The sequence below is a fragment of the Streptomyces sp. NPDC104096 genome, from assembly GCF_055584385.1.
Window position 1 is genome coordinate 1 of the sequence record NZ_JBVJMD010000021.1, and the last position, 54,142, is coordinate 54,142.

Below are 54,142 nucleotides of genomic sequence, written 5' to 3' on the forward strand. Positions count from 1 at the left end.
GGTTGTATCGGGGTGATCCCGACAACGCGGCTGGGGGTGCCCCCTCTGGGGGAGTGCGTGCCAGACGCCGCCGGGCAGACGGGACTTTCGAAACATGCCCTAGGCCTCCCGGCCTCGAAAGACCCCTCGTGGTGCTGCATGGCGGTGCCACCGCGAGGAAAGGAAGGGCCCGCCCCCCGGCTCCCGGGGGGTGGGCCCTTCCTCGTTTCCGGCGTCGGGCCTCGCGCACGGGTGGGTGTCTGGTCCCGGCCGCCGTGGACCTCGGCCGGAACCCCGCGGGACCCCGCCCCGGACCCCCGTCCGCTCCGGACCCCCGTCCGCTCCGGACGACCTCGGCCGGAAACGCCGCATGGGCCGGCGGATGCCGGCCCATGCGAGGTGGGTGCCGAGGGCCGAGGGCGGGTGCCCGGCGGGGCGTGCCGTGGCCGTCGGGCTACAGGAACGCGAGATTGACGACCCAGAAACCGCAGGCCGCCACGATCGCCGCCGCCGGCATGGTGATGAACCAGCCCAGGACGATGTTCTTGGCGACACCCCAGCGCACCGCGTTCACGCGCTTCGTGGCGCCGACGCCCATGATCGCCGAGGTGATGACATGGGTCGTGGAGATCGGCGCCTTGAACAGGAACGCCGTGGTGAACATGATCGACGCGCCGGTCGTCTCCGCGGCGAAGCCCTGCGGCGGGTCCAGCTCGATGATCTTGCGGCCGAGGGTGCGCATGATGCGCCAGCCACCGGCGTACGTGCCCAGCGACAGCATGATCGCGCAGACCAGCTTGACCCAGACCGGGATCGGGTCGCTGTAGTCCTCGACGCCCGCGATGACCAGGGCCATCACCACGACGCCCATCGTCTTCTGGGCGTCCTGGAGACCGTGGCCGAGCGCCATGCCCGCCGCCGAGACGGTCTGCGCGATCCGGAAGCCGCGCTTGGCCTTGTGCGGGTTGGCCTTCCGGAAGATCCACAGGATCGCCGTCATGACCAGGTAACCGGCGAGCAGGCCCACGACCGGCGACAGGAACATCGGGATGACGATCTTGTCGAGCACCCCGCTCCAGTAGACGGTCGTACCGCCCGCGAGCGCGGCGCCCACCATGCCGCCGAACAGGGCGTGGGAGGAGGACGACGGCAGGCCGAAGTACCAGGTGATCAGGTTCCAGGTGATCGCGCCGACCAGGGCCGCGAACAGGATGGCCATCCCGTGCGAGCCCTCGGGCGTCTGGATGATGCCCTCACTGACGGTCTTGGCGACCCCGCTGCCCAGGAAGGCGCCGGCGAGGTTCATGACCGCCGCCATGGCGAGCGCCGCACGAGGGGTCAGCGCCCGGGTGGAGACGGACGTCGCGATCGCGTTGGCCGAGTCGTGGAAGCCGTTGGTGTACGTGAAGAAGAGCGCGACCCCGATGGTCACGACCAGAGCGAAGGTGTCCATGGAGAGGTCAGGACTCCTTGACCGCGATGGTCTCCACGGTGTTGGCGACGTGCTCGAACGCGTCCGCCGCTTCCTCCAGGACGTCCACGATCTGCTTCAGCTTGAGCACCTCGATCGCGTCGTACTTGCCGTTGAAGAGGTGTGCCAGCAGCTTGCGGTGGATCTGGTCGGCCTGGTTCTCGAGGCGGTTGACCTCGATCCAGTACTCGGTGAGGTTCTGCATGGTGCGCAGGTTCGGCATGGCCTCCGCGGTCAGGTCCGCGGCCCGTGCCAGTACCTCGATCTGCTGTTCGACGCCCTTGGGCAGGTCCTCCACGTTGTAGAGGACGACCAGGTCGACGGCCTCCTCCATGAAGTCCATGATGTCGTCGAGGGACGAGGCGAGGGTGTAGATGTCCTCGCGGTCGAAGGGCGTGATGAACGAGGAGTTCAACTGGTGGAAGATCGCATGAGTGGCGTCGTCACCGGCGTGTTCCGCGGCCCGCATGCGCTCTGCGATCTCGGCTCGGCCGGAAGCGTCCGCCCCGAGCAGTTCCATCAGGAGTTTCGAGCCCGTGACGATGTTGTCCGCGGACGCGGCGAACATGTCGTAGAAGCTCGTCTCCCTGGGGGTCAGACGAAAGCGCACGTGGGGTCCTCGGGATGCATCGGTTCGGTCAGGTTGATGCTAGGCGCATCATCCGGCCACGGCTAATGGGCCGCCCTCCAGTGTCGCCCATCGGGCAGAGCGATCAGCACAGGGGCCGGTAGCGGCCATGGGCAAGGGCCCTATACCCAGCAAAGTTCGTTACCATATACCCACCAGGGGTATCAGTCAGCAGGAGGACGCCATGACGACCACCGAGGCCGGCGCCACGGCGCCCTCCGAAACCGCGGCAGCCGGGGCGGCCGTGCACGGGTACCACAAGCAGAAGGACGAGCACCTCAAGCGGCTGCGCCGGATCGAGGGCCAGATCCGCGGACTCCAGCGCATGGTCGACGAGGACGTCTACTGCATCGACATACTCACCCAGGTGTCCGCCTCCACCAAGGCCCTGCAGTCCTTCGCGCTGCAACTCCTGGAGGAACACCTGCGGCACTGTGTCGCCGACGCGGCCGTCAAGGGCGGTGCCGAGATCGACGCCAAGGTGGGCGAGGCGACGAAGGCGATCGGCCGGCTGCTGCGGACCTGACCGCCGGCGGGGTGCGCGAGGCGGCGCGGGCGGTCGGAGCTCAGCCGCAGGCGGTCCGCTCCTCCGTCACCCGCAGCACCTCGTCGATGCTCTCCAGGCTGAGCCGGTCCTCGCCGGCGGCCGAGGCGGCGATGATCAGCTCGCCGCACAGTTCGATCTCGGCGAGGGCCACGTGGTCCTGAACTGTCGTACCGCCGACCGGAGCCACGCGCGTCACCTCACTTCTGTCGTCACCGACTTCCTAGAGTAGGGAGCGCCCTACACACCGCGCATGGCACGGACGGGCTAGTCCTCGTGCCTCACTCCTCGGCGATCCGGCCCGCGTAGATGTCCCCGGCGGCCGGCAGCCGTACCTCCACGGGGGCGCCGAAGCCGTAGAGCAGCGCCGTCGACGCGACGGCCACGGCCTCCCGCTGCCGGCCGTTGACGAAGCTGAACCGCTGCCGGATCTTGCGGATGCGCCCCTGGTCGTCGAGGTACACGTCGAAGGGCACCTCGGGCGTGGCGAAGCCGGCCGCCGCCGCCCGCAGCGCGGCCCGGCCGCCGGCCGAGGCGCGTCGCGCCGCGTCGCCGAGGTCGGCGGTGCCGCGGTAGTGCCGCACGCTGGTCCCGGCCACCTCGGTCCGGCCCAGATACGTCGCCGACCGTGTCCCGCGCAGCACCTCGGCGGCCGCGTACGGGTCGGTGGCGCCGCCGGTCACCAGGTTCCCGTCCGACAGGCCGGCCGTCTCCACCCGGACCCACTTGTCGTCCGGCACCCCCGCGCCCCGGTTCTTCATGAACAGGGCGCCCGGCGCGAGGAGTTCGGTGATGGGCCGGTGCTCGCTCTGCCCGGACGGGTCCTGCGGCAGGATCACCTTCAGCCGGCCGAGCTGCCTGCGGTAGTCGTAGACGCCCTCGCCCCGGATGGTGACGCGGGTGCCGCCGGTCGCCATCTCCATGGACGTACGGGCCTGCGAACTGCCCGCGTCCACCAGCCGGTCGGCGGCGTGCCGCAGGGTCTCGACGGGGTCGCCCGCGCCCCGCGCGTCCTCGGCGGCGGCGCCGCTCCAGGAGCAGCCGGCGGCCCCGACACAGACCCAGGCCACGAGTCCCGCCACGGCGGTCGTGCCCGCTGTCCGGCCGTGCCACCGCTGCCTTGCCGTCATCGCCTGCCCACTCCCAGCCGGTACGTCCGTCACGGGCCCTGTCGTCTCGGCTAACGACGGGCAGGCGACGCCGGTCACGCGCTCGGCGTGTCACCGGGGGGCGCGATACGAGCCCTTTACCGACGGCTCGGTACCCTGGCAGGCGTGGCGCAGCAGGAGGGGCCGGACCGCGTCCGGGAACAACCGGGACAACACACGACGACCACGGTCGAGCAGGGGCCGTTCTGTCTGGCCCGCTGTGTCTGCGGCTGGCGAGGGCCGGCCCGCCGGGCCCGGAGCCAGGCCCGCACGGACGCGGAGACGCACACGACGGGCGGCTGAGCCGGTCGCTGCGGGGGCGGCCGAACCGCAGCCGGTGCGGCGCCCGGTGGCGAAGGGTCAGGCGTGCCGTACGGCCGACAGCAGATCGTCGACCAGGGTCCGGTCGCGGGGCTGGGTGAGCCGGTTGCGGGCCGCCAGCGGGGAGAGCCACAGGACCCGGTCCACCTCGTCGTTCGGGGCGAACGCGCCGGCGACGGCCCGGGCGGCCCAGTAACGGACCTGCTTCGGACGGCCGTTGGCGAGGTAGTGCAGGGTCGGCAGCGTGGCGCCGGGCTCGGCGGTGTACCCCGTCTCCTCCGCCACCTCGCGCAGCGCTCCGGCGAGGGCGTCCTCGCCGCGCTTCAGCTTGCCCTTGGGGTGGGACCAGTCGTCGTACTTCGGACGGTGGACCAGGCAGAGTTCGAGCTGCCCGTCGTAGGGGGAGCGGCGCCACAGGACGCAGCCGGCCGCTTGGACGGTGGTGTCGTTCGCTTCGGTCACCGGGGTTCAGCCTCCCAGCGGATCAGGACGTACCGACGGTCTGTTTCTGCCAGGCCTGCTGGAAGGCGAACCTGGCCGCCTCCACCTCGTGGCGCTGGTCGGCGTGGAGCACGCCCAGCGCGTACGCCGTCGCCGGCGCGATGCGGGGCGTACGGGCCGCCTGGGCGGCGGCCGCGGCCGCCTCGGAGGCGTCCCGGTGCCGGTTGAGGGCCTGGCCCGCCGCCGGTACGCACAGGTGCAGCGGGGTGTCGTCGCCGTCCGGGGCCGGCACCTCGCGGGCGTAGCGGTACAGGCGCAGCAGCAGGCGTACCTGGTGCCAGGGGGCGTCCTGGGCGTGCGGGGCGGGGTCCGGGGAGAGGCCGTGGACGAGGGCCTCCGCGTTGTAGGGGTGGCCCGCGGTGACCAGCGGCAGGGCGGTGACGGCGTCCGTGAGGCGTTCCCGGGCCGCGTCGGTCAGCGGACGCAGGTCCGTGCCGACGGCGGCCGGGGTGAGCGGGACGTCGCTGGCGAGCACGGCGAGCTTGTCCGCGACGGCGTGGAAGCGGGAGGAGCCGAGCGCCTGGAGGGCGGTGGAGTGGGCCCGGGTCCGGGCCAGCGTCAACTGCCGTTCGAGCAGGGCGCCCGCCTTCGCCGCGCCCACGGTGAGGTTGCCGCGGTCCCCCGCCGCCGCCGCCGACGGCGGCACGGCCGGGCCGGCGGCGCCCGGTGCCGTGGCAGCCGCCGACTGGGCCGGCAGGGGCGTCGCGCCCGACAGCCGGTGCAGCGCCAGCAGGAGCCGGTCCAGCCGCGCCTCGCACGCGTGCTCCAGCGCCAAGGTGCCGGACAGCCAGGCCAGTTCGGGCCGGATCTCCTCCGACCAGGCGCTGTCCAGCAGCGGACGGTAGGTGTGCAGGCTGCCGCTGATGCGGCGGGCGGACCGGCGCAAAGCCAGGGCCGCGTCGGCGGACCCCCCCGCGCCCCCCGCCGTGCCACCGGTCTCCCGGTGCAGGCGCAGGGCGCGGAGGAACTCCGTGGCCTGGGACCGGAGGTAACGCGCGAGGGCGTCACCCTTCACCGGCTCGGCCGTGGGGTCCGTCGGGTCAAGGTGTTGCTGTGCCACGCCGGCGCCTCCGGGCGTCTATGAGCATCTCCTGGACGTTGCGCAGGGGCTGTCCGTCCGCGTCGGTCGAATGCCGGGTCCACTCGCCGTCCGGGCCCAGGTGCCAGGACGAGGTGGAGTCGGACATACCGGTCTCCAGCATCCGGTTGAGGGACGCGCGGTGGGCCGGGTCGGTGACCCGGACCAGGGCCTCGATGCGGCGGTCGAGGTTGCGGTGCATCATGTCGGCGCTGCCGATCCACACCTCGGGCTCGCCGCCGTTGCCGAAGCCGAACACCCGGGAGTGTTCGAGGAATCGGCCGAGGATTGAGCGGACCCGTATGTTCTCCGACAGGCCGGTGACGCCCGGCCGCACCGCGCAGATGCCCCGCACCCAGATGTCGACCGGCACGCCCGCCTGGGACGCGCGGTAGCACGCGTCGATGATCGCTTCGTCCACCATCGAGTTGACCTTGATGCGGACATGGGCGGGCCGTCCGGCACGGTGGTGCTGGACTTCCTTGTTGATGCGCGCGATCAGCCCGTCCCGCAGGGACTTGGGGGCGACCAGCAGGCGGCGGTAGGTCTCCCGGCGGGAGTAGCCGGAGAGGCGGTTGAACAGGTCGGACAGGTCGGCGCCGACCTGCGGGTCGGCCGTCAGCAGGCCGAGGTCCTCGTAGAGGCGGGCCGTCTTCGGGTGGTAGTTGCCGGTGCCCACGTGGCTGTAGCGGCGGAGCGTCTCGCCCTCCTGACGGACCACCAGGGACAGCTTGCAGTGGGTCTTCAGGCCGACGAGGCCGTACACGACGTGGCAGCCGGCCTCCTCCAGCTTGCGCGCCCACTTGATGTTGGCGTGCTCGTCGAAGCGGGCCTTGATCTCGACCAGGACGAGGACCTGCTTGCCGGACTCGGCGGCGTCGATGAGCGCGTCGACGATCGGCGAGTCGCCGGAGGTCCGGTACAGGGTCTGCTTGATGGCGAGGACGTCCGGGTCGGCCGCGGCCTGCTCGAGGAACGCCTGGACGGAGGTGGAGAAGGAGTCGTAGGGGTGGTGCAGGAGCACGTCCCGGCTGCGCAGGGCCGCGAAGATGTCGGGGGCCGAGGCGGACTCGACCTCCGCCAGGTCGCGGTGGGTGCCGGCGATGAACTTGGCGTACTTCAGCTCGGGCCGGTCGAGGCCGTGGATGCGGAAGAGGCCGGTGAGGTCCAGCGGACCCGGCAGCGGGTACACCTCCGCCTCGCTGATCTTCAGCTCGCGCACCAGCAGGTCGAGCACCTCGCGGTCGATGGACTCCTCGACCTCCAGGCGCACCGGCGGCCCGAAGCGGCGCCGCATGAGCTCCTTCTCCAGTGCCTGGAGGAGGTTCTCGGTGTCGTCCTCCTCGACCTCCAGGTCCTCGTTGCGGGTGAGCCGGAAGGCGTGGCTCTCCAGCACCTCCATGCCCGGGAACAGCTCCTCCAGGTGGGCGGCGATGACGTCCTCGATGGGGACGTACCGGCCGGGGGAGCTCTCCAGGAAGCGGGACAGCAGCGGCGGCACCTTGACGCGGGCGAAGTGCTTGTGCCCGCTGACCGGGTTGCGTACGACGACGGCCAGGTTCAGCGAGAGGCCGGAGATGTACGGGAAGGGGTGCGCCGGGTCGACCGCGAGGGGGGTCAGCACCGGGAAGATCTGGTGGCGGAAGAGCGTGAAGAGGCGCGCCTGCTCCTTCTCCGTCAGCTCGCTCCAGCGGACCAGGTGGATGCCCTCTTCCGCGAGCGCGGGGGCGACGTCCTCGTGGTAGCAGGCGGCGTGCCGGGCCATGAGCTCGCGGGAGCGGGCCCAGATCATCTCCAGCACCTCGCGGGGCTGGAGGCCGGAGGCGGAGCGGGTGGCGACCCCGGTGGCGATACGGCGCTTCAGACCGGCCACCCGGACCATGAAGAACTCGTCCAGGTTGCTGGCGAAGATCGCCAGGAAGTTGGCGCGTTCGAGCAGGGGCGTGTCGGGGTCCTCGGCGAGTTCGAGGACCCGCTCGTTGAAGGCCAGCCAGCTGCGCTCCCGGTCGAGGAATCGACCCTGCGGCAGCTGGGGCCCCTCGTACGGAGACTCCTCGTAGGCGTCGAGGTCGGCGTCGATGTCGGGTTCCAGGTCGGAGACCGCGGCCGACACGGTGTGCGGACGGTGCGCGGCTATGGAGCCCACGGAGGGCTGCGGGTGCTGGACCTGTGCCTGGGCATTTGGCTGGCTCATGGACCCATTCTTTCGCGCCAGCAGGTATACGGGCGCGTCGAGGCGTCCGAGCGGGAGCGCGGCGGCATCGCCCTCCGGGGGCGGCGAGGCCTCGGGCGCGGCTGGGTTCATTGGCCGAGCGTCGCAAGTCAGTCTGAACCAACGGTTACGGGGACATGGCGTGCGGGATATCGCGGTGCGGCCCCCGGGCGTCCATCGCGGGGTGCGCGCGCTCCCTCCGCCGGGAGGCGTCGGCCTCGTACGCTACTCCGCCTCCCCGGGGAACGTACGGAGCCGGCGGACGGCCGGTTCGACACCGGTGATAGGCGGCACGGCCGGCCGATTCACCACTGTTTCACTGATTAAGCAGTGAAATGAATCCAAGACGATCGGAAAAGTCGGGGGCCGGAGTGTGAACCGATCGGCGGGGCTCGTCCGATGAGGAGACGTGAGCGAGACGAGAAGCGACGGGGAGTTGCTGCGCGCCGTCGCGGCGGACGCCGACCGGCGCGCCTTCGAGGAGCTGTACCGGCGCTTCGCGCCCTGGCTGAGCGCCCGGCTGCGCAGCCGGTGCGCCGACGCCGGGATCGTCGACGACGTCGTGCAGGAGACGTTCCTCGCGGTGTGGCGGGGGACCGCCCGCTACCGCGAGGACGGCGACGTGGCCGGCTGGCTGTGGCGCATCGGGTCACGGCGGCTGGTCGACGTGCTGCGCGGCGACGGCGCACGGGGGCGGCTGCGGCAGGCGCTGGCGCGGCTGCGGCAGCGGGACGAGGCCTCGGCGGAGGAACGCGTGCTCGCGGGGGTGGAGCACGGGGACCTCGCCGGGGCCCTGCTCCGGCTCTCGCCCGAGCTGCGGGCCGTCCTCCAGGCGACGGTCGTCGACGGGCTCACCACCCGGGAGGCGGCCGTACTGCTCGGCATACCGCCCGGCACGGTCAAGACACGGGCCCTGCGCGCCCGTAAGCAACTGCGGGAGGCGCTGGCATGACTACCACCTGGCATGTGCCCGAGGACGATCTCCGGGCCTACACCCGGGGCGAGTTGGCGGCACCGCGACTGTGGTCCGCCGACGCCCACCTGGCGGCCTGCGCCGACTGCCGCGCCCTGCTCGCGCGGCTCGCCGACCCCGTCGCGCTGGACACCGGCTGGGAGCGGCTCGACGCCGAACTCGACGCGCCACGGCGCGGGTTCGTCGAGTCGCTGATGGTACGGGCCGGCGTCGCCGACCACACGGCCCGGCTGCTCACCGCCACGCCCGTGCTGCGCCGCTCCTGGCTCGCGGCGGTCGCCGCGGTCCTGCTCATGACCGTACTGGCCACCGCCACCGTCACACCCGGACGATCGCCCACGCTGTTCCTCGCCCTGGCGCCGCTGCTGCCGCTCGCCGGGGTGGCGCTGTCGTACGGGCCCGTCCTCGACCCGACGTACGAGATGGGCGTCGTCTCCCCGCTGCACGGCTTCCGGCTGCTGCTGATCCGCACGGTCGCCGTGCTGACGGTCGGCCTCGGCCTGAACGGGCTCGCGACCCTCGCGCTCCCCGACTACGGACTGCGCGCGCTGGCCTGGCTGCTGCCCGCGCTCGCGCTGACCGCGACCGGGCTGGCGCTGACGCCCCGCCTGGGCCCGGTCGTCGCGCCCGTCCTGGTCGGCGGCGGCTGGATCGGTCTGCTCCTCGCGGCGGACGCGTCCGGCGACGGGACGCTCGCGCCGTTCACCGCGGCCGGGCAGGGCGTGGCGGGCGCGGTCGCGGCACTCGGTGCCGGGCTGCTCTATCTCGCCCGCGACCGGTTCGACGCCTCGACCGTGCCGTTCACCGACTTCCGGCAGGGGGCCGGCAGGTGACCGCGGACGGCCGCTCCCTCACCCCCTTCACCGACGCCGTCGACGCCTTCGACGCGGCCGGCGCCACCCACGCCACTCACAGGAGTGCCCCATGACCGTCACCGTCTCCGCCTTCGGGCTGACCCTCCGCTACGGCGGCACCGCCGCGCTCGACGAGGTGACCCTGCGGCTGACCGAAGGAGTGACCGGGCTGCTCGGACCGAACGGGGCGGGCAAGACCAGCCTGCTGCGGGTCCTCGCCACCGCCGTGCCCCCCGACCGGGGCGCCTTCAGCGTCCTCGGACACGACCCGGGCACCACGGCCGGACGGCAGAACGTCCGCCGCGCCCTGGGCTACCTCCCGCAGAACCCGGGATTCCACCCGGACTTCACCGCCTTCGAGTTCGTCGACTACGTGGCGATCCTCAAGGAGATGACGGACCGCGGAGCCCGGCACCGCGAGGTGCGGCGGATCCTCGACGCCGTCGACCTGTCCGAGGTGCGCGGCCGGCGCATCAAGCGGCTGTCCGGCGGGATGCGGCAGCGGGTCGCGCTCGCCGCCGCCCTCGTCGGCGACCCCGGTTTCCTCGTCCTCGACGAGCCGACCGTCGGCCTGGACCCCGAACAGCGCATGCGGTTCCGGGAGCTGATCGCCCAGGCGGGCGAGGGCCGGACGGTGCTGCTCTCCACCCACCAGACCGAGGACGTGGCGATGCTCTGCCACCGGGTGATCGTCATGGCCCGGGGCCGCCTCCGCTTCGAGGGCACCCCCGCCGAGCTCACCGCGCAGGCCGCGGGCCGGGTGTGGAGCAGCGCCGAGCGGGACCCGGCGGCGCTGGCGGGCTGGCGCACCGGACTCGGCACCTTCCGCAACGTCGGCGACCCGCCCGAGGGCGCCGACCTCCTCGAACCGACCCTGGAGGACGGCTACCTGCTCGCGCTCGACGGCGTGTCGGCGGAGGCGGCCGCATGAGCGCCACCGAGGTCGTGGAGACGGCCGCCGCCGCCGGACCGGCCCCCGGCCCCGCCCCCCGGCGGACCGCGGCCGTGCTCGCCCTCGCCCGCTTCGAGGCCCGCGAACTCATCAGGTTCGTCCCGGTGTTCTCCTTCCTGCTCCTCTACGTCGGCTACACCGCCTGGCAGTTGTACTCGGGCGGTGGCGGCACGGGCGCCTATCCGGTCCTCCAGGACGTCGACCGGGGCACCCAGACCGGGCCGGTGCTGCTCGGCATCGCCCTGCTCGTCTGCGTCAACCGGGCCGCGGTGCGCTCGCGCCGCAACGGCACCGACCGGCACGACGGCATCCTGCCGATGGAGCCCTGGCGGCGTACGGTCGCGCACGTCCTGTCCGTGGTGCCGTACGCGGCGCTCACCGCGCTCGTCGTGGCCGTCGAGTTCACCTGGGCCGCGCTGAAGCCCGGCGCGAGCGGCCACGGCTCGTTCTTCGAACTGGCCGTCGGCCCGCTCTGCGTCCTCCTGGCCGGGGTCGCCGGCGTCCTGCTCGCCCGGCTGGTCCCGTCCTTCTTCGCCGCCCCGCTCGTGGTGATCGGCGGCTACGTCCTGCTCGTCCTCGCCGCCGTGAACCTGGACGGCTCGCACGGGGCGCGCTGGCTGCTGCCCGCCGTCACCGAGACCGGCGCCGGACCCCTGCCGTCCGACCTGCTCGGCCGCCCGGCCGCCTGGCACGCGCTGTACCTGACGGGGCTGATCGTCCTGGTGGCCTGCGGCGCGGTGCTGCTGAGCGGCGCCCGCACCCGTACGGCCCTGGCGGTGACCGCCCTCGCCCTGGCCGTCACCGTCACGGGGGCCGTCGGGCAGGCCCCGGGCGAGACGGCCGCGCTGAAGGCCGCCCGCGCCGAGGCGTCCGTGCACCCGGAACGGGTCCAGTCGTGCAGCGTCCACGGCACCTCGACGTACTGCGCCTTCCCCGAGTGGACCGACCGCACCGCCGACTGGGCCGCCGCGGCCGACCGGGTGCGCCGCCTGGCGGGCGGTGCCGCGGGCGGCACGCGGCTGACCGTACGGCAACGGGTGGAAGCCCGCTACGGTCTGGAGGGCGACGCCGCGATCGCCCCGCTCACCGGGCCCGGCCAGGTCAGCGCGGGCACCGAGTGGGGCGGCGACCGGAACGTCCAGTTCGCGGTCGGGGTCGCCTCCGTCCTGGTGGCGGGCGACGAGCGGGCCGGCAGCGAGGTGTGCGACGCCCGGGTGGTGACGATCATGTGGCTCGCGCTGGGCGCGGAGCCCGACCCGCTGGCCCGGCTGCGCGGCGCCCGCCTCGACGACAGCGCCGAGGGCTCCGCGATCGCGCTGACGCCCGTCGCCTCCGTCGCCATGACCGCCGGGCAGACCGACGTCGTCCGGCAGCTGCTGCGGCAGCCGCGCTACGGCGTCATCGCCAAGGTGAAGGCCCACTGGACGGAGCTGACCACCCCGGGGACACCGCTCGCGCGGGTGGCGCAACTGCTGGGCGTGCAGGCGCCCACGACGGAGGAGGACGACGGTGACACCTGTGGCTGGTGAACGACGGCCGAGGCCGTACGCCGTGCTCCGCGCCCTGCTCCGCCCGCTCTGGCGCACCCTGCCCCGACCCGCCCTCGCGGCGGCCGGCACGCTCGCCCTGCTGCTCGCCGGGCTGCCCCGGTTGCTGTCCGGCGTCCCCGATCCCTGGCTGTGCCTGAACCTGCTGCGGGCCGCCGCGCTCTGTCTCGCGCTGGGCCTGGCCTTCCTGTCCGACGACCCGGCCCGGCACACCACCGCGCCGGTGCCGGTGCGCCGACCGCTGCGCGGCGCCCTGCGCCTGGCCCTGGCCGCGCCGGTCACCGCGCTGTGCTGGACGGCCGCGCTGCTGCTCGTACCGGGGCAGGCGCGGCCCCCGGTGGGCGCGGTCACCCTGGAGGCGGCCGCGACCGCCGCGCTGGCGCTGGCCGGCGCCTCGGCCGCCGTCCGCTTCACGGACGGGACCCGGCCGGGCGCCGCCGTCGCGGCCGGTCTGACGGCCGTCGCGGTGACCGTGCCGACGCTGCTGCTGCCGCAGCGGTGGGCGCTGCTGGTGGCGGTGGGCGACCAGCGCTGGGCGGACGCGCACGGGCGGTGGGCGGGGCTGCTGATGGCGGCCGTCGCGGTGGTAACGCTCTGCGCGCCGGAGCCACTGCGCCGCGGGTCCGTCCGGCACCCCCGGCCGCGGGAGACCGCCCCGACCGCCGCCTGAGCACGCGTCACCCAGTCGCCGGCCGGGGCGCTCGCACCGGACGGTCCCTGGTGGTGACGGCCGCTCAGGTCTCCGTGCGGTACATGAGGTCGGTCTCGTACGTGACGAATCCGAGCCGCTCGTAGACGGACACCGCCGCCTTGTTGTCGGCGTCGACATAGAGCATCGCCGTCGGCAGCGCCTGCGCGGCGAGATGGCGCAGGCCGATCGTGGTCAGGGCCTTGCCGAGGCCGCCGCCCTGCGTGCCGGGGGCGACACCGAGGACGTAGACCTCGCCGATGCCCTCCTCGGCGTGCACCTTGGTCCAGTGGAAGCCGACCAGCCGGTCCTCGCGGAAGGCGAGGAAGAAGCCCGCGGGGTCGAACCACGTCTCGGCCTTGCGGTCGTCGAGGTCGCGCTGGGTGAGGGAGCCCTGTTCGGGGTGGTGGGCGAACGCGGCGGCGTTCGTGGCGAGCCAGGCCGCGTCGTCGGCACCCGGCTCGAAGGCGCGGACGCCCACGCCCTCGGGCAGCACCGGGTCGGGCAGATCGAGCCCGGCCAACGGCCGCCGCATCTGGCGCAGTTCCCGGAACAGGGTGAGGCCGAGGACCTGGGCCAGGTGGCGGGCCGCGGAGTGGCCGCCGTGCGCCCACACCCGCAGCCGCTTGCCGGAGGCGGCGAGCAGCGCGGAGCCCAGTGCCCGCCCGTGCCCGTGCCCGCGGTGCGCGGGGTGCACGACCATCTCGGCGGCCGGCGCCTCCACCGGGTCGGTGTCCTCCAGCTGTGCGTAGCCGAGCAGTTCGCCTCCCGTCGTCAGCAACAGATGGGAGACCCCTTCGCGGGCTCCGCCGCGCAGTTGCAGCCGGCCCTGCTCGGACACCGCCTGCTGGCCGTCGCTCTGGGCGGCCTCCGCGAGCAGTGCGAGCACGGCCTCGGTCTGTTCCGCGGAGAGCGCGGAGAGGGTCTCGATGGATCGGGCGCCGGGGAGCCGTGCGATGTCGTCGCTGGTCATGCGTACGAGGGTAAGGGGAGTACCGGGCAAAGTGGCGGCAGGAAGGGGGTGAGACGGGGGCAAAGGGAAACCTGGATGTAACCCTGAAACCCCTGTCGTGCTACGCGCGTTGACCTTAGGCTGCGCCGGACGGGCACACCTTTCAGCAGACCCACGGGGCCACACCGGCCCGGTGGACGCCATCAGCCTCAGGGGGGCGCATGCCAGCCACATCACCGTCGAATCCCGGCAGCAGACGTCGTACGTACCGGATTCTCGCGGCCGCCGCCGGTCTCGCCACGGCCGGCGCACTGGCCGCCGCGCTGCCGGCGGACGCGCACGACAACGGCGGGCACGGTCATCCTCGGCCGGCCCGCTACCAGGACGTCCAGCTGCTGTCCTTCAACGACCTGCACGGCAACCTCGAACCGCCGTCGGGCTCCTCCGGCCGGGTCACCGAACTCCAGGCCGACGGCACCACGAAGACCGTCGACGCGGGCGGTGTGGAGTACCTGGCGACGCATCTGCGCGAGGCCCGCAAGGGCCACTCGTACTCGATCACCGCGGCCGGCGGCGACATGGTCGGCGCGTCCCCGCTGATCTCGGGCCTGTTCCACGACGAGCCCACCATCGAGGCGCTGAACAAGCTCGACCTGGACGTCACCTCCGTCGGCAACCACGAGTTCGACGAGGGGGCCAAGGAACTGGCCCGGCTCCAGAACGGCGGCTGCCACCCGACGGCCGGCTGCTACACGGACAAGAAGTTCCAGGGCGCCGACTTCCCCTACCTCGCGGCGAACGTCCTCGACGAGAAGACCGGCAAGCCGATCCTCAAGCCGTACACGGTGTGGAAGAAGAACGGCGTCAAGATCGGCTTCATCGGTGTGACCCTGGAGGGCACCCCGAACATCGTCTCCGCCGAAGGGGTGAAGGGCCTCAAGTTCCAGGACGAGGTCGAGACGATCAACAAGTACGCCAAGGTGCTGGACAGGCAGGGCGTGAAGTCGATCGTCGCGCTGATCCACGAGGGCGGACTGCCGGCCTCGGGCGCGTACAACTACAACTGCGACTCGCCGGGCGCGGGCGACGGCATCTCCGGCCCGATCGTCGACATCGCCAAGAACATCACGCCGAAGGTCGACGCGCTGGTCACCGGCCACACCCACGCGGCCTACGTGTGCACGATCCCCGACCCGTCGGGCAAGCCGCGCATGGTCACCTCGGCCGCGTCCTTCGGCCGCCTCTACACGGACACCACGCTCACGTACGACCGCTTCACCGGCGACATCGCCCGTACGTCCGTGAAGTCCGCGAACCGCGTGGTCACCCGGGACGTCGCCAAGGCGGCCGACATGACCGCGCTGATCGGCAAGTGGAACACCCTGGCCGCCCCGATCGGCAACCGGGCGATCGGCCACATCTCCGCCGACGTCAACAGCACCGGCACCGAGTCCCCGATGGGCGACCTGATCGCGGACGCGCAGCTGGCGTACGGCAGGGAGCTGGACCCGAAGACCGCCGTGGCGCTGATGAACCCGGGCGGGGTCCGCGCCGGTCTCACCTACGCGGCCAAGGCCGGCGAGGGTGACGGCGTGGTGACGTACGCCGAGGGCTTCACGGTGCAGCCGTTCGCCAACACGGTGAACCTCCAGGACTTCACCGGCGCCCAGCTCATCCAGGTGCTGAAGGAGCAGGTCAGCGGCTCGAACGCGGCCGCGCCGAAGATCCTCCAGCCCTCGGCGAACCTGACGTACACGCTGGACCTGACGAAGTCCGGAGCCGACCGTGTCGTCACCGACTCCATCCGGCTGAACGGCGCCGCCATCGACCCGGCGGCCACCTACCGCGTCGCGACGAACAGCTTCCTCGCGGGCGGCGGCGACGGCTTCACCACGCTGGGCCTGGGCACGAACGACGTCGTCGGCGTCGACGACCTGGAGGCTCTGGTGCGGTACCTGACGGCCAACTCCTCGGCGGCGGCCCCGCTGGCACCGCCGGCCACCAACCGGATCACGATCGTCCAGTAGGTCCGTCTGTTCCGACTGTTCCGTCTGTTCCTGAGGGGCCCGGGACGTACGCGTGGCGTACGTCCCGGGCCCCTCGTTCCGTGTCTGCGCAGCGCGGCTACGGCTCGCGCATGTACACGGGGACCAGGGACCTCCAGAACCGGCGCAGCACCACGGCCAGGACGGCGAACGCGGCCAGGGGAGCACCGACGAACAGCAGGAACGGATGCACCTGGGCCCCGGTCACCACCTGCGCGATCAGCACCACGAACGTGACCGGCAGGACGAGCAGCGCACCGGAGACCGACCACTGCCAGGCCCTGCGGTGACCGGTCCGCAGCCGTATCAGCTCCTCGGTCTCCGGCCGCCGCTCCCAGGCCGTCGCGCGGTGCCGGACGGCGGTCCCGCGCAGCCCCTCCAGCTCGGCGGCGAAGTCCGGCACCTGCCAGTCGTCCACGTGCGGGAGCAGTGTGCGCCGGCCGTCGTGGCGGTAGAGGTAGGCGTACAGCAGGGGTCCGGCCATACGGCGGTTGGGGAACGGCTCCGCGCGGATGTCGTAGATGTCCGTCCAGGACACCTGCCGTTCCCGCAGCGCACCGCGCACGGTGATCCCGTCGGGCCCCACGCGGGTGCGCCCCCGGGTCTGCTGGAGCCAGGCCCAGCCCACGATCCCCAGCATCAGGGCCACGAACACGACCTTGCCCCAGCGCGGCATGAAGTCGTCGCCCCGGCTCATCTGCAACACGGCGTTCACGGTCATCACGACCAGGAAGACCAACCGCGCCCGGGACATGGGCCATCGGCGGCGACCGTACTCCCGCTCGAAGCCGCTTCCCCCGGTGTGCGCGTCGACGCTCACGAAGCCTCCCCTTCAGGCAGGACATCGTAGGACCGGCCCGGTCGGATGCGCCGACCGGGGGACTCCGGGTCTTCCTCGGGGGCGGGGCGTCGTTACGGGAGTTCGGGCGGCGGTGTCCGCGAGCCCGGCAGGCGGAGTGTCACGACCGTTCCGCCGCCCACCGCGCGGGTCAGACTCACCTCGCCGCCGGCCTGCTGCACGGTGCGCGCGACGATCGAAAGACCCAGGCCCGAGCCGGGCAGCGCGCGTGCGCTCGGCGAGCGCCAGAAGCGGTCGAAGACGTGCGGGAGTTCCTCGGCGGGGATGCCGGGGCCGTGGTCGCGGACCGTCAGGACGCCCTCGCTGAGCCGCACCTCGATCGTGCCGCCCTCGGGGCTGAACTTCACCGCGTTGTCGAGGACGTTGACCACCGCCCGCTCCAGCGCCGTCGGTTCCGCCCGTACGTACCAGGGGTCGACGGAGGACGTGATCGTCAGCTCCGGGCCGCGCAGCCGGGCGCGGCGCAGGGCGGCCTCGACGGTGTCCTCCAGCGAGACCACCTGGACGCGTTCGCCCTGCTGGCCCTCCGACCGCGACAGCTCCTGGAGGTCGCCGATCAGCGAGGCCAGCTCCGTCATCTGCGCCTTCACCGAGGCCAGCAGCGCCTTGCGGTCCGCCTCCGGCAGGGGGCGGCCGGTCTCCTCGCTGCGGGTGAGGAGCTCGATGTTGGTGCGCAGGGAGGTGAGGGGGGTGCGCAGCTCGTGCCCGGCGTCCGCGATGAGCTGCTGCTGGAGCTCGCGGGAGCTGGCCAGGGAGGAGGTCATCGAGTTGAAGGAGCGGGAGAGCCGGGCGATCTCGTCGTCGCTGTCCTCCTCGACGGGGATGCGGACGCTGAGGTCCTCGGTACGGGCGACGTGCTCGACCGTCTCGGTGAGCCGGTCGACCGGGCGCAGACCCGCGCGGGCGACGGCGAGGCCGGCCGCCCCGGCGCCGATCACTCCGATGCCGGAGACCAGCAGGAGGATGAGGGCGAGGTCTTTGAGGGTGGACTCGGTGCTCTTGAGGGGAACCGCGATGAGCAGCGCGGTGTCCGGGTACAGCTGGGGCGGGCCGATGCCCGGGGTGTTGACGAGCAGCGGCGTGGTGAGCACGCGCACGGCGTTGCCGTCGGTGTCGGTGCCGTTGCGGATGATCCCCTCGGGGACGATCCCCCTGCTGTGACTCGCGTTCTTGATCACGTTCGTGTCGACGCGGGTGACCTTGACGGTGCCCGCGGAGTTCGAGGAGACACAGGCCGTGCCGTCCGCCTTGACCAGCTGGATGTAGCTGCTCTGGGTCCGCAGGCTGTTGATGCCGGTCTGGTCGTTCGAGCCGGTCTGGTCGTTGTCGTCGGTCTGGGGACAGGCCGTGAGGAGTTCGTCGACCTGTCTGGACAGCGCCGGCTGCGCCATCTTCCTGAGGTCGGCGTTGACCTGTTCGTACAGTTTCTTCTGCACGATGAACCAGCAGGTCACCGAGACCGCCGCCACCGCGAACGCCACCGCCGCGGCGACCAGCATCGACAGCCGGGCCCGGATCGGCAGCGTCCGGAACCGGCGGGACAGCTTGCTCACTCCGCGCCGCCCTGGCGCAGCACGTAACCGACCCCGCGGACCGTGTGCACGAGGCGCGGCTCGCCGCCCGCCTCGGTCTTGCGGCGCAGGTACATGACGTAGACGTCGAGGGAGTTGGAGGAGGGCTCGAAGTCGAAGCCCCAGACCGCCTTGAGGATCTGCTCACGGGTCAGGACCTGGCGCGGATGCGCCATGAACATCTCCAGCAGGGTGAACTCCGTGCGGGTCAGCTCCACGGGGCGTCCCGCCCGGGTCACCTCGCGGGTGGCGAGGTCCATCCGCAGGTCGGCGAAGGTGAGTGCCTCGTCCGCCTGGTCCGGGTCGGTGGTCGCGGACGCGTACGAACTGCGCCGCAGCAGCGCACGGACCCGGGCGAACAGCTCGTCCAGTTCGAACGGCTTGACCAGGTAGTCGTCGGCGCCCGCGTCGAGCCCGGTGACCCGGTCGCCGACCGTGTCGCGGGCCGTCAGCATCAGGATGGGCGTGGTGTCGCCGGCGCCCCGGATGCGACGGGCCGCGGTCAGGCCGTCCATCCGGGGCATCTGGACGTCGAGGACGACCAGGTCGGGCCGGTAGGCGGCCGCCTTCTCCAGGGCGTCCGCACCGTCCACGGCGACTTCGGTGGCGTACCCCTCGAAGGCGAGGCTGCGCTGGAGTGCTTCGCGCACCGCCGGCTCGTCGTCGACGATCAGGATGCGCTGGGTGTCACGGTCGCCTTCGGCGGAGCTCATGGGCGGGGTTCCTCGGAGGATGCGGTGGGACGTCTGCGGGCTGATCGGGCTGATCGGTGCGATCGGTCTGATTCGGCGGTACCGCGTTCAGCCTCGCATGATTCCCGGCCGGGGCGTGAAGGAAGCGGGCGGCGGGCCGGACCGGCCACGCTCAGCCGTGGACCGCGGTCAGCCGCTTCAGCGGCACCTTGCGGCGGTGCGGACGGGCCGCGGAGGTGCGCAGGCCCATCAGCTCGGGGGCCACCTCGGGCGCCCGGGGCGTCGGCGCCGACGGTGCGTTCAGCTCGTACGCCACTTCGAGGGCCAGGGCGAAGCCGGCCGGGTCGATGCCGGCCGCCGGGTGCGAAACCTGCTGGATCATGCCGTACTCCCTTGCGTGTGCGGCGGGCCGGATCAGCTGTCGGAGCCGCCCGCCCGCAGGCCGGCCAGGTCGGCCTTGACCGTGTTGATCGGGATGGCGAAGCCGAGACCGACGCTGCCGGCGCTGGACGAGGAGGTGGAGTCCGCGGCCGAGTACATGGCGGAGTTGATGCCGATGATGTTGCCGTTCATGTCGATCAGCGCGCCGCCGGAGTTGCCGGGGTTGAGCGAGGCGTCGGTCTGGAGCGCCTTGTAGGTCGTCGTCGAGGTGCCGGTGTCGCCGTTGAACTGGCGGCCGCCGAACTCGAACGGCCACTGGCCGTTGCCGCCGCCCTGTCCCTGCTGGCTCTGGCTCTCGTCGGTGGAGACGGTCACGTCCCGGTCCAGGGCGGAGACGATGCCGCTGGTGACGGTGCCCGTCAGGCCCTCGGGGGAGCCGATCGCCACGACCTCGTCGCCGACCTGGACCCCGTCGGAGTTGCCGAGGGTCGCCACCGTCAGGCCGGAGGCGTTCTCCAGCTTGATCAGGGCGAGGTCCTTCTTGCTGTCGGTACCGACGACCTGGGCGGTGTACTCCTTGCCGTCGCTCGTCGCCACCTTGATCGACGAGGCGCCGGAGATGACGTGGTTGTTGGTGACGATCTCGCCGTCGCTGGTGACGATCACCCCGGAGCCGGTCGAGGAGCCGTTGCTGAGCGTGGCCTTGACCTCGACGATGCTCGGGCTGACCGCCGCGGCGACCCCGGAGACCGTGCCCCTCTTGGCGGAGGGCACCACGTTGGTGCTGGTGGAGCTGGAGGAGACCGAGTCCTTGCCGGTGAGCTCCTGGATGCCGTAGGCCGTGCCGCCGCCCACGACCGCGGCGATGATCGCCACGGCGGCGAGCAGGGCGACCGTGCCGCGGTTGCGCTGCTTCTTCGGCGCGGGCCCGGCGGGCACGGCGGCGAGGAGAGCGGTGTCGCCGCCGTGGCCGGCACCGGAACCGGAGCCGTCCGCCGCGAAGCCGGCGAAGTCGACCGGGGCGGTGGGGGTGGCGGGGGCGGTGGCCGAGAAGGACTGGGCCGGCCACACCGTGGTGCCGGGCTCCACCGTCACCGGCTCGGTCGACGGCTGTGCGGGCCGGTGGGCCGGCGGGGGCGGCCACTCCGGGTCCACGGGGGAGGAGGCGTGCTGCTGCTGCTGGGGGTACGCCGGCTGCTGCTGGTCGCCCTGGTAGGGGTTCTCGTACTCGCCGCTGCGGCGGAAGCTCTCGGTCATGAGGAGAGCCTCCCGCCCCACGATGAGAGCTTCCTGAGTGCTCCCTGAGAAGGCGGGTAGAACCTCGTATGCCCGATATGAAGCGGGTTCCCCCGGCCGGGCGAGTCCTCTCAGGAGAGTCTCAGAAACGCCCCGGACCGGGGGCGGCGGACGTGCCGAAGCTCACTCGCAGCCGCAGGACCGGCGGGCGACCAGCTTCGAGGGGAACACCTTCAGCCGCTCCCGTCGCGACCCGGCGACCCGCAGCCCGTCGTCCAGCACCAGGTCCACCGCCGCCCGGGCCATCGCCGAACGGTCCGAGGCGATCGTGGTCAGCGGCGGATCCGCCAGCGCCGCCTCCTTGATGTCGTCGAAGCCGGCCACCGCGAGCTCTCCCGGCACGTCCAGACGCAGCTCGCGCGCCGCCCGCAGCAGGCCGATCGCCTGGTCGTCGGTGGAGCAGAAGACGGCCGGGGGCCGCCGGGGACCGGACAGGATGTCGAGGGCGACCTTGTAGGCGTCGTAGCGGTTGTACGGCGCCTCGAAGAGCCGGCCCTCCGTCGATATCCCGGCCTCGTCCATGGCGCGCCGCCAGCCCTCGACGTGGTCGGAGACGGGGTCGCCGACCGCGGGGGTCTCCGCGGTGCCGCCCAGACAGGCCACGTACTCGTAGCCGTGCTCCAGCAGATGGCGTACGACGTGCTGGGCACCGCCCAGGTCGTCCAGGACGACGGCGACGTCGTCGATGGCCTCGGGCCGCTCGTGCAGCAGGACCACCCGGGCGTCCCAGGCCTCGATCTCGGCGGCGGCCAGGTCGTTGAGCGCGTGGCTGACGAGGATCAGGCCGGATACGCGCATCCCGAGGAAGGCCCGCAGATAGTGGACCTCGCGTTCGCCGATGTAGTCGGAGTTGCCGACGAGCACCATTTTCCCGCGCTCGGAGGCGGCCTGCTCGACCGCGTGCGCCATCTCCGCGAAGAACGGCTGGCGCGCGTCCGGCACGATCAGGCCTATGAGGTCGGTGCGCCGGGACGCCATCGCCTGGGCCACCCGGTCGGGCCGGTAGCCCAGTTCCTTGATGGCGGCGAGGACACGCTCGCGCGTGGCCGGGGCGACCGGCCGGGGTCCGTTGTTGATGACGTAACTGACCACCGCGGTGGAAGTCCCCGCCAGTCGCGCCACATCATCCCGAGTCACCTTGGCCACGCGCGGAGTCTACGCGGATGGATCCGTGCCGGGCAGGGCGTATCAGAGCTTGGTCGCGCGCCTGCGACGCTCCGGACACCCCGCCCGAGCGCCCGCTACGCCTCCGCCCCGACCCCGGTGCTGTCCAGGGCGGCCGTCTCGTCCGCATCCTCCGGCTTTGCCTTGGCGGCCTTCGCCTTCGCCTCGTCCGAGGAGCGGTCGGCCTTCTCGGGAGTAACGAATCGATAACCGACGTTCCGGACGGTTCCGATCAGCGACTCGTGCTCGGGGCCGAGCTTGGCGCGCAGCCGCCGTACGTGCACGTCCACGGTCCGGGTGCCACCGAAGTAGTCGTAGCCCCAGACCTCCTGGAGCAGCTGTGCGCGGGTGAACACCCGGCCCGGGTGCTGCGCCAGGTACTTCAGGAGCTCGAACTCCTTGAAGGTGAGGTCGAGGACGCGCCCCTTGAGCTTGGCGGAGTACGTCGCCTCGTCGACCGACAGGTCGCCGTTGCGGATCTCCATCGGGGAGTCGTCGTTGACGATCTGCTGCCGGCCCATGGCCAGCCGCAGCCGGGCCTCGACCTCCGCCGGGCCGGCGGTGTCGAGGAGCACGTCGTCGATGCCCCAGTCGGCGGTCACGGCCGCGAGGCCGCCCTCGGTGACCACGAGGACGAGCGGGCAGCCGGGCCCCGTGGACCGCAGCAGCTGACACAGGCTGCGGACCTGGGGCAGGTCCCGTCGTCCGTCGATCAGGATGACGTCGGCGCCCGGGGTGTCGACCAGGGCGGGGCCTTCCGCGGGGGCCACTCGCACGTTGTGCAGGAGCAGGCCGAGAGCGGGAAGCACCTCCGTCGACGGCTGAAGGGCATTGGTCAGGAGCAGCAGAGAACTCATCGCACGCCACCTGCCTGGATCGTCGTCACATGTTCGTGCAAGGTTCGCTCGCCCATAACGTCTCGTTCCTCCTCGGTCCCTGCGAGGACGTTTGCGGCACTGCCTCCTACTGTGCGGCTCCCGCTCCTCTGGGACCCGCCACGACTCCAGGGAGCCGAGGTGTGCCGAAGGCCCCGTACACCTGCGGTTTCCCGCTTTGCATACAAAGCTCCCGAAAGCACGAAAGGACCCGGGGGCTTCACTGCCCGAGTCCTCTGTCCAGCAGAATAGCCCACATGAGCATCAGTCCGGCAGGTCATGAGGCGCGTTCCACCGTTCGTCCGAATCCCGAGACGAGCAGACCTGCACCATTGCGGACGTTTCTGCACACCGTCGACGGTGTGACGATCGATTCCGTATACAACCCGCCGGCGGTTGTATACGACGACGGTCCGCCACCCGCCCGTGACCTCGTGTTCGTCGTGGCGCACGGTTTCACCGGCGCCGCGGACCGGCCGCACGTTCGCCGGGTGGCGAAGGCGCTCGCGCGGTACGGAGCCGTCGTCACGTTCTCCTTCCGCGGCCACGGGTCCTCGGGCGGACGGTCCACGGTGGGGGACCGGGAGGTGCTCGACCTGGCGGCCGCGGTGGAGTGGGCCCGCGGGCTCGGGCACGCGCGCGTGGTCACCGTCGGCTTCTCGATGGGCGGCTCGGTGGTGCTGCGGCACGCGGCGTTGTACGGCCCGGAGCGCGAGGGGGGCACGGACGCCGTGGTCTCGGTCAGCGCCCCGGCCCGCTGGTACTACCGGGGCACGGTCCTCATGCGCCGGGTGCACTGGCTGGTGACCCGGCCCGAGGGCCGTCTGGTCTGCCGCCTCGGCCTGCGCACCCGTATCCACCACCGCGACTGGGACCCGGTGCCGCTGTCCCCGGTGGAGGCGGTGCCGCGGATCGCGCCCAGGCCGCTGCTGATCGTGCACGGCGACCGGGACGGCTACTTCCCCGTCGACCACCCCCGGATGCTGGCCGCGGCCGCCGGCGAGCACGGAGAGCTCTGGCTGGAGCCCGGCATGGGCCATGCCGAGCACGCGGCGGACGAGGAACTGCTGCGCCGGATCGGCGGCTGGGCCGCGGCGTCGGCCCCGGTCCCGGCGCCGGGGCCGGGTGTCCTGGGCGGGCGGGAATTTGACGGCAGGGCCTAGCCTGATCGTGTTCACAGCCGAACCGACTCGAGGGACGAGATGGCAAAGGGCACGGTGCGCTACTGGGCCGCCGCCAAGGCCGCGGCCGGGGTCGCCGAGGAGCCGTACGACGCGGCCACGCTCGCCGGGGCGCTCGACGCCGTCCGGGAGCGACACCCCGGCGAACTGACGCGTGTCCTGCGACGATGCTCGTTCCTCGTCGACGGGGACCCCGTCGGCACCCGCGGGCATGAGACGGTACGGCTGGCCGAGGGCGGCACGGTCGAGGTGCTCCCGCCGTTCGCAGGAGGATGACCCCACCGATGACCGACCAGCCGTACGAGCCCCACGAGGGGACCCCGTACGAGGGCTACGCCCCGTACGCGCAGCAGCCGCACCACCAGCAGCAGCCGCACCATCACCAGCAGCAGCCGCACCCGGCCCACCAGCAGGCGCATCAGCAGGCACACCAGTCCCAGCAGGCCTGGTCGGGCCGGCAGCACCAGCCCCACCCGTACGACGACCAGCAGCACACGCAGCAGTGGCAGGGGCAGACCTGGGAGACCCAGACGCAGCCCCCGGTCCCCGCGGCCCCCGTGACGGAGACGGCGTACCTGCCGCCCGTCGGGCAGGCGCCCCAGGGACATCAGGCACATCAGGCGCAGCCGCAGCCGCGGCAGGGCTACCAGGAGCCGTCGGCGGGCACGGGCGGCTGGTCCGCCCCGCGGACCGCCGCCCCGGCCGAGCCCGCCGCCCGGCCCGCCGCCGGTGAAGGCGACGGCGGCGCGGCGGGGGGACCCACCTACGGTCCCGCCACCCTGGCGGGCAACGCCCGTGTCACCGACGCCCAGCGCGCCCGTCTCGAAGGCCGTTCCCCGGTCATCGAGCCCGGGATGCAGCCCGCCGCGCTCACCGCGCTGCTCGGCCTGCTGCTCGCGGGCGCCGCGGCCGTCGGCTCGTACGCGCTGCTCGTCCCGCTCGTCGCCCTCCAGGCCGTCACCGCGGCGGGCTGGTTCCGGCTGAACGGGATGTGGCCGGCCAGGCAGGGCATCGCGCTCGCCTTCCTGGGCGCGCTGGTCTCGGACGTGGCGGTGTTCGCGGCCGGCCGTGAGCACGGGCCCGCCGCGATCCTCGGCACCCTCGGTGTGTGGGTGCTGCTCTGCCTCGTCCTGGGCCTGCGCTCGCACGCCGACCCGGACGAGCGGATGTACGGCCTGATGGCGGGCGTCGCCTCGGCCGCCCTGGCCATCGTGGCGACCGGGTACCTCGCCGCCGAGGCGGACGTGGTGTCGGTCGGCGCCGCCGCGGTGGCGGTGGCGGTCCTGGCCCGTGCGCTGCCGCTGCCGACCCCGGCCTCGGTGGTCGTGTCGCTGCTGGCGGCGGCGGGTGCCGGTGTCGCGGCCGGCGGGATGACGGACCTCGGCGCGAAGGGTGCGCTGCTCGGCGCCGGTGCCGCGGTCTGCGCGCTGATCGGCCACCGGGTCGCCAGCTACGACTACCCGTCCCGGTTCGTGCACTTCACGGCGGGCGTGGCCCTGCCGCTGGCGGCCGCGGCCCCGGCGGTCTACGTACTGGGCCGGGCGCTCGGCTAGGCGAGCTCCAGGAGAGACGGTCCGGGGGCGGCCCGGGGACGGTTCAGGCCGTTCCCGGGCCGCCCCCGGACCGTTTCCGCAGGACGATCCGGTGGTCGTGGCATGTCACAGATGATCGACAATTCTGCGACGGTCCCGCGTGCCGGGGCTACGGTGGCAGTCGTCCTTGCTGACCGACCGTCAAGGTGGGGGAGAACACCGAAATGCGTGCGCTGCGAATACTTGTGATCCTCGTCGTGATCCTGGGTGTGCTCTTCGTCGTCGTGGACCGGGTCGCCGCGCACTTCGCCGAGGGCGAGGTGGCGGACAAACTGAGGACGAGCGAGGGACTGGCCGGCACCCCGGACGTCTCCATCAACGGCTTCCCGTTCCTCACCCAGGTCGCGGGCGGCGAGCTGGACGACGTCGAGATCGGCATCAAGGACTACGAGGCGGCCGCGGGCAGCGGCGCCGAGAAGATCCGTATCGACGACCTGAAGGCGCACATGAAGGGCGTCGCCTTCTCGGGCGACTACAGCTCCGCCACCGCGGCCACCGCCACCGGCACCGCGACGATCTCCTACGACGAGTTGCTCAAGGCCGCCAAGTCCGAACCCACCGAGGTCGGGCCCGGGGTGAGCGCCCAGGTCGTGGGCCTGTCCGACGGCGGCAACGGCAAGATCAAGGTGATGGTCGACGCGACCCTCCTCGGCGTCAAGCTGCCCCGCCCGGTGCCCGTCCTGAGCACGGTCACGGTCAAGGGCGACAGCGTGCGGGTGCGCGCGGACTCGCTGCCCGGCCAGCTCGGCGCCGGCCTCGCCGAGAAGTCGGTCCGCTCGATCACCGACTTCCAGCAGGCCATCCAGGACCTGCCGGGCGGCGTCCGGCTGGACAAGGTCGAGCCGACGAGCGGCGGGGTGGAGATCTCGGTACAGGGTTCGAACGTCAGGCTGGCCGGGTAGGACGACGTCCGGCGGACACCAGCCGTCCGACAGGCGAGACGCCCCGGTCCGCGGGGCAGGAGCGGCAGTACACGCAGGCGCCCGGGAGCCGTGCCACGGCGGTCCGGGCGCCTTTCTCGTCCCATAATATGGACGATCGCGTCTCAAAATACGACACGCCGGTGACATGCCGGGCGGTCCGTCCCTACGATCGAGTCCATGAAGCGACAGGCGGACCTCACGAAGCGGCGGGCAGTAGACCTGTGCCGCGTCGCCGCCATGCTCTGTCGCCCCTTCTGAGCGGAAGCACCGACTTCCACGTCCCCTGCCCTGGCCTGGGCATCCGTGCGCCCCCTTCACGTGTGTGCGCACCCCTCTCACTTGCACGCCCGCCGCAACTGCCCGGAGGAGAAAGAGCATGAGCCGCCGCAGCGAGGTCCTGGTCGACGCCGACTGGGTCCAGGAACACCTGGACGACCCGAGCATCGCCATCGTCGAGGTCGACGAGGACACGTCCGCGTACGAGAAGAACCACATCCGGAACGCGATCCGGATCGACTGGACCAAGGACCTCCAGGACCCGGTCCGCCGTGACTTCGTCGACCAGGACGGCTTCGAGAAGCTCCTGTCGGCCAAGGGCATCGCCAACGACACGCTGGTGATCCTCTACGGCGGCAACAACAACTGGTTCGCGTCCTACGCCTACTGGTACTTCAAGCTGTACGGCCACGAGAACGTCAAGCTCCTCGACGGCGGCCGCAAGAAGTGGGAGCTGGACGCCCGCGAGCTGGTCGAGGAGGTGCCCGAGCGCACCGAGACCTCCTACCAGGCCAAGCCGCAGAACAAGGCCATCCGCGCCTTCCGCGACGACGTCGTGGCGGCCATCGGCACGCAGAACCTGGTCGACGTCCGCTCGCCCGACGAGTTCTCCGGCAAGCTGCTCGCCCCGGCGCACCTGCCGCAGGAGCAGTCGCAGCGTCCGGGCCACGTCCCGACCGCCCGCAACATCCCGTGGTCGAAGAACGCCAACGACGACGGCACCTTCAAGTCGGACGACGCCCTCAAGGAGCTGTACGCCGACGAGCAGGTGGACCTGGCCAAGGACACCATCGCCTACTGCCGGATCGGCGAGCGCTCGGCCCTGACCTGGTTCGTCCTGCACGAGCTGCTCGGTGTCGAGAACGTCAAGAACTACGACGGCTCGTGGACCGAGTACGGCTCCCTCGTGGGTGTGCCGATCGAGCTCGGCGCCAACAAGTAAGCAATCCGACCGACCGTTCATCACCCCCTTCAGGAGTACGACATGTGTGGAGCGAAGGCCGGCGGCCCGGACGCCTCGACGATCAAGCCCGGTGAGACCACGATCCAGGGTCAGGTGACGAAGGACGGCGAGCCCGTGGTCGGCTACGTCCGCCTGCTGGACTCGACCGGTGAGTTCACCGCCGAGGTCCCGACCTCGGCCACGGGCCAGTTCCGTTTCTACGCGGCCGAGGGCACCTGGACGCTGCGCGCCCTCGTCCCCGGCGCCACCGCCGACCGCACGGTCGTCGCCGAGCAGGGTGGCCTCGCCGAGGTCGCGATCGCGGTCTGAGCGACGCGCTTGACCACCGAAGGGCCGCATCCCGCGGGTTGGACGCCTGGGGTGCGGCCCTTCGGCGTGCGCGCTCCCAGGTGCGCGGTCCTACGCTGGAGGTATGTACGCGCGGCGGCGGCACGTCTACTTCGCCATGATGGGGTTCTGCATCGGCCTCTTCGTCCTGGCGTGGGCGGTCGTGCGCCTGTGGTCGGTCCCGGCGGCCGTGGGCATGTGCGTGGTGGCCATGGTCATACCGCCGCTCGCCGCGATGGTGGCGAACCGCCGCGGACCCGAGGACCGCTGGTGGGACGACCCCTCGGGCGACCGCGAGTCCGACGAGTGGTGGGACGAGCTGGACGGGAAGAAGCGGCCCCGGTAGGAAGACCCGCATGTCTCCCACAAGGCTGTCGACCGTCGTGCTGGACGCCTTCGACGCGCATGGACTGGCCGGGTTCTACCTCCGTCTGCTCGGCTACGAGGTGCGCGAGGAGGAGCCCGACTGGGTGCTCATCGGCCCGCCGCCGGGCACGCCGGGCATCGCCCTCTCCTTCCAGACCGAGCCGGACCACGTCCCGCCCGTCTGGCCCGCGCCCGGGCCCGGCGGGCAGCGGATGATGCTGCACCTGGACATCGAGGTCGACGACCTCGCGGCCGAGACGGCACGGGCCGTCGCGGCGGGGGCCGCGCTCGCCGAGTACCAGCCCCAGGACGACGTCCGGGTGTTCCTCGACCCGGCCGGACACCCGTTCTGCCTGTGGGTGGCGTCGTGACGCCTGTCCGGCCGTTCCCGCCGGTGCGTCAGTAGACGAGCGCCTGGGTCTCGTCGCCCAGCGCCTCCTGCACGAACACCTGCGCGCCCGCGATCCGTACGCCCTCGACGACGTCCTTCTCCGTGATGTCCCGGCGGGCCGCGCACTGGGTGCACAGGGTCAGCCGGCCGCCGGCCAGGACCGCGTCGATCAGGTCCGGCAGCGGCGCCGCGTGCGGCAGCTCGAACTCGGCCGCCCGGCCGGGCAGCGCGAACCACGAGGACTCGCCGGTCAGCCACAGGGAGACCTCGACCCCGCTGGCCACGGCCACCGCCGCGACCGTGAATGCCTGAGAGCAGCGTTCGGGCGCGTCGGCCCCCGCCGTCACCTTGATCACGAGCTTCTTCGCCATGGCTGAATCGTAATCAACTTCCTTACAACTGCCTGCATCCACCATGGGTCTCCTGTGGAGCGCGTATGTGGAATTCGCGCTTCATGCGCTGAGGGGGGATGTTGTGGAAGATCCCGAAAGAGCCGAAGAGGCAGTGAACGGCATGGGGACCGCCGGGGTGGCGGAGACGGCAGAGGCGGGGACGACGGCCGGGGCGGCCGAAGAGACGGAAGCAGCCGAAGAGACGCAAGCAGCGGGGGCGGCGGGGGCAGCGGCGGAGACGGAAGCCGTGGCTGAAGCCGGATCGCCTCGCCTCCGCCGTCGTGGCCGCACGACGGCGATGATCGCCGGGGCCGCGGTGCTCGGTTCCGTCGCCGGCACCTGCGTGGGCTATCTCGTCCAGGCGGACCGCGCCCCCACCGCGCTGCCCTCGCTCTCCCAGGCCGTGGTCAAGCAGGCCGAGGGCGAGGTCGCACCGCTGTCCGCGACGCAGGACCGCAAGGTGAAGATGGACGGAGACCTGCGCAAGCTGCTGCTCGACCGGCCCAAGGGGACGAAGGAGATCCCCATGGGCGATGACGGCTGGGAGGACCTGGCCCAGTACGCGGACCGGTACGAGAATCCGGTCAACGTGTTCAACAATCTTGCCGAGGACGAGTTCCGGCGCACGGCCGCCACCTCCTGGCGGTCGGGCAGTACGTACAGCGTCGAGATCCTGCTCACGCAGTTCCGGCAGGAGAGCAAGGCGGCGGCGTCCGAGTGGTCCGACAACGGCCACTACTGGGCCGAGAAGGAAGGACACACCCGCGACTGGCCCGTCCCCGGCACCGGGGACGGGAACGGGAACGGAACGGCGTACGTCCACGACACACCCGACCGGAAGCCCGGCTACCTCCCGCTCTACACGGCCGAAGCGCATGCCTGGCGCGGCGACGTCTACATGGAGATCTGGATCAACGACAGCAAGCCGATCCCCAAGGCGAAGATCATGGACCTGGCCGAGCGGCAGATGGGCAAGCTGTGAGCGAGAACCCCGAGAACCCCGGCGCTCCTGAGCCCCCCGAGGCCGTCGAAGGCACCCTCGGCGAGACGGCCGTCGGCTCCGTGGCCGGGAAGGCCACCCGTAGGGTCCGCCCCGGCCGTGTCGCCGCCGTCGCTGGAACCGTACTGCTGGCCTGCGCGCTCGTCGGCGGGGTCGGATACACCGTGGTGACCGTCCAGGGCGCCGACCGCGACCCGGGCAAGCCCACCTGGAAGAACCCCGCGTCGGTCACGGGCGACGACAAGGACGGCAGGGGCGGCAAGAGCGCCCGGTCAGGGGCGGGGCTGAGCGCCCTGTTCCTGCCGTTCGGAACCGACGGCTACCAGCCCGGGCCGGACAACCAGGAGTTCGGTTACGACGCCGAGTTCGGCGAGGCGCAGGCCAACGCCCTGCGCAAGGAGGCGATCAAGGGCCTGCCCAGCGCCACCCGCCGGGAGCTGGAGAAGGCGATCGACAAGGAGCAGATCAAGGGCACGGCGATGCGGAGCTACCTCCGCCTGCGGGACTATTCCAACGACTGGCACACGTTCACGATCGACGTCACCCTGTCGCGGCTGGCGAACCCCGGTGCCGTACGCCGACAGGTGACCTCCTTCAACACCTTCCTCGGCGCCACGGACCTCTTCCGCAAGGGCCCGAAGATCGCGGGCCACAAGGACGCGGAGTGCTACCTGACCCCCAAGGGCAAGGACGAGGACCTGGGGAGCGCGTTCTGCGCCGGGTACGTGGGAGACGTGGTGGTCAACGTCGTCGTGGACGGCCAGGGCCCGATCCCGGGGAAGCTCGTCGCCGATTTCCTCACCTCGCAACTCGACCGTATCGACGACCCGGGACAGGCCGTATGACCGAGCAGACGCAGGCTCCCGAAGCGACCGTCGAACAGGCCGCCGCGGCCGCCGGGACATCGGCTGCGGCCACCCCCGAGGCGACTGCCGAGCAGGTCCCGATCGCTCTGCCGGTCGCCGAGCGGCCGGCCGTCCCGAAGGACCGCCGTGTGCTGCGGGCCGTCCTGCGCTGGACCGCCGTGGTCACGGTCTTCGCGGCGTTCGGAGCGGGTACGGCGTACGGGATCACGCGCATGGAGCGCACCGACGTACCCGGTCTCGCCACCGCGTCGGACGGTCGCTGGGCATACCCGGAGATCACCCGGCCGCCGCTGCCGTCGGGCAGTCCGCATCCGCAGGACCCCAAGAACTGGGCCCGCGCCCACTACGCGGACCTGCGCGGTCTGGTGCTGCCCGCACCCGCGGGGGCGACGGAGGACAAGGCCCTGCGGGGCACGGACGGCTGGCTGCCGACGAAGGACTTCCTGGCGATGTACGAGGCCCAGAAGGACCGGGACGAGGCCGGCCAGTTGCTGGCGGACAACGGGCTGCGGCACGTGGCGGCCCGCGGCTGGACCGCCCAGGACGGCACCCGCACCGCCGTCTACCTGTTGCAGTTCGATACGGGAACGGTGGCCGACAACGTCTTCGGGAAGTTCACCCAGTACGACGCCCCCGAGTTCGTCGCGCGCGGCACGACCGAGGTGCGGTTCGACGACACGTACCCGATCGAGGCCGACGTCACCGGCGGCGTCACGCGCAACACCTACGACGAGATCGAGCCGTACGGCGCGGAGCAGGTACGGCAGGCCTACCTGAGCGCCGGGGACGTCATCGCCGTGATCGTGCAGTCCCGCAAGGGGACAGCGGCCGCCGTTCCCTTCCAGCAGACCGTCGCCCTGCAGAGCGAACTGCTCGGCTGACCCACAGGGCGTACCTCACGGAGAGGGCCGGGGTCCAGCCGCGTAAGCTGGGTCCCGGCCTTGTCTACGTGCGCAACCACGCTCATCCCAAGGAGCATCCGTGGAGATCTTCTTCGAAACCCTGCTGGTCCTGGTCTGCGTCGGCGTCCTCGCCTTCGCCGGGCTGACCGTGAAGAAGCTGTACCAGGGCCAGCGCTGATCAACCTCTAGGGACTGCCACTCATGATCGAGATCCCGTCGGACCTGCACAAGGACCTCGTCCCGCTCGCCTTCCTGCTCGGCTCCTGGGCCGGCGCGGGCGTGCACGACTTCCCCGGCTCCGAGAAGTGCAACTTCGGCCAGGAGGTCACCTTCACGCACGACGGCCGGGACTTCCTGGAGTACCGCTCCCACACCTGGGTCCTGGACAACGACGGGAACAAGGTCAGCCCCCTGGAGTCGGAGTCCGGCTTCTGGCGCGTCGACGCCGACCGCAAGGTCGAGGTCACGATGACCCGCGACGACGGCGTCATCGAGATCTGGTACGGCGAACTGGCCGACAAGAAGCCGCAGATCGACCTGGTCACGGACGCGGTGGCGCGGACCGCCGCCTCCCGTCCGTACACCGGTGGCAAGCGCCTGTACGGCTACGTCAAGAGCGACCTCATGTGGGTCGGCGAGAAGCAGACCCCCGAGGTCGAGCTGCGCCCCTACATGTCCGCCCACCTGAAGAAGGCCGTCACCCCGGAGGAGGTCGAACGCTGGGCCAAGGCCCTGCCGGACGACATGCCGGACGACGGGATCGCCTTCTTCAAGTAGCCCCGCCGGCCAGGTTCGGGCCGCCCGGGACTCTGTCGCACGAGCCGTGACCCGGCGAACCCACCCTAGACTGGGCGTGTGGTGAGCACCGACTGGAAGAGCGATCTCAGGCAGCGCGGCTACCGGCTGACGCCGCAGCGTCAGCTCGTGCTCGAAGCCGTGGACACCCTGGAGCACGCGACCCCCGACGACATCCTCGTGGAAGTGAGGAAGACGGCGTCGGGGGTCAACATTTCCACGGTCTACCGGACCCTGGAGCTCCTGGAGGAGCTCGGGCTGGTCAGCCACGCGCATCTCGGGCACGGCGCGCCGACGTACCACCTCGCCGACCGGCACCACCACATCCACCTCGTCTGCCGTGACTGCCAGAACGTCATCGAGGCGGACGTCGAGGTGGCCGCCGACTTCACCGCCAAGCTGCGCGAGACCTTCGGCTTCGACACCGACATGAAGCACTTCGCGATCTTCGGCCGGTGCAAGGACTGCACGCTCAAGAGTTCAATTACCAAGTCGTAGGCTGGGTCCATGAAGAGCCCTCTGCTGTCCCTGCCCGGCGCGGTCCCCGCCGAGGGCGTGGACGAAGGCGTCGCCGCCCACTACGGCGACCTGTTCCGCGAGCAGCGCGCCCTCGCCGACGGCACCGGATGCGTCGACCTCTCGCACCGCGGAGTCGTCGCCGTCACCGGCGAGGACCGGCTGAGCTGGCTGCACCTGCTGCTCACCCAGCACGTCAGCGACCTGCCGGCCGGCCAGGCCACCGAGGCGCTGATCCTGTCCGCGCACGGCCACGTCGAACACGCCCTGTACCTGGTGGACGACGGCACGACCGCCTGGGCCCACGTGGAGCCCGGCACCCAGGACGCGCTGATCGCGTACCTGGAGTCGATGAAGTTCTTCTACCGGGTGGAGGTCGCCGACCGGACCGCCGACCTCGCGGTCGTGCACCTGCCGGCCGGTTCGATCACCGAGGTGCCGGAGGGGGTCGTCGTACGCGAGACGGCGTACGGCCGTGATCTCCTCCTGCCGCGCGAGCGGCTGGAGGAGTACACGGCGAAGGCCGGCCCGCCGGTCGGGCTGCTCGCCTACGAGGCGCTGCGCGTCGAGCACCACCAGCCGCGCCTGGGCTTCGAGACCGACCACCGCACCATCCCGCACGAGCTGGGCTGGATCGGCACCGCGGTCCACCTCCAGAAGGGCTGTTACCGCGGCCAGGAGACGGTCGCCCGGGTCCAGAACCTGGGCAAGCCCCCGCGCCGTCTGGTCTTCCTGCACCTCGACGGCAGCGACGTCCACCTGCCCCCACACGGCACGGAGCTGCGGGTCGCGGACGAGGGCCCCGACGGCCGCAGGATCGGGTTCGTCACGACGTCCGTACGCCACCACGAGCTCGGCCCGATCGCCCTCGCGCTGGTGAAGCGGAACGTACCGGTGGACGCGCGGCTGCTGGCGGGGGAGACGGCGGCGGCCCAGGAAGTCGTCGTCGAGCCCTAGGGAACCCTCCAGGGAGCCCGCTAGATCTCCAGCAGGACGGTGAACGGGCCGTCGTTGGTCAGCGACACCCGCATCTGCGCGCCGAACCGGCCCGTCTCCACCGTCGCGCCCAGGGACCGCAGCTGGGCGACCACCTCGTCGACGAGCGGCTCGGCGACCTCGCCGGGGGCGGCCGCGTTCCAGGTGGGGCGGCGGCCCTTGCGGGCGTCGCCGTACAGGGTGAACTGGCTGATCACGAGGAGCGGCGCGGCGATGTCGCTGCACGACTTCTCGTCCTGGAGCATCCGGATCGACCACAGCTTGCGGGCGAGCCGGGCCGCCTTCTCCGGGGTGTCGTCGTGGGTCACCCCGACCAGGACGCACAGCCCCTCGCCGATGATCTCCCCGACCGTCCTGCCGTCGACGACGACGCTCGCGCCGTCCACTCTCTGCACCACTGCACGCATACGACCATCATGCCCGGCCGGGTGAACGGCCCGGCGGACAGCCCGGCGAGCGGTCCGATGAGCAGTGCGCGCAGGGTTGCTACCAGGTCTTTTTCGGTCCGTATACCCCCATCTGGGGCCGATCGGGTGCACTCGTTCCCATAGTGGCCGCTCGGGGTGGCACGATGGCGCCACACGCCGGTCGAGGGGACGGGTAGAGGCACATGAGCACACCGAGCACCGGGCTCACCGGGCAGTCGTCCACGGCTGCCCCCAGGCCGCCCGCGCAGCGCACCGACAGCCCGTGGCTGCCGGCCGAGCACGACCTGGCCGCGCTGAGCCTGGCCGAGCTGCGCACCCTGCGCCGGGACGCCCAGCGCGACGAGGCCGACCTCAGCTACATCCGGCGGCTGCTCCAGGGCCGGATCGACATCCTGCGCGCGGAGCTGGCCCGGCGCGGCCCGGCGTCCCCGGTGGACACCCCGGGCGGGGCGTCCGTCTTCGCCCGGCTCCCGGAGATCCTGGCCGACGCCCCGGCCCGGCACCGTTCCTCCGCCCGTCATGTCACGCTCGGCACCCCGCACAGCGAGGAGTACCGGCTGCTCGCCTCGGAGATGCTCGCCGAGGTCGAACTGTCGGACCTGGGCGCGCGCACCGACCCGGAACTGAGCGAGGCGATGGGCCGGCTCGTACGGTACGAGCAGCGGGTCTCCCGCCGCCGGCAGCAGTGGCAGCGGACGACGGACGACTGCAGCGCGGAGATCGCCCGCCGGTACCGCGAAGGGGAAGCCCAGGTCGACGACCTGCTCGTCTGACGCGTCCGGACAAATGCGCGCGACACCCCCGTTCCGCCCGCCTACCGTGACCTCATGACGAGCCGCCCCGCCATCGACGTCCGCCCGATCACCGAGCCCGAACTCCCCGACTGGCTCCGCGCCCTGAACACCGGCTTCCTGCGCGAGCCGGTCAGCTCGGGGAAGCAACTCGAGGGCCGCCGTCAGCAGTTCGTGCCGGGCCGGCTGCTCGGCGCCTTCGACGGCTCCCGCTGTGTCGCCACCTGCCGCTCCTTCGCCCAGGAGCTCACGGCCGTCGGCGGCAACCCGGTCCCGGCCGACGCCATCTCCAACGTCACCGTCACCGCCACCCATCGCCGCCGGGGCCTGCTCACCCGGATGATGAGCCACGACCTGGCGGCGGCGAAGGAGCGCGGCGACGTCGTGGCCACCCTCATCGCGGCCGAGTACCGGATCTACGGCCGCTACGGCTTCGGCCCCGCCACCTCGACGGCCGAGTGGATCGTCGACACCGCCCGCACCGGCCTCGACCCCCGCGCCGGCGTCCCGGACGACGGCGGCCGCATCGACCTGGTGGAGGGCGAGGAGGTGCGCAAGCTCGGCCCCGAGCTGCACGAACGCGTACGCCGGGGCCAGCCGGGCGCCATCGACCGCGACGATCTGTGGTGGCGGGTGAACACCGGCGTCGTACGCTTCGACACGTCGTGGACCGAGCCGTTCTACGCCGTGTACCGCTCGGCGGACGGCGAGGTCGAGGGCCTGGTGTCCTACGAGTGCGACACCGCGTGGGACGACGCCAAGCAGCCGCGCGTCACGGCGAGCGTGGACTGGCTGATCGCCTCGACCCCGGCCGCCGAGCGCGCGCTGTGGCGGTACCTGTGCTCGATCGACTGGGTGGCGCAGGTGAGGACGGGCTGGCGGGCCCCGGACGACCTGCTCCCGTTCTTCTTCCCCGACGTCAGGTCGGCCCGGATCACCCGGCAGGCGGACTGGCTGTGGGTGCGGCTGCTGGACGTCGTACGGGCCATGGAGGCGCGTACGTACGAAGGGACCGGCGAGCTGGTGCTGGAGGTCGTGGACCGGGCCGGGCTGACCGGCGGCCGCTACCTTCTCCAGGCCGAGGCGGGTGGGGCCGGGGTGTGTACGCCGACCGGGGCGGACGCCGATCTCACCCTGGACGTCGCCGAGTTGGCGACCCTGTGGCTGGGCGACGAGTCTGCGGTGCGGCTGGCGGCGCTGGGCCGGGTCCGGGAAGAACGAGCGGGCGCCGCCCGGTCGGCCGACGCCCTGCTGCGTACGTCCAGGCGGCCTTGGTGCCCGGACATGTTCTGAGGCCTCCTTCCGGCCGACGACAGGTCTGTGGTGCTGTGTGCTGTGTGCTGTGTGCTGTGTGCTGTGATGCGGCAGTGCGGTACCACGCATCCGTAGCTGGTGCTGTTCTGTTGTGGTTGTTGTGCGGTGGTGCAGACGGACCAGGCTCCCGGCTCCCCTCCGGAAGGGAGCCCGGTCAGCCGGACTGGGCGAGCAGCATCACGAGGATCACCGCTCCGATACCGCTGATCATGGTGTTCCTGGCTTTGAGTCCGACGGTCAGCGCGGCGAACGCGATGAGTCCCATCGGCCCGTAGGTCCACTGGACGATCTGTTCGAAGCCGATGGCGAGGGCGGCGACGGCGACGAGCGGCATGACGGTCTCTCCTTGTCCCCCTGGCGGCCAACCCGCCATCGGTCTGACCATGTTGCTTAAGTTGGCGACCAACTTCACTGTAGTTATCTCCGATTGGAAGCGGCTCATAACCACCTTTCCCTGAACTGCCCAAAGATGGCGGGAAGTTGTAGGGTTTGGTCGTGGACCCGGAACCCGCCTCCGCCAGTGGGCGGAAAAGGCCACAGCGGCCACAGGTGACACACCGCGAGGTGGCCGACGTGCTGCGCACCCGGATCAGGTCCGGGGTGCTGCGGCCGGGCCAGCGCATGCCCACCCAGGCCGTGCTCGCGGAGGAGTTCGGGGTCGAGCGCGGGGCCGTGCGGGAGGCGCTGAGGATCCTCCAGGCCGAGCGGCTGCTCACCAACATGTCCAAGGGGAGTCCGGCGACCGTCGCCTCCGACCTGGGCCTCGGCAGGGCGCCGACCGGCCCGGAGGTCCCGCCGCAGCCCACCATGGTGACCCTCGGGCCGCGGGTCGCGGGCGCCTTCGCGGCCCCGCACGTCTCGATCGACGCGCTCTGTCTGACCTCGGTCTCCCTCACCCTCGCCATGGGCGAACCGCTGCGTCAGATTCACGAAGGCCGTACAGAACCGGCCAAGGTCGACGTGCGGATCCTGCTGCCGAGCCGGAACATCGACCTGGCCTTCCCGGCGCCGGTCGACCCCTCGGACGCCGAACGCCTGCAACGCCGCTGGCTGGCCCAGCGCAACGCGCAGGGGCAGGTGCTCCGGCACAACCTGCTGGCCCTGCGCTCCACGCACGGCATCGACGTGCGGGTCACCTTCCGCGCGCTGCCCTTCACGCCGCCGGTCAAGCTCTACCTCCTCAACGGGGTGGAGGCCCTCTTCGCCTACTACACGCTGGTGCGCCGGGAGGCGGAGGTCGACCACGAGCCGTTGGAGATGTACGACGCCGAGGGCACCCGGTCGATGCTGTTCGCCTTCGAGCGGGGCGTGGGGCTGCGGGACACGACGTTCGTGGAGCAGTCGCAGCTGTGGTTCGACGCGCTGTGGGAGACGATCAGTTCGGAGCTGGTGCTCACGGACTGACGTCTCCCGCAGCGGACGAGCCGGGCGGTGCCGCGTCATACGGCGGGCCGGGTGACCAGGGCGGCGAGCATGACGGCCCCGATGGAGCTGACCGTCGGGTTCCTGGCCCTGATGCCGATGGAGAGCAGCAGCAGGCCGACGACGCCGGCGGCGCCGTATTTCCACTGGACGGTCTGTTCCAGGCCTACGCCGAGAACGGTGGTCAGGAGAGCGAGAGCGGCAGGCACGGTGGTTCCCCCTTCGGGCTGCCGGACGGGACAGGGCGGGACAGGGCGGAACGGGGTGGGGCAAGGTGGAGCGGGGTGAGGCGGGCGGAACAGGTGCGGGAGGCCGGAGGCCGAAGCCTGGTCGACGGGAAGCAAACCTTCCGCCAACTCGGAGAAGTTGGCCGCCAACTCCAAGGAGTTTGTCCCCACTTGGCAGCCAGTCGTAAACAACTTTCAAACAACTCCCGGTAGATGGATCTAAGTTGTAGCGTTTGGTCGTGGCTCAGGAGAACGTGGCAGTGAACGGCAGCAGGAAATCGGCGCAGGACGTCGCCGGCGTCCTGCGGGAACGCATCCGCGTCGGAGAGCTCAAGGCGGGCGACCGGCTGCCCACCCAGGCGGAGCTCGCCGAGGAGTTCGGGGTAGAGCGCGGCACCGTACGCCAGGCGCTGCGCGTGCTCCAGGACGACGGCCTGCTCAGCAACGTGAGCAAGGGAAGCCCGCCGCGCATCGCGGAACCGGCACCGGCCGGCCACCGGCCGCAGCCGACGATGGTCGGTCTGGCCCCCCGGCTCACGGAGGCGTTCAGAGCACCGCACGTCCGGATCGACGCGGCCTGCCTCACGGCCGAGAGCCTGATGCTGGCCCTGAGTGAACCGCTGCGCCTGATCCACGAGGACCGCCTCCACCCCGAGTCGATCGACGTGCGCATCCTGCTGCCGAGCCGGAACATCGACCTGGCCTTCCCGATCCCGGTCGACGGGCGCGGGGACGACGACCCGGTCCACCAGCGATGGCTGGCGATGCGCAACGCCCAGGGGCAGGTCCTGCGGCACAACCTCCGCTCGCTGCGCTCCTCCCACGGCATCGACGTGCGGGTCACCTTCCGCGCCCTGCCCTTCACCCCGCCGGTGAAGCTGTATCTGCTCAACGGGACGGAGGCGCTGATGGCGTACTACATGGTCCAGCTCCGGGAGGAGCCCACCGAGAGTGGCACCATGGACATGTACGACGTGCTGGGCTCCGATTCCGTCCTGTTCTCCTTCGAGCGGGGCTCGGGGGAGCGGGGCGCGGGGGAGCGGGACGCCGCGTTCGTGGAGCAGTCCCAGAAATGGTTCGACGCACTCTGGGGAACCATCACTACGGACCTGACCCTCAGCTGACAGGTGCCGCAGGTGCCTCGCGATGTCGCTCGGGGCACGGACGTCGACCAGGAGAACGCGGTGGTGAACGGCAGCGGGAGACCCTCGGCCCAGGAGATAGCCGACGCCCTGCGGGAGCGCATCAGGGCCGGAGACCTGGAGGCCGGGGACCGGCTGCCCACCCAGGCCGTGCTCGCGGAGGAGTTCGGGGTCGAGCGCGGCACCGTACGCCAGGCGCTGGGCATGCTCCAGCACGACGGACTGCTGACCCATGTGACCAAGGGGAGCCCGCCACGGGTGGCCGACGTCCCTGTGGGGCCGCCGCAGGAGTCCAGGGCGGCCCGGGTGGTCCTGATCCGGTATCTGGAGGAGGCTTTCCGGGCCGACGACGTGACCATCGACGCCGTCTGCTTCACCGCGGAGACGTTGCTGTGGGCGCTCGCCGAGATGTGCGCGGCGGTCGCCGGGGGCGCGGCCCGCCCCGCGTCGGTCACCGTGCGGTGCCTGCTGCCGGGGCCCGCCGCACCGCTGCCCTATCCCGAACCCGTGGACCGGCCGGACCTCAGGGACGCGGTGCACGAGCAGCTGAAGGCACAGATCAGGGCCCAGATGAAGACCATGGAGATCCATCTGTCCAATCTCCGCCGCTACCAGGGCGTCGCCACCGGGGTGACCTTCCGGCCGCTGCGCTTCGTGCCGTCGGAGAAGAAGTACGTGCTGAACGGCACCCTCGCCCTGCGGGGCGACTACCCGGTCGGCAGGAGCTCCTACGAGCTGCCCGGGGCCGGGGAGTTCGACGTCCTGGACGTCAGCGGGTTCAACTCGGACCTGTTCGAGTACCGGCTGAGCAGGGGCGGACAGGAGGCGGCGGTCGTCCGGGCCACCAAGAATTACTTCGATGCCCTCTGGGATTCGGAGGCTCCCGGGCAGACACTCGCAGAGTGACTGCTGAGACGGGACGGGTCGAACCGGTGAAGAGTGAAGCCGACGAACTGCACGAACTGGTGGCACGCACACGGTATGTCCTCTTCGATTTCGACGGACCGATCTGCCGGCTGTTCTCCGGACATCCGGCCGACGCCATCGCCCGGGACCAGGTGCGCTGGCTCGACATCCGCGGACTGGGCGGGATGCTGACCAGGGCGGAACGTTTCAGTTCGGATCCGCACGGAACCCTCAGCTCGCTCCACGGCCGCTATCCGGGAAGCGACGTGATAGCCGGACTGGAGGAGAACCTCACCCGGCACGAACTGCGGGCGGCCCGGGTGGCGATGCCCACGGCGTACGCGGATCCGCTGATCCGGACCTGGGTGGCGGTCGGCGCGCGCCTCGCCGTCGTGACGAACAACTCGGCCCGCACGGTGGCCTCGTACCTGACCGGGCGGGGCCTGTACCCCTGCTTCGACCCGCACATCTACGGCCGCACCCAGGAACTTCGGCTGCTCAAGCCGCACCCGGAGATGCTGAACCGCGCCCTGCGGGCGATGGGCGCCGCGCCGGACGCCTCGCTGATGATCGGCGACGCCCTCTCCGACCACGCCGCCGCCCGCGCGGCCGGTGTCCGCTTCCTCGGCTACGCGCGCAACTCCGCGGCCCGGTCGCGAATGCTGGAGGGCGGTGTGCCGCCCCGCGACATCATGGGCTCGCTGGAGCCACTGCTGTCCTCCCTGCGCCGGAACCATTCCTGAGACTCCGTCCACCGGGGCAGGATCTAGGCCTGGATCGACAGCCACACGAGCACCAGACAGAGGGTCCAGCCGGGCGGCGCCTTGACCACTCTCAGTCCAATTGACAGAGAGAGGACGAGGAGCGGCCCGAGCACCCCGTAATGCTGTCGCAGCAGCCTCTCCAGCAGGATCAGTGCCGTACCGGCCAGCAACTCCTGCCACTCCTCAGTCTTCACGGTCCCCCCGACGGTCCTGCGACGTCGTTGACTCCCGTCAACTTGTCGGCCAATTGGACTGGTCTTCCTGAGTGGACTGTTCCCGGACCGGTAGATCGGTTAACCGGCAGTCCAATATGGGGGGTTGTTGACTGGAAGTGGTGTCACACCTGCATGAAAGCGGTAGGTTCTGCCTGTGAGTGTTTCGGATGGCGAGGACAGCAACCCCCGGACGCTGAGCCGCGTGTACGACGCGCTGGAGTCGCGTATCGCGGACGGAACGTACCCGGTGGGCAGCACGCTGCCGTCCCAGCGCGATCTCGCGACGAACCTGAACTGCTCGCGGGACACGGTGCAGAAGGCCACCCGGCGGCTGACCAGGGCCGGCCTGGTCAGCTCGAGGGCGGGCAGCGGCACCGTCGTACTGATGAAACCGTCGTCGGAGGGCAGTCCGCAGGACCGGCCCCGGCTGCACTCCTTCATGTCCCGGCTCTTCACGGCACCGGAGGCGTCGCTCGACGTCTTCGCCCTGACGGGTGAGTCGGTCGTCGGGCTCTTCCGGACCCAGGTCCAGCGCGTGGAGGACGGCGAGTTCACCGGGCTGCGGAAGGTGACCGTACGGTTCCTGCTGCCCGCCGAGGACACCGCGCTCTACTACCCGCGCGCCTGGGATCCCGAAGACGACCGCCCGCTGCGGCGCTGGCAGGAGATGGCCCGCGGCAACGTGACCGGCATGGAGCAGTGCCGTGCCCGGCTCGCGCGCTGCGGGGTCGAACTGGACCTGGAGGTCCGCCGGATCCCGCTGACCCCGCAGTTCAAGCTGTGCGTCTTCAACGACGCCCACGTGCTCAAGGGCTACTACCGCCTGGAGCAAGGCATAGAGCTGGAGGACGGGACGGCCGTCGAGGGGGCGGTGGACGTGATGGGCGTCGGCGCCACCCTGCGCCACTTCACGGCCGACGCCGGACCGGACTCGGAGTTCTTCGATCTGCGAGGAGTGTTCGACGACCTCTGGGCGATGGTCGACAAGGAGCACGAGGCGCTGCACAAGAGCTGAGGACGGATGCGCCCATGGTGGCCAAACGTGAGAAGCGTCACGTAGTAGTGTCCGCCCCATGCTGCACCACCTGCCCCACCGCGCCCGCGCCGCACTGGTCCGGGTCCTCGCGGAGGCGCGCCGTCGCCGGGCATGCGGCCCGATCGTCGTCGGGCACCACAACCGCAACCACATCCTCCCGCTCGGCCGGCCGCTGGCCTCCCTGCTCGGGATGGGATCAGGGCAGGTGCGCGCCAAGTTCCGGGTGCCCCTGGCGACCGTCGAGGTGGTGCCGCGCATCTGGCGCGAGTCCGAGGTGCTGGACGTGGTGAGCGAGCGGCTGGTCGACGTGCCGCGCTGCCTGGCGGACTTCGGGGCCTGGTCGCTGCACGCCTACGTGCCCGGTCACGCGCTGGCCGAGGAGCCGCCCGGGACGCAGGTCGGCGAGCCGCGGATGGAGGCGCTCGCCGACTTCTTCGCACGGCTGGCCGGCATCCCCCCGCAGGAGCTGCCCCGGCCCGCGGACGACTGGCCCGCCGGCGACGACAGCAGGGCCTTCCTGCACCGGCTGGCCCGCTTCACGGAGCAGCGGGTCCACCAGGCCAACCGGCCCCGGTTCGGGAGCCTCTTCGACTCCGTGGGCATCCCGGCCGACCTCGTCGGCCAATTCCTGCGGATCGTGCCCGACCCGGTGCGGCGCCCGTTCGGTCTGCTGCACACGGACGTCCACCGCGCCAACATCGTGGTGACGGCCGAGCCCGGTGGAGGCGAGCGGCTCACGGTCCTCGACTGGGAACTCAGCCTGTACGGGGACGTGTTGCACGACCTGGCGACCCATCTGGTGCGCATGGAGTACGACCCCGCGGAGCGCAAGCTCATGACGGAGCTGTGGGCCGAGGCGATGCGGCGGGCGGGCCGCGCCGACCTGACCGAGGGCCTGGACCCCGACCTCGACACCTACCTCGGCTTCGAGCACGTCCAGTCGGTGTTCCCGGACGTGATGCGCGCCGCCCTCGCCCTGCCCGCCGAACCGACGCCCGAGGACCTCGGCCGGTCCGCGGACCGGGTGCGCCGGGCGCTGGACCGGGCACTGGCGCCGCTGCGGACGACGGGCGAGCCGCGGGACCTGGTGCGGGCGCTGCGCCGGTGGCACACCGAGGACCGGGTCCGGCAGGCCGCCGCCCACCGTGCCTCCCGGCCGGGGAAGCGCGGCGCCGAGGCGTGCCGGGACGCGGGCCGGCCGCGCGGTATCGACCGGAGCGACGGCATACGGCCCGAGGCGCGAGCCCCGCTGCCGCGGTGGCGGCGGGAACCGCGGCCCGGCCCGGACCGGGAGAGGTGTGCCGAACCGGTGGAGCCGCTGGAGGGCCTGGAACCGCATGGCTGTTGAAGTCGAGGACACGACCGACGTCCGCTCGTTGCTCACGGGGGCCCGCGGGGTCCTCTTCGACTTCGACGGACCGGTCTGCCGGCTCTTCCCCGGTGACTCCTCCCGGCCCGTCGCCGACGCGCTGCGCACCCTGGTGGCCGAGGCCGGTGTCGCGCATGTGCTGACCCCCGAGGAGGCGGCCGACAAGGATCCGCACGCCGTCCTGCGGGCCGTGTACCGGGCACAGCGCGACCGTCGTGTGCCCCGGCGTGCCGGGGACCTGGCCCGGGCCCTGGAGGACCGGGTGACGGAGGGCGAACTGGACGCCGTACGGCGCGGGGCGCGGCCCACCCGGGGCGCCGCCGAGCTCATCCGCCGGCTCGCCGCGCGGGGCACACGGCTGGCCGTGGTGACCAACAACGCCGCGCGGGCGGCCACGTGCTACCTGGAGCGGGAGGGGCTGCGGGACTGCTTCGCCGCCGTGCACGGACGCACCCGCGAGGTCGAGCGGATGAAACCGGACCCGTACGTGGTCGACCGGGCGCTGAGCAGTCTGCGGCTGCGCCGCGAGGAGGCCGTGATGATCGGCGACTCCCCGGCGGACGCGCTCGCCGCGCGGGCCGCGGGCGTGCCGTTCATCGGGTTCGGGCGCGACCCGCGCAAGGAGTCGCAACTGCGCGGGGCGGGAGCCGCTCTGGTCGTCCCCTCGTATGCTCTCTTCCTTGATGAGGCCTGAGGACAAGGCACCTGAACCGTCGGGCGGCACCCGCCGGCGCGCGCGGGAGATCGCCGGGGACCAGCCCCTGCACGGCCCCCTGACGGGCTACTACCACGAGACGTACGCCTTCGTGCCGCGCGGCGGAGCGTTCGGCGCCGCCCGGATGAAGCTCAGGGAGCCGCGCGCGGACGTCATCCGGTTCGAACGCAGGACCTTCCTCCGGGAGGAGGCGCTGCTGACCGCCCTGGCCGGACGGGTCAGGGGCGTGCCGGAGGTGGTCCGCGCCGACGGCGTGACGCTCCAGAGGTACATCGAGGGGGACACGCTCGGCTCCCGGTTCCGGGCCGGGACCGCGATACCGGACGCCGTCGTGGACCAACTCCTGGATCTGGTGCGGGACCTGGCCTCGATACCCGCCGGCTCCCTGCCCCTGCTCTCGCGCGTGCCCGCCGAGGAGCGGGAGGCCGACGGCGACAGCCACGGGTTCGTCGAGCGGCTGGCGCTCTTCGCCGAGGAGCACGTCCACACCCGCAACGAGCACGCCTTCGGCACCCTCTTCCGGGACCTCGGCGTCGACGCGCACGCGTTCAAGCGGCTGCGTCAGCGGCTGGACGGGATCGCGGAACGCCCCTTCCACCTCCTCCACGGCGATCTGCACCGCGAGAACCTGATCCTCGACCCGGCCGGTCGCCTCTGGGCCATCGACTGGGAACTCGCCACCTTCGGGGATCCCCTCTACGACCTCGCGACCCACCTGCACCTGATGCGCTACCCCGACCGCCAGGCCCGCCGGGTCGCCGAACGGTGGACGGCCGCGCTGGAGCACACCCGGCCGGGGGCCGCCCGGCACTGGCCGGAGGACCTGCCGCGCCTCCTCGGCTTCAAACGCGCGCAGTCCCTGTTCACCGACGTCGTCCGGACCGCGCTCGAACTGCACGGCGGCGCGCCGCTGCGCCTCGTCGCGCCCCGGCTGTGCGCGGTGCTGCGCGCGGGCGCGGAGCCCCTGGGGCTGGCCTCGGTGCCGTCGCCGGGGCGGACCGCGACGGCCCTGACGCGCTGGCGCCGGGGCTACGCACCGTAGGTCCTGGCGCGTGGGCGCCTGGCTGCGCACCGTAGGTCCTGAAGCGTCGGTGCCGGGCTGCGCGACGCCGGTCCTGACGGGCCCGCGCCGGGGCTACGCTTCGTGGTCATGAGCAGGGGCAACGGGGGACTGCGCGAGCGCAAGCGGCAGCGGATGTACCAGGACGTCTCGGACACCGCGGTCGGCCTTTTCCTGGAGAGGGGGTTCGACGCCGTGTCCGTCGCCGAGGTCGCCGCCGCGGCGGGGATCTCGAAGCCGACCCTCTTCCGGTACTTCCCGACCAAGGAGGACCTGGTCCTGCACCGGTTCGCCGACCACGAGGACGAGGCGGCGCGGGTGGTGACCGAGGGTCCGACACCGCTGACCGCGCTGCGCAGGCACTTCCTCGACGGTCTGGAGCGGTGCGATCCGATCACCGGGCTCAACGACCATCCCGCGGTCCTCGCCTTCCACCGACTGCTGTACGGGACTCCCGCCCTGGTCGCCCGGCTGTACCCGTACCTGGAGCGGTCGGAGGCGGCGCTGGCCGGGGCGCTCGGCGGCGGCCTCGATGCCCGGCTGGCGGCGGGGCAGATCATCGCCGTCCAGCGGATCCTCGCGCAGGACAACTGGCGGCGCGTCGCCGGGGGGGAGCCGGTGGCGCGGGTGCGGCCGGACGCGGTGGCGGCGGCCGGGCGGGCGTTCGGCGCACTGGCGGCGGGGCTGCCGCGGCTCGCCTGAGCGGGCGGCCGGGGGTCCGCGGGCGCGGGGTGAGGCCGGCGCGTCGGTCAGGCCGGTCGGCGAGGCGGGCGGTGAGGCGGACGGCCGGTCGGGCCGCTCGGCAGAATATTTAACCCGGTTACATTTTTCACGTACGCTCGGGGCATGACGTCAACCGGACCCGCCCTCGACCAGGACCTCCACCGCGAGCGCGCCCACCACGACACCTGCCGCAGCGCCCTCGCCGCCATGGTCGAGGGCGCCCAGGAGCAGGTCGTCAGGGGCGAGGACGTCTCCGCCTCCGGAGCCGACGCCGAAGTGCTCGGATACCAGCTGCGCAGCAAGGCCAAGGAGATGCGCGAGCTGCCCGAGGGGCCGCTGTTCTTCGGGCGGCTGGACTTCGCGCACGGACCGGGCGACCACGCCGGCCAGCGCTACCACCTCGGGCGGCTGCGGATCAGCGCCGCCCCGGCCGCCCCGCCCCTGGTCGTCGACTGGCGGGCCCCCGTCTCCCGCGCCTTCTACCAGGCGAGCGCCCGCGACCCGCAGGGCGTCGCCGTCCGCCGCCGGTTCGGCTGGGCCCCCGGCAGCCGGGGCGACTCCGCCGACCTGACCGCCCTGGAGGACGAACACCTCGGGCAGGGCGAGGACGGAGGGGCCGGCGGGACCGGCGGGACCGGGGTGAGCGACCTGGTCGCCCGCGAGATCGAACGGCCCCGCGTCGGCCCGATGCGCGACATCGCCGCGACCATCCAGCCCGAGCAGGACGACCTCGTGCGCGGCGACCTGGCGCTCTCGGTGTGCGTGCAGGGAGCGCCGGGCACCGGGAAGACCGCGGTCGGCCTGCACCGCGCGGCCTACCTCCTCTACACCCATCCCCACCGCATCAGGCGCTCCGGCCTGCTGATCCTCGGCCCCAACCGCACCTTCCTGTCGTACATCGCCGAGGTGCTGCCCGCGCTCGGCGAGACGGGCGTACGGCAGTCGACGCTCGGCGAGGAGATCGCCCGGCACCCCGTGACCGGGACCGACGGCGAACGGACCGCGGCCCTCAAGCACGACCCCCGGATGGCCCAGGTGCTGCGCCGGGCGCTCTACGCGCGCGTGACGGCCGGGACGCGGGACAGCCTCGACATCCCCGACGGCACCTACCGCTGGCGCGTCACGGCCGCCAGGCTGACGGAGATCGTCTCGGGCGTGCTCGCCGAGCGGCCGCCGTACGCCGTCGGGCGGGAGCGGGTGCGCAGCCGGATCGTGCGCCGGCTCCAGGAACAGGCCGAGCTGCGGTACGGGCCGCCGCCGAGCTCCTGGGTCCGCCGGATCGAGCGGGCCCGGCCGGTGAGCGCGTACCTCGACGCCGCGTGGCCGCGGGTACGGCCCGAGGAGGTCCTCGCCGCGCTCCTCACCGACCCGGACGAGCTGGCGCGGGCGGCCGACGGGCTGCTCGACGAGGAGGAGCGGCGGGCCCTGCGGTGGGCGCGGCCGCCGCGCTCGTGGAAGTCGGCGCGCTGGTCGGCCGCCGACCTCGTCCTCCTCGACGAACTGGCCGGGCTCGTCGAACATCCCGAGAGCTACGGCCATGTGGTCGTCGACGAGGCCCAGGACCTCTCTCCGATGGAGTGCCGGGCCATCGCCCGCCGGGCCGCCTTCGGCTCGCTGACGGTGCTCGGCGACCTGGCCCAGGGGACCACCCCCTGGGCGGCCCGGACCTGGGCCGCCCTGCTGGGCCACCTGGGCAAGCCGGACGCGGCCGTGGTGCCGCTGACCAGCGGGTTCCGGGTGCCGACCGAGGTCGTCGCGCTCGCCAACCGGCTGCTGGAGCGGCTGGACGTCGAGGTGCCGGCCGCCCGCTCCCTGCGCGCGGACGGCGAACTGCGGCTGCGCCGGACGGACGACCTCCTCGGCACGGCGGTGGACTGCGTGCGGCACGCGCTCGCCCGCGAGGGTTCCGTCGGCGTCGTCGCCGCGGACGCCGACGTGCCGAGGCTGCGGGACGCGCTCGGCGCGGCCGGGATCGTGGCGGCCGCGGCCGACGAGCCGGCCGCCCGGGTGGCGCTGGTCCCGGCGAGCGTGGTCAAGGGCCTCGAGTACGACCATGTCGTCGCCGTCGAACCGGCGGCGATCGCGGAGGCGGAGGACCGCGGCCTGCACCGGCTGTACGTCGTCCTCACCCGCGCGGTGTCACGACTGGACGTGGTGCACGAGCGCCCTCTGCCGTTCTGAGGGCCCGCCCCGCGGTGCGGCCGGGCGCGGCTTCGGGCGCGATGGGTGCTCCGGCCGGGTCCGGGTGTGGCGGGCGCGCCGCCCGGTGGCAGGCGGGCTCCGCGTGGGAAGGTGGCGCCGGGACGAGAAGAAGGGCACCGTGTTCTCGATGCCTTCCTCGCCCGCCTCAGCCGTCACACCTGCCCCGCCGTCCTCCCCGGCCTCCGTGCTCCTCTTCCTGGACGTCGACGGGACGCTGCTCCCCTTCGGGGCGGCCGGCCCGTACCCGGTGTACGAGACGGGTGTCGGCGTCTGCGCCCGGGCCGTCGGCAATCCGCTGATGACCCGGATCGACCCGGGGCTCGGCCCCCGGCTGGCGGCGCTGGGCTGCGAACTGGTGTGGGCCACCACCTGGATGGACGAGGCCAACGCCTGTGTCGCGCCCTGGCTCGGGCTGCCGCCGCTGCCGGTGGTGGAGTGGCCGGACGAGGAGTGTCCGCCGGGAGCCCTGCACTGGAAGACCCGGCCGCTCGTCGCCCTCGCCGCGGGCCGGCCCTTCGTCTGGGTCGACGACGAGATCACCGCCGCCGACCGCGTCTGGGTGTCCGCCCACCACCCCGGCCGGGCCCTGCTCCACCGGGTGGACCACCGGTACGGGCTGACGGGCGCGGACTTCTCGGTGCTGGAGCAGTGGATCGGCCGACCGGGACCGGGCCGGCCCTACTAGGGCGTGCTTCGAAAGTCCCGTCTGCCCGGCGACGCCTGGCACGCGCGCTCGCCGCGTTGTCGGGATCACCCCGATACATCCAGTGTCGGGTTGACCCTCCGCCTTGCGATCGCACGCACCAGACGCCGCCGGGCCCGCCCTTCGGGCGGACGACGCCACTTTCGAAACACGCCCTGGGGCGTCACGAGAAGTCGTACGCCGCCCAGTCGGTGAGCGGGCGATAGCCGAGGCGCCGGTAGAGGGCGTTGCTGGTGGGGTTGGCCACGTCCGCGAACAGCACGACGTCCTTCGCCCCCGCGGCCAGCGCCGCCCGGCTCACCTCCGCCGTCACGGCGCCCGCGTAGCCGCGACCGCGCAGATGCGCCGGGGTGTAGACGACGTCCACCTGGATCTGGCCGCCGATCAGCGGATTCATGCCCGCGACGGAGACGGGGGTGCCGTCCGGGGTCTCCCAGAGCGTGTAGCGCTTGTCGGCGAAGCGGGTGTCCGCCCAGGTGCGGGCGTCGACGGACACGTCCTCCCCGACGGCCCTGGCGAACTCGCCGCACCAGAACATGGCCTGTTCGAGGTCCTGCTCGCCCAGCAGCCGGCCCCGGCCCGCGGGCATCGGATCCGGCGGGACGAGCGTGTCGAGGCGGTACAGCCGGACCCGGGTCTCCCGGGCCTTCGGCGTCGCGCCGGTGTGCCGCCGCCAGGCCTCGGCGAAGGCGGTGGCGGTGCGCCGGTCGGCGCTGACGGAGGGAAGGGGGTGCCCGAGGGCGGCCAGGTGGGCGGCGAGGGAGTCGGCCTGGTCGGGCGTGAGCGGGGTGGGGGCCAGAGCGCGGGGCGGGAGGCGGTGGAAGGTCGCCCGGACCTCACCCGCCCGCTCCAGCATGCCGAAGACGGGGGCCTCGGTGCCGAACGCGGCCGCCCCACGGGTCCGCACCCGCTCGGCCCACGTCAGCGCCATGACGTGCGGGCCGGGCCGCGAGCGCAGGAAGTCCCCGGCGCGGGCGAGGAAGTCGTCGACGTCTTCGGTGAGGTGCCAGCCGTCCGGTCGCATGGCCTCATGATTTCCCATGCCGCGGAAGCGCTCCAGGGCCGCTCCAGGGTTTTCGGCCACCACGGCCACCACAGCCACCACCGGCTCAGGCTCCCGCGGCACACTTTTGCAAGCGGGCGCTTGCAAAAGTTAGCGTCGGTGCGGCAAGGTGGAGGCATGGCATCGCTCAACGTCGGCAATCTCGGTGACTATCTGCGCGAGCAGCGGCGCAACGCGCAACTGTCGCTGCGGCAGCTCGCCGATGCCGCCGGGGTGTCCAATCCGTATCTGAGCCAGATCGAGCGCGGGCTGCGCAAGCCGAGCGCGGAGGTGCTGCAGCAGGTCGCGAAGGCGCTGCGGATCTCCGCCGAGACGCTGTACGTCCGTGCCGGGATCCTCGACGCCGAGCGGGACCGGGACGAGGTGGAGACCCGCGCGGTCGTCCTCGCCGATCCCACGCTGACCGAGGGGCAGAAGCAGGTGCTGCTCCAGGTCTACGAGTCGTTCCGCAAGCAGAACGGATTCGAGTCCGTCCCCGCGGCGGACCCGGCGGATCCCGCGGACCCCGTGGCTGCCACAGATCCCGCGGAGCCCCGGGCCGAGCCCGACGGGACGGCGCCCGCCGAAGCCGACGGCAGCGGTGCGCACAGCGCCGTACGCCGTACCCGCCCAGGCGGCGGCTCCGACGCAGACCCGCAGCAGACGGCCAGTTGACCGGACCAGGGGACCGGCCGCCTGACTGCGGACCCACATCACCCTCAGCCGAACGCGAATCCGGGAGGACCCTCACCATGGCCATCACCGACGACCTGCGCAAGACCTTCAGCGACCCCACTCCGCTCTACTTCGCCGCCGGCACCGCCGACCTCGCCCTCCAGCAGGCCAAGAAGGTGCCCGGTCTGGTGGAGCAGCTGCGCACCGAGGCGCCCGCCCGCTTCGAGGCCGTCCGCGGCACCGACACGAAGGCCGTGCAGGAGAAGGCCGCGGCCCGTGCCAAGGAGGCCGGTGCCAGGGCCAAGGAGGCTCAGGAGACCCTCCAGGCGAAGGTCGGCGAGTTCCTCAGCACCCTCGACGGTGACCTGAAGAAGCTCGGCGAGAACGCCCAGGACCTCGCGCTGCGCGGGGTCGGCGTCGCCGCCGAGTACGCCGTGAAGGCCCGCGAGACCTACGAGAAGGTCGCCGAGCACGGCGAGCAGGCCGTGCGGACCTGGCGCGGCGAGACGGCCGAGGAGATCGAGGAACTGGCGATCGTCATCGAGCCGAAGTCCCAGCCGGTCGAGGTCAAGGAGGAGCCGAAGCCGGCCGAGGCCGAGTCCGGCACGGAGAAGAAGGCCGCGGCGAAGAAGGCCCCGGCCCCCCGCAAGGCCGTCAAGAAGCCGACCCCGCCCGCCAAGTAAGGGACGGCAGTCGTACGGGCCGGGCACCTCCGGGGTGTCCGGCCCGTTCTACGGGTACGGTGGCCGGGTAGGGGTCATGGTCGGACAGGTCGGACAGGCAGGCGGGAACAGGCGGTGGGCGACATGCTGGCGTTGGGTTTCGCGGGGTTCCTGGGTCTGTTGAAGATCCTTCTGATGGCCCTGGCGGCGTTCGGGCTGGTCGACGCGGCCTTCCGGCGCGAGGACGCCTTCCGCGCCGCCGACAAGCAGAACAAGGTGTTCTGGCTGATCATCCTCGGCATCTCACTCGTGGTGAGCTACCTGTTCTCGATCCTCGCGATACTGCCGGTCGCGGCCGCGGTCGCCAGCATCGTCTACCTGGTGGACGTACGGCCCGCGCTGAAGCAGATCTCCGGCGGTGGCGGCGGCTGGGGCCGCCGCGGCGGCGGAAGCAGCAGCGACGGCCCCTACGGCCCGTACAACGGCGGGCGCTGACCGCCGCCCGCCGCCGGGTTCCACGACCCGGCCGCCTGCCGGGTTCCACGACCCGGCCGCCTGCCGGGTTCCACCGTCCGGCAGGCCGGGTTCCTCAGGGAATCCGGTCCAGCAGCACCACCGCGACGTCGTCCGTCAGCTCGCCCCCGTTCAGCTCGCGGACCTCGCTGACCGCGGCCCGCAGCAGCTGCTCGCCGTACAGGCCCGAGGCGAGCTGGCGGCGGACCATCTCCACCATCCCGTCCTGCCCGAGCCGTTCCCGGCCTTCGCCGACGCGGCCCTCGATCAGGCCGTCGGTGTAGAGCATCAGGCTCCACTCGGCGCCCAGCTCCACCTGCATCCGCGGCCAGCGGGCGCCGGGCAGCAGCCCGAGGGCGGGGCCGTTGTTCTCGTACGGAAGCAGCTCCGCCGGTTCGCCCGGCCGGGCGATCAGCGGGGACGGGTGGCCCGCCAGGCACAGACCGGCCCGGCGGCCGTCCGGGGCGATGTCCACGGTGCACAGCGTCGCGAAGATCTCGTCGTCGTCGCGCTCGTGCTCCAGCACCTGCTGGAGCGTGCCGAGCAGCTCGTCGCCGGACAGGCCCGCCAGGGTCAGCGCGCGCCAGGCGATACGCAGCTCCACGCCGAGCGCCGCCGCGTCCGGACCGTGCCCGCAGACGTCACCGATCATGGCGTGCACGGTGCCGTCGGGCATGCGGACGGTGTCGTAGAAGTCGCCGCCGAGCAGCGCGCGGGAGCGGCCGGGGCGGTAGCGCGCGGCGAAGCGGAGCGTCGAGCCCTCCAGCAGGGGGGTCGGCAGCAGGCCGCGTTCCAGCCGGGCGTTCTCCTGGGCGCGCAGCTTGCCCTCGGCGAGCCGTCGCTCGGCGGTGTCGGAGCGCTTGCGCTCCACGGCGTACCGGATCGCCCGGCTGAGCAGCCGTCCGTCCAGCTCGTCCCGGAAGAGATAGTCCTGGGCGCCGACCCGTACCGCCTCCGCGCCGCGCTCGGCGTCGTCGGACGCGGTGAGCGCGAGCACGGCGTGCCGGGGCGCGAGCCGCAGCACGTGCTTGAGCACGGCGAGCTCGTCCTCGCCGGACGAGCGGCCGGGCGCCGGCAGCGCCAGGTCCAGCAGGATGCACTGGACGTCGTCGGTGAGCAGCCGCTCGGCCTCGGTGAGGTTGCGGGCGGTGCGCACCCGGATCGGGTTGCCGGCCGAGTCGAGCAGATCGGGCACGATCGGCGACCCCGCCGGATCGTCCTCGATCAGCAGGAGCGTGAGAGGGGCGTGAGCGGTGGCGTTCGGGTGCGTGGCGGCGGTGGCGTCGACGACCGTGGCTTCCTTGCGCGGGGTCTCTTCCTGCGAGGGGCCGGCCTGGGGCACGGCCTGCGCCTGACCACACTCCACGGCCGGGATTGCTCTCTGCCGGGGCACGGGTACGGGCATCGTGTTGGGTTCCTTCCCTCCCCCCGAGGGCACGGCGGACAGAGGGACTCCATCCACCGACGGGGACCATAGCGGGTGTCGGCGCCGCAGCGGAATGGTGTGCGACACCCGGGTTGGTCCAAGGCCCCTGGCATATGCCGCTTTACCTACCGCAGTTGGGCAGGTGGGGCGAGCGGCGGGGATGACGAACGTCACGTCCGCGGGGAGTTCGGCGGCCGCCCTGGGTGCGACGCGTCACGGGACCGCAGTTGGTGCGCCGTGTCACGTGCCCCCGATCACGTGGCTGCGGTCACGTGCCTGCGGTCACGCGCTTCCCGTCACGCGCTCCCCGGCACGCGCGCCCCGTCACGCGTCCGGTCGGACCACGCCGAGGATCGGCATGGTCCCGGCGCCCGCGAGGGTCACCGTCCGGCCCGGTCGCGGGGCGTGGATGATCGCGCCGCCGCCCACGTACATCGCGACATGGCTGGCGTCGCCGAAGTAGATGATCAGATCGCCGGGGCGCATGTCCTTGATGTCGACGTGCTGGAGCTGCTTCCACTGCTCCTGCGAGGTGCGCGGGATGCCGTGGCCGGCGTCGGCCCAGGCCTGCGAGGTCAGCCCCGAGCAG

The 54,142-nt window shown here is 72.2% G+C and carries 62 protein-coding genes (1 of these 62 cut by a window edge); 39 read left to right on the plus strand and 23 right to left on the minus strand.

Features of this window, described 5'->3' with window-relative positions:
• Positions 1-433: 433 nt before the first annotated feature.
• Positions 434-1,432 carry an inorganic phosphate transporter gene (locus ACZ60B_RS21750; protein WP_469389338.1) on the minus strand — a complete coding sequence of 333 codons (999 nt, stop codon included), beginning with the start codon at positions 1,430-1,432 and terminating at the stop codon, positions 434-436.
• A gap of 7 nt (positions 1,433-1,439) precedes the next feature.
• Complete coding sequence (locus tag ACZ60B_RS21755; protein WP_162468166.1) at positions 1,440-2,060, minus strand: DUF47 family protein; 621 nt, start codon at positions 2,058-2,060, stop codon at positions 1,440-1,442.
• Between the two features lie 202 nt (positions 2,061-2,262).
• Between ACZ60B_RS21755 and ACZ60B_RS21760 the strand changes: the two genes are divergently transcribed.
• Entirely contained in the window at positions 2,263-2,604 is a 342-nt protein-coding gene (locus ACZ60B_RS21760; RefSeq protein WP_469389340.1) for a metal-sensitive transcriptional regulator, read from the plus strand.
• Positions 2,605-2,644: 40 nt separating this feature from the next.
• Here ACZ60B_RS21760 and ACZ60B_RS21765 read toward each other — a convergent pair whose 3' ends face one another.
• Together ACZ60B_RS21765 and ACZ60B_RS21770 are read right to left on the minus strand one after the other, a co-directional pair.
• Entirely contained in the window at positions 2,645-2,812 is a 168-nt protein-coding gene (locus tag ACZ60B_RS21765) for a hypothetical protein (protein ID WP_469389589.1), read from the minus strand.
• A gap of 91 nt (positions 2,813-2,903) precedes the next feature.
• Positions 2,904-3,752: an SCO4651 family lipoprotein gene (locus tag ACZ60B_RS21770; RefSeq protein WP_469389342.1), complete on the minus strand. Its 849-nt coding sequence runs from the start codon at positions 3,750-3,752 to the stop codon at positions 2,904-2,906.
• 135 nt (positions 3,753-3,887) lie between these two features.
• Between ACZ60B_RS21770 and ACZ60B_RS21775 the strand changes: the two genes are divergently transcribed.
• The gene (locus ACZ60B_RS21775) at positions 3,888-4,073 is read left to right on the plus strand and encodes a hypothetical protein (RefSeq protein WP_469389577.1); all 186 of its coding nucleotides are present in this window, start codon (positions 3,888-3,890) and stop codon (positions 4,071-4,073) included.
• Positions 4,074-4,130: 57 nt separating this feature from the next.
• Here ACZ60B_RS21775 and ACZ60B_RS21780 read toward each other — a convergent pair whose 3' ends face one another.
• Genes ACZ60B_RS21780 through ACZ60B_RS21790 form a run of 3 tightly spaced genes read right to left on the minus strand, consistent with a single transcriptional unit; the run spans position 4,131 to position 7,864 of the window.
• A complete protein-coding gene (locus ACZ60B_RS21780) occupies positions 4,131-4,553 on the minus strand; it encodes an NUDIX hydrolase (protein WP_469389344.1) in 423 nt (140 codons plus the stop codon).
• Between the two features lie 22 nt (positions 4,554-4,575).
• Positions 4,576-5,652 (minus strand): CHAD domain-containing protein, encoded by a 1,077-nt coding sequence (locus tag ACZ60B_RS21785; protein WP_469389346.1) that lies wholly within the window; start codon positions 5,650-5,652, stop codon positions 4,576-4,578.
• Positions 5,633-7,864 carry an RNA degradosome polyphosphate kinase gene (locus ACZ60B_RS21790; RefSeq protein WP_469389348.1) on the minus strand — a complete coding sequence of 744 codons (2,232 nt, stop codon included), beginning with the start codon at positions 7,862-7,864 and terminating at the stop codon, positions 5,633-5,635. Before ACZ60B_RS21790 ends, ACZ60B_RS21785 begins: the two co-directional genes overlap by 20 nt.
• A gap of 427 nt (positions 7,865-8,291) precedes the next feature.
• Between ACZ60B_RS21790 and ACZ60B_RS21795 the strand changes: the two genes are divergently transcribed.
• From ACZ60B_RS21795 to ACZ60B_RS21815, 5 genes are all read left to right on the plus strand, one after another.
• A complete protein-coding gene (locus tag ACZ60B_RS21795; RefSeq protein WP_469389350.1) occupies positions 8,292-8,834 on the plus strand; it encodes an RNA polymerase sigma factor in 543 nt (180 codons plus the stop codon).
• Positions 8,831-9,688, plus strand: a complete 858-nt coding sequence (locus ACZ60B_RS21800) for an anti-sigma factor family protein (protein ID WP_469389352.1) — start codon at positions 8,831-8,833, stop codon at positions 9,686-9,688. Before ACZ60B_RS21795 ends, ACZ60B_RS21800 begins: the two co-directional genes overlap by 4 nt.
• Positions 9,689-9,779: 91 nt before the next feature.
• Complete coding sequence (locus ACZ60B_RS21805) at positions 9,780-10,640, plus strand: ABC transporter ATP-binding protein (RefSeq protein ID WP_469389354.1); 861 nt, start codon at positions 9,780-9,782, stop codon at positions 10,638-10,640.
• A complete protein-coding gene (locus ACZ60B_RS21810) occupies positions 10,637-12,190 on the plus strand; it encodes an ABC transporter permease (protein WP_469389356.1) in 1,554 nt (517 codons plus the stop codon). Before ACZ60B_RS21805 ends, ACZ60B_RS21810 begins: the two co-directional genes overlap by 4 nt.
• Positions 12,171-12,878, plus strand: a complete 708-nt coding sequence (locus ACZ60B_RS21815; RefSeq protein WP_469389358.1) for an ABC transporter — start codon at positions 12,171-12,173, stop codon at positions 12,876-12,878. Before ACZ60B_RS21810 ends, ACZ60B_RS21815 begins: the two co-directional genes overlap by 20 nt.
• 64 nt (positions 12,879-12,942) lie before the next feature.
• Here the strand turns inward: ACZ60B_RS21815 and mshD are convergent, their stop codons facing one another.
• Positions 12,943-13,869, minus strand: coding sequence for a mycothiol synthase (gene mshD, locus ACZ60B_RS21820; RefSeq protein ID WP_469389360.1), 927 nt, complete (start codon positions 13,867-13,869; stop codon positions 12,943-12,945).
• 200 nt (positions 13,870-14,069) lie between these two features.
• On the opposite strand from mshD, the gene ACZ60B_RS21825 reads away from it, so the two are divergent.
• Entirely contained in the window at positions 14,070-15,875 is a 1,806-nt protein-coding gene (locus tag ACZ60B_RS21825) for a bifunctional metallophosphatase/5'-nucleotidase (protein ID WP_469389362.1), read from the plus strand.
• Positions 15,876-15,972: 97 nt separating this feature from the next.
• Here the strand turns inward: ACZ60B_RS21825 and ACZ60B_RS21830 are convergent, their stop codons facing one another.
• From ACZ60B_RS21830 to ACZ60B_RS21860, 7 genes are all read right to left on the minus strand, one after another.
• A complete protein-coding gene (locus ACZ60B_RS21830) occupies positions 15,973-16,713 on the minus strand; it encodes a PH domain-containing protein (protein WP_469389364.1) in 741 nt (246 codons plus the stop codon).
• 92 nt (positions 16,714-16,805) lie between these two features.
• The gene (locus ACZ60B_RS21835; RefSeq protein WP_469389366.1) at positions 16,806-18,305 is read right to left on the minus strand and encodes a sensor histidine kinase; all 1,500 of its coding nucleotides are present in this window, start codon (positions 18,303-18,305) and stop codon (positions 16,806-16,808) included.
• The gene (locus ACZ60B_RS21840) at positions 18,302-19,036 is read right to left on the minus strand and encodes a response regulator transcription factor (protein ID WP_469389368.1); all 735 of its coding nucleotides are present in this window, start codon (positions 19,034-19,036) and stop codon (positions 18,302-18,304) included. Before ACZ60B_RS21840 ends, ACZ60B_RS21835 begins: the two co-directional genes overlap by 4 nt.
• A gap of 151 nt (positions 19,037-19,187) precedes the next feature.
• A complete protein-coding gene (locus ACZ60B_RS21845) occupies positions 19,188-19,397 on the minus strand; it encodes a hypothetical protein (protein WP_469389370.1) in 210 nt (69 codons plus the stop codon).
• 32 nt (positions 19,398-19,429) lie between these two features.
• On the minus strand, positions 19,430-20,653 hold the full coding sequence (locus ACZ60B_RS21850) for a S1C family serine protease (RefSeq protein WP_469389372.1): 1,224 nt from the start codon (positions 20,651-20,653) through the stop codon (positions 19,430-19,432).
• A gap of 162 nt (positions 20,654-20,815) precedes the next feature.
• The gene (locus ACZ60B_RS21855) at positions 20,816-21,838 is read right to left on the minus strand and encodes a LacI family DNA-binding transcriptional regulator (RefSeq protein ID WP_450662563.1); all 1,023 of its coding nucleotides are present in this window, start codon (positions 21,836-21,838) and stop codon (positions 20,816-20,818) included.
• Between the two features lie 95 nt (positions 21,839-21,933).
• Complete coding sequence (locus ACZ60B_RS21860) at positions 21,934-22,713, minus strand: winged helix-turn-helix transcriptional regulator (protein WP_469389375.1); 780 nt, start codon at positions 22,711-22,713, stop codon at positions 21,934-21,936.
• 275 nt (positions 22,714-22,988) lie between these two features.
• Here ACZ60B_RS21860 and ACZ60B_RS21865 point away from each other — a divergent pair, with 275 nt between their 5' ends.
• The 9 genes from ACZ60B_RS21865 to ACZ60B_RS21905 all read left to right on the plus strand — a co-directional run bounded on the left by ACZ60B_RS21865 (position 22,989) and on the right by ACZ60B_RS21905 (position 28,731).
• Positions 22,989-23,894 (plus strand): alpha/beta hydrolase family protein, encoded by a 906-nt coding sequence (locus tag ACZ60B_RS21865; protein WP_469389377.1) that lies wholly within the window; start codon positions 22,989-22,991, stop codon positions 23,892-23,894.
• Positions 23,895-23,933: 39 nt separating this feature from the next.
• Complete coding sequence (locus tag ACZ60B_RS21870; protein ID WP_152885628.1) at positions 23,934-24,188, plus strand: MoaD/ThiS family protein; 255 nt, start codon at positions 23,934-23,936, stop codon at positions 24,186-24,188.
• Between the two features lie 8 nt (positions 24,189-24,196).
• On the plus strand, positions 24,197-25,465 hold the full coding sequence (locus tag ACZ60B_RS21875) for a hypothetical protein (protein ID WP_469389379.1): 1,269 nt from the start codon (positions 24,197-24,199) through the stop codon (positions 25,463-25,465).
• A 203-nt stretch (positions 25,466-25,668) separates the two neighbouring features.
• On the plus strand, positions 25,669-26,406 hold the full coding sequence (locus ACZ60B_RS21880) for an LmeA family phospholipid-binding protein (RefSeq protein ID WP_469389381.1): 738 nt from the start codon (positions 25,669-25,671) through the stop codon (positions 26,404-26,406).
• Positions 26,407-26,604: 198 nt separating this feature from the next.
• The gene (locus tag ACZ60B_RS21885) at positions 26,605-26,685 is read left to right on the plus strand and encodes an Ms5788A family Cys-rich leader peptide (protein WP_350751515.1); all 81 of its coding nucleotides are present in this window, start codon (positions 26,605-26,607) and stop codon (positions 26,683-26,685) included.
• 118 nt (positions 26,686-26,803) lie between these two features.
• Entirely contained in the window at positions 26,804-27,646 is an 843-nt protein-coding gene (locus ACZ60B_RS21890; RefSeq protein WP_469389383.1) for a sulfurtransferase, read from the plus strand.
• Positions 27,647-27,688: 42 nt separating this feature from the next.
• Positions 27,689-27,976: a DUF1416 domain-containing protein gene (locus ACZ60B_RS21895; protein ID WP_450662557.1), complete on the plus strand. Its 288-nt coding sequence runs from the start codon at positions 27,689-27,691 to the stop codon at positions 27,974-27,976.
• Between the two features lie 103 nt (positions 27,977-28,079).
• Entirely contained in the window at positions 28,080-28,340 is a 261-nt protein-coding gene (locus ACZ60B_RS21900) for a DUF3099 domain-containing protein (RefSeq protein WP_469389385.1), read from the plus strand.
• A gap of 10 nt (positions 28,341-28,350) precedes the next feature.
• Positions 28,351-28,731, plus strand: a complete 381-nt coding sequence (locus ACZ60B_RS21905) for a VOC family protein (RefSeq protein ID WP_469389387.1) — start codon at positions 28,351-28,353, stop codon at positions 28,729-28,731.
• Between the two features lie 28 nt (positions 28,732-28,759).
• Here ACZ60B_RS21905 and ACZ60B_RS21910 read toward each other — a convergent pair whose 3' ends face one another.
• Entirely contained in the window at positions 28,760-29,122 is a 363-nt protein-coding gene (locus tag ACZ60B_RS21910) for a DsrE family protein (protein WP_469389389.1), read from the minus strand.
• 268 nt (positions 29,123-29,390) lie between these two features.
• Between ACZ60B_RS21910 and ACZ60B_RS21915 the strand changes: the two genes are divergently transcribed.
• The 6 genes from ACZ60B_RS21915 (at position 29,391) to ygfZ (ending at position 34,179) form a co-directional block, all read left to right on the plus strand.
• On the plus strand, positions 29,391-30,125 hold the full coding sequence (locus tag ACZ60B_RS21915) for a hypothetical protein (RefSeq protein ID WP_469389390.1): 735 nt from the start codon (positions 29,391-29,393) through the stop codon (positions 30,123-30,125).
• Positions 30,122-30,988, plus strand: coding sequence for a hypothetical protein (locus ACZ60B_RS21920; RefSeq protein ID WP_469389392.1), 867 nt, complete (start codon positions 30,122-30,124; stop codon positions 30,986-30,988). The genes ACZ60B_RS21915 and ACZ60B_RS21920 overlap by 4 nt, the downstream gene beginning before the upstream one ends.
• A complete protein-coding gene (locus ACZ60B_RS21925) occupies positions 30,985-31,890 on the plus strand; it encodes a hypothetical protein (protein ID WP_469389394.1) in 906 nt (301 codons plus the stop codon). The genes ACZ60B_RS21920 and ACZ60B_RS21925 overlap by 4 nt, the downstream gene beginning before the upstream one ends.
• Positions 31,891-32,112: 222 nt before the next feature.
• Positions 32,113-32,688 carry a heme-binding beta-barrel domain-containing protein gene (locus tag ACZ60B_RS21930; RefSeq protein WP_469389396.1) on the plus strand — a complete coding sequence of 192 codons (576 nt, stop codon included), beginning with the start codon at positions 32,113-32,115 and terminating at the stop codon, positions 32,686-32,688.
• 78 nt (positions 32,689-32,766) lie between these two features.
• The gene (locus tag ACZ60B_RS21935; RefSeq protein ID WP_469389398.1) at positions 32,767-33,204 is read left to right on the plus strand and encodes a Fur family transcriptional regulator; all 438 of its coding nucleotides are present in this window, start codon (positions 32,767-32,769) and stop codon (positions 33,202-33,204) included.
• A gap of 9 nt (positions 33,205-33,213) precedes the next feature.
• Complete coding sequence (gene ygfZ / locus ACZ60B_RS21940) at positions 33,214-34,179, plus strand: CAF17-like 4Fe-4S cluster assembly/insertion protein YgfZ (RefSeq protein ID WP_469389400.1); 966 nt, start codon at positions 33,214-33,216, stop codon at positions 34,177-34,179.
• Between the two features lie 20 nt (positions 34,180-34,199).
• Here ygfZ and dtd read toward each other — a convergent pair whose 3' ends face one another.
• Entirely contained in the window at positions 34,200-34,625 is a 426-nt protein-coding gene (gene dtd, locus ACZ60B_RS21945) for a D-aminoacyl-tRNA deacylase (protein WP_469389402.1), read from the minus strand.
• 203 nt (positions 34,626-34,828) lie between these two features.
• Between dtd and ACZ60B_RS21950 the strand changes: the two genes are divergently transcribed.
• The gene (locus ACZ60B_RS21950; RefSeq protein ID WP_469389404.1) at positions 34,829-35,419 is read left to right on the plus strand and encodes an RsiG family protein; all 591 of its coding nucleotides are present in this window, start codon (positions 34,829-34,831) and stop codon (positions 35,417-35,419) included.
• 54 nt (positions 35,420-35,473) lie between these two features.
• Positions 35,474-36,730, plus strand: a complete 1,257-nt coding sequence (locus ACZ60B_RS21955; protein WP_469389406.1) for a GNAT family N-acetyltransferase — start codon at positions 35,474-35,476, stop codon at positions 36,728-36,730.
• Positions 36,731-36,905: 175 nt separating this feature from the next.
• On the opposite strand, the gene ACZ60B_RS21960 is transcribed toward ACZ60B_RS21955, so the two are convergent.
• On the minus strand, positions 36,906-37,085 hold the full coding sequence (locus ACZ60B_RS21960; protein WP_469389408.1) for a hypothetical protein: 180 nt from the start codon (positions 37,083-37,085) through the stop codon (positions 36,906-36,908).
• A gap of 155 nt (positions 37,086-37,240) precedes the next feature.
• Here ACZ60B_RS21960 and ACZ60B_RS21965 point away from each other — a divergent pair, with 155 nt between their 5' ends.
• Entirely contained in the window at positions 37,241-38,155 is a 915-nt protein-coding gene (locus ACZ60B_RS21965; protein ID WP_469389410.1) for a winged helix-turn-helix domain-containing protein, read from the plus strand.
• Positions 38,156-38,190: 35 nt separating this feature from the next.
• On the opposite strand, the gene ACZ60B_RS21970 is transcribed toward ACZ60B_RS21965, so the two are convergent.
• Positions 38,191-38,382 (minus strand): hypothetical protein, encoded by a 192-nt coding sequence (locus tag ACZ60B_RS21970; RefSeq protein ID WP_469389411.1) that lies wholly within the window; start codon positions 38,380-38,382, stop codon positions 38,191-38,193.
• Between the two features lie 251 nt (positions 38,383-38,633).
• Between ACZ60B_RS21970 and ACZ60B_RS21975 the strand changes: the two genes are divergently transcribed.
• Genes ACZ60B_RS21975 through ACZ60B_RS21985 form a run of 3 tightly spaced genes read left to right on the plus strand, consistent with a single transcriptional unit; the run spans position 38,634 to position 41,191 of the window.
• On the plus strand, positions 38,634-39,524 hold the full coding sequence (locus ACZ60B_RS21975) for a GntR family transcriptional regulator (protein ID WP_469389413.1): 891 nt from the start codon (positions 38,634-38,636) through the stop codon (positions 39,522-39,524).
• A gap of 12 nt (positions 39,525-39,536) precedes the next feature.
• A complete protein-coding gene (locus ACZ60B_RS21980; protein WP_469389415.1) occupies positions 39,537-40,448 on the plus strand; it encodes a GntR family transcriptional regulator in 912 nt (303 codons plus the stop codon).
• On the plus strand, positions 40,445-41,191 hold the full coding sequence (locus tag ACZ60B_RS21985; RefSeq protein ID WP_469389417.1) for an HAD family hydrolase: 747 nt from the start codon (positions 40,445-40,447) through the stop codon (positions 41,189-41,191). Before ACZ60B_RS21980 ends, ACZ60B_RS21985 begins: the two co-directional genes overlap by 4 nt.
• Before the next feature lie 23 nt (positions 41,192-41,214).
• Here the strand turns inward: ACZ60B_RS21985 and ACZ60B_RS21990 are convergent, their stop codons facing one another.
• Positions 41,215-41,406 (minus strand): hypothetical protein, encoded by a 192-nt coding sequence (locus ACZ60B_RS21990; protein WP_469389419.1) that lies wholly within the window; start codon positions 41,404-41,406, stop codon positions 41,215-41,217.
• Positions 41,407-41,581: 175 nt separating this feature from the next.
• Here ACZ60B_RS21990 and ACZ60B_RS21995 point away from each other — a divergent pair, with 175 nt between their 5' ends.
• The 7 genes from ACZ60B_RS21995 (at position 41,582) to ACZ60B_RS22025 (ending at position 49,217) form a co-directional block, all read left to right on the plus strand.
• Complete coding sequence (locus tag ACZ60B_RS21995) at positions 41,582-42,442, plus strand: GntR family transcriptional regulator (protein ID WP_469389421.1); 861 nt, start codon at positions 41,582-41,584, stop codon at positions 42,440-42,442.
• A 58-nt stretch (positions 42,443-42,500) separates the two neighbouring features.
• Entirely contained in the window at positions 42,501-43,811 is a 1,311-nt protein-coding gene (locus ACZ60B_RS22000) for a phosphotransferase family protein (RefSeq protein WP_469389423.1), read from the plus strand.
• Positions 43,801-44,526, plus strand: a complete 726-nt coding sequence (locus ACZ60B_RS22005; RefSeq protein WP_469389425.1) for an HAD family hydrolase — start codon at positions 43,801-43,803, stop codon at positions 44,524-44,526. Before ACZ60B_RS22000 ends, ACZ60B_RS22005 begins: the two co-directional genes overlap by 11 nt.
• Positions 44,516-45,589, plus strand: a complete 1,074-nt coding sequence (locus ACZ60B_RS22010) for a phosphotransferase (protein WP_469389580.1) — start codon at positions 44,516-44,518, stop codon at positions 45,587-45,589. The genes ACZ60B_RS22005 and ACZ60B_RS22010 overlap by 11 nt, the downstream gene beginning before the upstream one ends.
• A gap of 108 nt (positions 45,590-45,697) precedes the next feature.
• A complete protein-coding gene (locus tag ACZ60B_RS22015; RefSeq protein WP_469389427.1) occupies positions 45,698-46,309 on the plus strand; it encodes a TetR family transcriptional regulator in 612 nt (203 codons plus the stop codon).
• Between the two features lie 144 nt (positions 46,310-46,453).
• Positions 46,454-48,511, plus strand: a complete 2,058-nt coding sequence (locus ACZ60B_RS22020) for a HelD family protein (protein ID WP_469389429.1) — start codon at positions 46,454-46,456, stop codon at positions 48,509-48,511.
• A 205-nt stretch (positions 48,512-48,716) separates the two neighbouring features.
• On the plus strand, positions 48,717-49,217 hold the full coding sequence (locus ACZ60B_RS22025) for an HAD domain-containing protein (protein WP_469389582.1): 501 nt from the start codon (positions 48,717-48,719) through the stop codon (positions 49,215-49,217).
• A 181-nt stretch (positions 49,218-49,398) separates the two neighbouring features.
• Here the strand turns inward: ACZ60B_RS22025 and ACZ60B_RS22030 are convergent, their stop codons facing one another.
• Entirely contained in the window at positions 49,399-50,259 is an 861-nt protein-coding gene (locus tag ACZ60B_RS22030) for a GNAT family N-acetyltransferase (RefSeq protein ID WP_469389584.1), read from the minus strand.
• Between the two features lie 156 nt (positions 50,260-50,415).
• Here ACZ60B_RS22030 and ACZ60B_RS22035 point away from each other — a divergent pair, with 156 nt between their 5' ends.
• From ACZ60B_RS22035 to ACZ60B_RS22045, 3 genes are all read left to right on the plus strand, one after another.
• The gene (locus ACZ60B_RS22035) at positions 50,416-50,952 is read left to right on the plus strand and encodes a helix-turn-helix domain-containing protein (protein WP_469389431.1); all 537 of its coding nucleotides are present in this window, start codon (positions 50,416-50,418) and stop codon (positions 50,950-50,952) included.
• A 77-nt stretch (positions 50,953-51,029) separates the two neighbouring features.
• On the plus strand, positions 51,030-51,635 hold the full coding sequence (locus ACZ60B_RS22040; RefSeq protein ID WP_469389433.1) for a hypothetical protein: 606 nt from the start codon (positions 51,030-51,032) through the stop codon (positions 51,633-51,635).
• A gap of 123 nt (positions 51,636-51,758) precedes the next feature.
• Entirely contained in the window at positions 51,759-52,109 is a 351-nt protein-coding gene (locus ACZ60B_RS22045; protein ID WP_469389435.1) for a DUF2516 family protein, read from the plus strand.
• Between the two features lie 94 nt (positions 52,110-52,203).
• Here the strand turns inward: ACZ60B_RS22045 and ACZ60B_RS22050 are convergent, their stop codons facing one another.
• Both ACZ60B_RS22050 and ACZ60B_RS22055 read right to left on the minus strand, forming a co-directional pair.
• Positions 52,204-53,532: a PP2C family protein-serine/threonine phosphatase gene (locus tag ACZ60B_RS22050; protein WP_469389437.1), complete on the minus strand. Its 1,329-nt coding sequence runs from the start codon at positions 53,530-53,532 to the stop codon at positions 52,204-52,206.
• Between the two features lie 345 nt (positions 53,533-53,877).
• A protein-coding gene (locus tag ACZ60B_RS22055; RefSeq protein ID WP_469389439.1) for a C40 family peptidase crosses the window boundary here: on the minus strand, positions 53,878-54,142 show its 3' end. It continues 836 nt past the right edge of the window; only the last 265 of its 1,101 coding nucleotides appear in the window; its start codon lies off the right edge, out of view; the stop codon is at positions 53,878-53,880.

Bases quoted from the DNA above. Each gene is read 5' to 3' on its own strand.
- ACZ60B_RS22015 (WP_469389427.1), top strand. From the start codon at position 45,698: ATGAGCAGGGGCAACGGGGGACTGCGCGAGCGCAAGCGGCAGCGGATG.
- ACZ60B_RS21805 (WP_469389354.1), top strand. From the start codon at position 9,780: ATGACCGTCACCGTCTCCGCCTTCGGGCTGACCCTCCGCTACGGCGGC.
- ACZ60B_RS21885 (WP_350751515.1), top strand. From the start codon at position 26,605: ATGAAGCGACAGGCGGACCTCACGAAGCGGCGGGCAGTAGACCTGTGC.
- ACZ60B_RS22035 (WP_469389431.1), top strand. From the start codon at position 50,416: ATGGCATCGCTCAACGTCGGCAATCTCGGTGACTATCTGCGCGAGCAG.
- mshD (WP_469389360.1), bottom strand. From the start codon at position 13,869: ATGACCAGCGACGACATCGCACGGCTCCCCGGCGCCCGATCCATCGAG.
- ACZ60B_RS21760 (WP_469389340.1), top strand. From the start codon at position 2,263: ATGACGACCACCGAGGCCGGCGCCACGGCGCCCTCCGAAACCGCGGCA.
- ACZ60B_RS21770 (WP_469389342.1), bottom strand. From the start codon at position 3,752: ATGACGGCAAGGCAGCGGTGGCACGGCCGGACAGCGGGCACGACCGCC.
- ACZ60B_RS21825 (WP_469389362.1), top strand. From the start codon at position 14,070: ATGCCAGCCACATCACCGTCGAATCCCGGCAGCAGACGTCGTACGTAC.
- ACZ60B_RS21800 (WP_469389352.1), top strand. From the start codon at position 8,831: ATGACTACCACCTGGCATGTGCCCGAGGACGATCTCCGGGCCTACACC.
- ACZ60B_RS21925 (WP_469389394.1), top strand. From the start codon at position 30,985: ATGACCGAGCAGACGCAGGCTCCCGAAGCGACCGTCGAACAGGCCGCC.
- ACZ60B_RS22000 (WP_469389423.1), top strand. From the start codon at position 42,501: ATGCTGCACCACCTGCCCCACCGCGCCCGCGCCGCACTGGTCCGGGTC.
- ACZ60B_RS21895 (WP_450662557.1), top strand. From the start codon at position 27,689: ATGTGTGGAGCGAAGGCCGGCGGCCCGGACGCCTCGACGATCAAGCCC.
- ACZ60B_RS21905 (WP_469389387.1), top strand. From the start codon at position 28,351: ATGTCTCCCACAAGGCTGTCGACCGTCGTGCTGGACGCCTTCGACGCG.
- ACZ60B_RS21890 (WP_469389383.1), top strand. From the start codon at position 26,804: ATGAGCCGCCGCAGCGAGGTCCTGGTCGACGCCGACTGGGTCCAGGAA.
- ACZ60B_RS21910 (WP_469389389.1), bottom strand. From the start codon at position 29,122: ATGGCGAAGAAGCTCGTGATCAAGGTGACGGCGGGGGCCGACGCGCCC.
- ACZ60B_RS21930 (WP_469389396.1), top strand. From the start codon at position 32,113: ATGATCGAGATCCCGTCGGACCTGCACAAGGACCTCGTCCCGCTCGCC.
- ACZ60B_RS21950 (WP_469389404.1), top strand. From the start codon at position 34,829: ATGAGCACACCGAGCACCGGGCTCACCGGGCAGTCGTCCACGGCTGCC.
- ACZ60B_RS21870 (WP_152885628.1), top strand. From the start codon at position 23,934: ATGGCAAAGGGCACGGTGCGCTACTGGGCCGCCGCCAAGGCCGCGGCC.
- ACZ60B_RS22030 (WP_469389584.1), bottom strand. From the start codon at position 50,259: ATGCGACCGGACGGCTGGCACCTCACCGAAGACGTCGACGACTTCCTC.
- ACZ60B_RS21860 (WP_469389375.1), bottom strand. From the start codon at position 22,713: ATGAGTTCTCTGCTGCTCCTGACCAATGCCCTTCAGCCGTCGACGGAG.
- ACZ60B_RS21900 (WP_469389385.1), top strand. From the start codon at position 28,080: ATGTACGCGCGGCGGCGGCACGTCTACTTCGCCATGATGGGGTTCTGC.
- ACZ60B_RS22010 (WP_469389580.1), top strand. From the start codon at position 44,516: ATGAGGCCTGAGGACAAGGCACCTGAACCGTCGGGCGGCACCCGCCGG.
- ACZ60B_RS22045 (WP_469389435.1), top strand. From the start codon at position 51,759: ATGCTGGCGTTGGGTTTCGCGGGGTTCCTGGGTCTGTTGAAGATCCTT.
- ACZ60B_RS21790 (WP_469389348.1), bottom strand. From the start codon at position 7,864: ATGAGCCAGCCAAATGCCCAGGCACAGGTCCAGCACCCGCAGCCCTCC.
- ACZ60B_RS21960 (WP_469389408.1), bottom strand. From the start codon at position 37,085: ATGCCGCTCGTCGCCGTCGCCGCCCTCGCCATCGGCTTCGAACAGATC.
- ygfZ (WP_469389400.1), top strand. From the start codon at position 33,214: ATGAAGAGCCCTCTGCTGTCCCTGCCCGGCGCGGTCCCCGCCGAGGGC.
- ACZ60B_RS21875 (WP_469389379.1), top strand. From the start codon at position 24,197: ATGACCGACCAGCCGTACGAGCCCCACGAGGGGACCCCGTACGAGGGC.
- ACZ60B_RS22040 (WP_469389433.1), top strand. From the start codon at position 51,030: ATGGCCATCACCGACGACCTGCGCAAGACCTTCAGCGACCCCACTCCG.
- ACZ60B_RS21750 (WP_469389338.1), bottom strand. From the start codon at position 1,432: ATGGACACCTTCGCTCTGGTCGTGACCATCGGGGTCGCGCTCTTCTTC.
- ACZ60B_RS21955 (WP_469389406.1), top strand. From the start codon at position 35,474: ATGACGAGCCGCCCCGCCATCGACGTCCGCCCGATCACCGAGCCCGAA.
- ACZ60B_RS22050 (WP_469389437.1), bottom strand. From the start codon at position 53,532: ATGCCCGTACCCGTGCCCCGGCAGAGAGCAATCCCGGCCGTGGAGTGT.
- dtd (WP_469389402.1), bottom strand. From the start codon at position 34,625: ATGCGTGCAGTGGTGCAGAGAGTGGACGGCGCGAGCGTCGTCGTCGAC.
- ACZ60B_RS21850 (WP_469389372.1), bottom strand. From the start codon at position 20,653: ATGACCGAGAGCTTCCGCCGCAGCGGCGAGTACGAGAACCCCTACCAG.
- ACZ60B_RS21865 (WP_469389377.1), top strand. From the start codon at position 22,989: ATGAGCATCAGTCCGGCAGGTCATGAGGCGCGTTCCACCGTTCGTCCG.
- ACZ60B_RS21880 (WP_469389381.1), top strand. From the start codon at position 25,669: ATGCGTGCGCTGCGAATACTTGTGATCCTCGTCGTGATCCTGGGTGTG.
- ACZ60B_RS22005 (WP_469389425.1), top strand. From the start codon at position 43,801: ATGGCTGTTGAAGTCGAGGACACGACCGACGTCCGCTCGTTGCTCACG.
- ACZ60B_RS21845 (WP_469389370.1), bottom strand. From the start codon at position 19,397: ATGATCCAGCAGGTTTCGCACCCGGCGGCCGGCATCGACCCGGCCGGC.
- ACZ60B_RS22020 (WP_469389429.1), top strand. From the start codon at position 46,454: ATGACGTCAACCGGACCCGCCCTCGACCAGGACCTCCACCGCGAGCGC.
- ACZ60B_RS21810 (WP_469389356.1), top strand. From the start codon at position 10,637: ATGAGCGCCACCGAGGTCGTGGAGACGGCCGCCGCCGCCGGACCGGCC.
- ACZ60B_RS21840 (WP_469389368.1), bottom strand. From the start codon at position 19,036: ATGAGCTCCGCCGAAGGCGACCGTGACACCCAGCGCATCCTGATCGTC.